Annotated in this window: 54 protein-coding genes and 1 tRNA gene (2 of these 55 running past the window's edge); 30 read left to right on the plus strand and 25 right to left on the minus strand. The window is 65.2% G+C overall.

What is annotated here, in order from left to right:
• Positions 1-175, minus strand: the 5' portion of a protein-coding gene (locus D779_RS14765; protein ID WP_043755488.1) for an SAM-dependent methyltransferase. The gene continues 725 nt to the left of window position 1, outside the view; the window shows 175 of its 900 coding nt (coding positions 1-175); the start codon lies at positions 173-175; its stop codon lies off the left edge, out of view.
• Positions 176-228: 53 nt separating this feature from the next.
• Complete coding sequence (locus tag D779_RS14770; protein WP_043755490.1) at positions 229-2217, minus strand: TonB-dependent receptor domain-containing protein; 1989 nt, start codon at positions 2215-2217, stop codon at positions 229-231.
• A gap of 118 nt (positions 2218-2335) precedes the next feature.
• Here D779_RS14770 and D779_RS14775 point away from each other — a divergent pair, with 118 nt between their 5' ends.
• Positions 2336-3283 (plus strand): LysR family transcriptional regulator, encoded by a 948-nt coding sequence (locus tag D779_RS14775; protein WP_043755492.1) that lies wholly within the window; start codon positions 2336-2338, stop codon positions 3281-3283.
• Here the strand turns inward: D779_RS14775 and D779_RS14780 are convergent.
• The 3 genes from D779_RS14780 to D779_RS14790 all read right to left on the minus strand — a co-directional run bounded on the left by D779_RS14780 (position 3252) and on the right by D779_RS14790 (position 4580).
• Positions 3252-3578 carry a DMT family transporter gene (locus D779_RS14780; protein ID WP_043755494.1) on the minus strand — a complete coding sequence of 109 codons (327 nt, stop codon included), beginning with the start codon at positions 3576-3578 and terminating at the stop codon, positions 3252-3254. The genes D779_RS14775 and D779_RS14780 overlap by 32 nt on opposite strands.
• A gap of 132 nt (positions 3579-3710) precedes the next feature.
• A complete protein-coding gene (locus tag D779_RS14785) occupies positions 3711-4121 on the minus strand; it encodes an RpnC/YadD family protein (RefSeq protein WP_332307767.1) in 411 nt (136 codons plus the stop codon).
• 30 nt (positions 4122-4151) lie between these two features.
• On the minus strand, positions 4152-4580 hold the full coding sequence (locus D779_RS14790) for an SAM-dependent methyltransferase (RefSeq protein WP_232424204.1): 429 nt from the start codon (positions 4578-4580) through the stop codon (positions 4152-4154).
• A gap of 263 nt (positions 4581-4843) precedes the next feature.
• On the opposite strand from D779_RS14790, the gene D779_RS14795 reads away from it, so the two are divergent.
• A complete protein-coding gene (locus D779_RS14795) occupies positions 4844-5242 on the plus strand; it encodes a cupin domain-containing protein (RefSeq protein WP_043755496.1) in 399 nt (132 codons plus the stop codon).
• A 110-nt stretch (positions 5243-5352) separates the two neighbouring features.
• On the opposite strand, the gene D779_RS14800 is transcribed toward D779_RS14795, so the two are convergent.
• Positions 5353-5709: an HMA2 domain-containing protein gene (locus D779_RS14800; RefSeq protein ID WP_043755498.1), complete on the minus strand. Its 357-nt coding sequence runs from the start codon at positions 5707-5709 to the stop codon at positions 5353-5355.
• 265 nt (positions 5710-5974) lie between these two features.
• Between D779_RS14800 and D779_RS14805 the strand changes: the two genes are divergently transcribed.
• The 6 genes from D779_RS14805 (at position 5975) to hflK (ending at position 12007) form a co-directional block, all read left to right on the plus strand.
• Positions 5975-6460 carry an HMA2 domain-containing protein gene (locus tag D779_RS14805; RefSeq protein WP_043755500.1) on the plus strand — a complete coding sequence of 162 codons (486 nt, stop codon included), beginning with the start codon at positions 5975-5977 and terminating at the stop codon, positions 6458-6460.
• 201 nt (positions 6461-6661) lie between these two features.
• Positions 6662-8422, plus strand: a complete 1761-nt coding sequence (locus tag D779_RS14810) for a hypothetical protein (RefSeq protein WP_043755502.1) — start codon at positions 6662-6664, stop codon at positions 8420-8422.
• A gap of 75 nt (positions 8423-8497) precedes the next feature.
• Positions 8498-9475, plus strand: a complete 978-nt coding sequence (locus D779_RS14815) for a cation diffusion facilitator family transporter (RefSeq protein WP_043755504.1) — start codon at positions 8498-8500, stop codon at positions 9473-9475.
• Positions 9475-10191 (plus strand): SPFH domain-containing protein, encoded by a 717-nt coding sequence (locus D779_RS14820; RefSeq protein ID WP_043755506.1) that lies wholly within the window; start codon positions 9475-9477, stop codon positions 10189-10191. The genes D779_RS14815 and D779_RS14820 overlap by 1 nt, the downstream gene beginning before the upstream one ends.
• On the plus strand, positions 10188-11081 hold the full coding sequence (gene hflC, locus D779_RS14825) for a protease modulator HflC (protein ID WP_043755508.1): 894 nt from the start codon (positions 10188-10190) through the stop codon (positions 11079-11081). The genes D779_RS14820 and hflC overlap by 4 nt, the downstream gene beginning before the upstream one ends.
• Positions 11078-12007 (plus strand): FtsH protease activity modulator HflK, encoded by a 930-nt coding sequence (hflK, locus tag D779_RS14830; protein ID WP_043755510.1) that lies wholly within the window; start codon positions 11078-11080, stop codon positions 12005-12007. Before hflC ends, hflK begins: the two co-directional genes overlap by 4 nt.
• Before the next feature lie 16 nt (positions 12008-12023).
• Here hflK and D779_RS14835 read toward each other — a convergent pair whose 3' ends face one another.
• A complete protein-coding gene (locus D779_RS14835; protein WP_043755512.1) occupies positions 12024-12428 on the minus strand; it encodes a hypothetical protein in 405 nt (134 codons plus the stop codon).
• 33 nt (positions 12429-12461) lie between these two features.
• A complete protein-coding gene (locus D779_RS14840) occupies positions 12462-12908 on the minus strand; it encodes a hypothetical protein (RefSeq protein ID WP_043755514.1) in 447 nt (148 codons plus the stop codon).
• Between the two features lie 150 nt (positions 12909-13058).
• On the opposite strand from D779_RS14840, the gene D779_RS14845 reads away from it, so the two are divergent.
• Together D779_RS14845 and D779_RS14850 are read left to right on the plus strand one after the other, a co-directional pair.
• Entirely contained in the window at positions 13059-13535 is a 477-nt protein-coding gene (locus D779_RS14845; RefSeq protein WP_043755517.1) for a MarR family winged helix-turn-helix transcriptional regulator, read from the plus strand.
• A 365-nt stretch (positions 13536-13900) separates the two neighbouring features.
• The gene (locus D779_RS14850; protein ID WP_043755520.1) at positions 13901-15454 is read left to right on the plus strand and encodes an ArnT family glycosyltransferase; all 1554 of its coding nucleotides are present in this window, start codon (positions 13901-13903) and stop codon (positions 15452-15454) included.
• 81 nt (positions 15455-15535) lie between these two features.
• On the opposite strand, the gene D779_RS14855 is transcribed toward D779_RS14850, so the two are convergent.
• Together D779_RS14855 and D779_RS14860 are read right to left on the minus strand one after the other, a co-directional pair.
• Positions 15536-17614 (minus strand): sensor histidine kinase, encoded by a 2079-nt coding sequence (locus D779_RS14855; RefSeq protein ID WP_043755523.1) that lies wholly within the window; start codon positions 17612-17614, stop codon positions 15536-15538.
• On the minus strand, positions 17611-18312 hold the full coding sequence (locus tag D779_RS14860; RefSeq protein WP_043755525.1) for a response regulator transcription factor: 702 nt from the start codon (positions 18310-18312) through the stop codon (positions 17611-17613). The genes D779_RS14855 and D779_RS14860 overlap by 4 nt, the downstream gene beginning before the upstream one ends.
• 224 nt (positions 18313-18536) lie before the next feature.
• Between D779_RS14860 and D779_RS21225 the strand changes: the two genes are divergently transcribed.
• From D779_RS21225 to D779_RS14880, 4 genes are all read left to right on the plus strand, one after another.
• On the plus strand, positions 18537-19085 hold the full coding sequence (locus D779_RS21225) for a PspA/IM30 family protein (RefSeq protein WP_081763540.1): 549 nt from the start codon (positions 18537-18539) through the stop codon (positions 19083-19085).
• Positions 19082-19642 (plus strand): hypothetical protein, encoded by a 561-nt coding sequence (locus D779_RS14870; RefSeq protein ID WP_043755527.1) that lies wholly within the window; start codon positions 19082-19084, stop codon positions 19640-19642. Before D779_RS21225 ends, D779_RS14870 begins: the two co-directional genes overlap by 4 nt.
• A gap of 45 nt (positions 19643-19687) precedes the next feature.
• Positions 19688-20926 carry a vWA domain-containing protein gene (locus D779_RS14875; protein ID WP_043755529.1) on the plus strand — a complete coding sequence of 413 codons (1239 nt, stop codon included), beginning with the start codon at positions 19688-19690 and terminating at the stop codon, positions 20924-20926.
• 158 nt (positions 20927-21084) lie between these two features.
• Positions 21085-22020 (plus strand): patatin-like phospholipase family protein, encoded by a 936-nt coding sequence (locus D779_RS14880; protein ID WP_052348167.1) that lies wholly within the window; start codon positions 21085-21087, stop codon positions 22018-22020.
• Here D779_RS14880 and D779_RS14885 read toward each other — a convergent pair.
• The 6 genes from D779_RS14885 to D779_RS14910 form a co-directional block, all read right to left on the minus strand.
• Positions 22008-23366 carry a sigma-54-dependent transcriptional regulator gene (locus tag D779_RS14885; protein ID WP_043755532.1) on the minus strand — a complete coding sequence of 453 codons (1359 nt, stop codon included), beginning with the start codon at positions 23364-23366 and terminating at the stop codon, positions 22008-22010. The two genes, D779_RS14880 and D779_RS14885, sit on opposite strands and share 13 nt — an antisense overlap.
• A complete protein-coding gene (locus D779_RS14890) occupies positions 23363-25168 on the minus strand; it encodes a sensor histidine kinase (RefSeq protein ID WP_043755534.1) in 1806 nt (601 codons plus the stop codon). The genes D779_RS14885 and D779_RS14890 overlap by 4 nt, the downstream gene beginning before the upstream one ends.
• 79 nt (positions 25169-25247) lie before the next feature.
• Positions 25248-26180 carry a ubiquinone anaerobic biosynthesis protein UbiV gene (gene ubiV, locus D779_RS14895; RefSeq protein WP_043755536.1) on the minus strand — a complete coding sequence of 311 codons (933 nt, stop codon included), beginning with the start codon at positions 26178-26180 and terminating at the stop codon, positions 25248-25250.
• Between the two features lie 70 nt (positions 26181-26250).
• Positions 26251-27246 carry a ubiquinone anaerobic biosynthesis protein UbiU gene (ubiU, locus tag D779_RS14900; protein WP_043755538.1) on the minus strand — a complete coding sequence of 332 codons (996 nt, stop codon included), beginning with the start codon at positions 27244-27246 and terminating at the stop codon, positions 26251-26253.
• 20 nt (positions 27247-27266) lie between these two features.
• Positions 27267-28241, minus strand: a complete 975-nt coding sequence (locus D779_RS14905) for a TIGR01212 family radical SAM protein (protein ID WP_043755540.1) — start codon at positions 28239-28241, stop codon at positions 27267-27269.
• A 56-nt stretch (positions 28242-28297) separates the two neighbouring features.
• Positions 28298-28843 (minus strand): Uma2 family endonuclease, encoded by a 546-nt coding sequence (locus tag D779_RS14910; RefSeq protein ID WP_232424205.1) that lies wholly within the window; start codon positions 28841-28843, stop codon positions 28298-28300.
• A 213-nt stretch (positions 28844-29056) separates the two neighbouring features.
• Between D779_RS14910 and D779_RS14915 the strand changes: the two genes are divergently transcribed.
• A complete protein-coding gene (locus D779_RS14915; protein WP_043755543.1) occupies positions 29057-32905 on the plus strand; it encodes a DUF3683 domain-containing protein in 3849 nt (1282 codons plus the stop codon).
• Between the two features lie 49 nt (positions 32906-32954).
• Here D779_RS14915 and D779_RS14920 read toward each other — a convergent pair whose 3' ends face one another.
• Complete coding sequence (locus tag D779_RS14920) at positions 32955-33365, minus strand: hypothetical protein (RefSeq protein ID WP_332307769.1); 411 nt, start codon at positions 33363-33365, stop codon at positions 32955-32957.
• A gap of 111 nt (positions 33366-33476) precedes the next feature.
• Positions 33477-33941, minus strand: coding sequence for an Lrp/AsnC family transcriptional regulator (locus tag D779_RS14925; protein ID WP_043755547.1), 465 nt, complete (start codon positions 33939-33941; stop codon positions 33477-33479).
• Between the two features lie 329 nt (positions 33942-34270).
• Here D779_RS14925 and leuA point away from each other — a divergent pair, with 329 nt between their 5' ends.
• A complete protein-coding gene (gene leuA, locus D779_RS14930; protein WP_043755548.1) occupies positions 34271-35938 on the plus strand; it encodes a 2-isopropylmalate synthase in 1668 nt (555 codons plus the stop codon).
• Between the two features lie 57 nt (positions 35939-35995).
• Here the strand turns inward: leuA and D779_RS14935 are convergent, their stop codons facing one another.
• From D779_RS14935 to D779_RS14950, 4 genes are all read right to left on the minus strand, one after another.
• Positions 35996-36358 (minus strand): STAS domain-containing protein, encoded by a 363-nt coding sequence (locus D779_RS14935; protein ID WP_043755550.1) that lies wholly within the window; start codon positions 36356-36358, stop codon positions 35996-35998.
• Between the two features lie 325 nt (positions 36359-36683).
• Positions 36684-37904 (minus strand): HD-GYP domain-containing protein, encoded by a 1221-nt coding sequence (locus D779_RS14940; protein ID WP_043755552.1) that lies wholly within the window; start codon positions 37902-37904, stop codon positions 36684-36686.
• Between the two features lie 49 nt (positions 37905-37953).
• Positions 37954-39624, minus strand: a complete 1671-nt coding sequence (gene recN / locus D779_RS14945; protein ID WP_043755554.1) for a DNA repair protein RecN — start codon at positions 39622-39624, stop codon at positions 37954-37956.
• Positions 39618-40517, minus strand: coding sequence for an NAD(+) kinase (locus tag D779_RS14950; protein ID WP_043755555.1), 900 nt, complete (start codon positions 40515-40517; stop codon positions 39618-39620). Before D779_RS14950 ends, recN begins: the two co-directional genes overlap by 7 nt.
• Before the next feature lie 299 nt (positions 40518-40816).
• On the opposite strand from D779_RS14950, the gene hrcA reads away from it, so the two are divergent.
• The 5 genes from hrcA to dapB all read left to right on the plus strand — a co-directional run bounded on the left by hrcA (position 40817) and on the right by dapB (position 46796).
• Positions 40817-41869 (plus strand): heat-inducible transcriptional repressor HrcA, encoded by a 1053-nt coding sequence (hrcA, locus tag D779_RS14955; protein ID WP_043755557.1) that lies wholly within the window; start codon positions 40817-40819, stop codon positions 41867-41869.
• Positions 41870-41950: 81 nt separating this feature from the next.
• Positions 41951-42598 carry a nucleotide exchange factor GrpE gene (gene grpE / locus D779_RS14960; protein WP_043755559.1) on the plus strand — a complete coding sequence of 216 codons (648 nt, stop codon included), beginning with the start codon at positions 41951-41953 and terminating at the stop codon, positions 42596-42598.
• 89 nt (positions 42599-42687) lie between these two features.
• Entirely contained in the window at positions 42688-44622 is a 1935-nt protein-coding gene (gene dnaK / locus D779_RS14965; protein ID WP_043755605.1) for a molecular chaperone DnaK, read from the plus strand.
• Between the two features lie 123 nt (positions 44623-44745).
• A complete protein-coding gene (gene dnaJ / locus D779_RS14970; RefSeq protein ID WP_043755560.1) occupies positions 44746-45897 on the plus strand; it encodes a molecular chaperone DnaJ in 1152 nt (383 codons plus the stop codon).
• Between the two features lie 83 nt (positions 45898-45980).
• Complete coding sequence (gene dapB, locus D779_RS14975) at positions 45981-46796, plus strand: 4-hydroxy-tetrahydrodipicolinate reductase (RefSeq protein ID WP_043755607.1); 816 nt, start codon at positions 45981-45983, stop codon at positions 46794-46796.
• Positions 46797-46872: 76 nt separating this feature from the next.
• Here dapB and D779_RS14980 read toward each other — a convergent pair whose 3' ends face one another.
• Positions 46873-47259: a DUF3775 domain-containing protein gene (locus D779_RS14980; RefSeq protein ID WP_043755562.1), complete on the minus strand. Its 387-nt coding sequence runs from the start codon at positions 47257-47259 to the stop codon at positions 46873-46875.
• Between the two features lie 304 nt (positions 47260-47563).
• Between D779_RS14980 and D779_RS14985 the strand changes: the two genes are divergently transcribed.
• The 3 genes from D779_RS14985 (at position 47564) to D779_RS23300 (ending at position 48134) form a co-directional block, all read left to right on the plus strand.
• A tRNA-Met gene (locus D779_RS14985) sits at positions 47564-47640 on the plus strand.
• A 94-nt stretch (positions 47641-47734) separates the two neighbouring features.
• Positions 47735-47950, plus strand: coding sequence for a hypothetical protein (locus D779_RS22930; protein ID WP_043755563.1), 216 nt, complete (start codon positions 47735-47737; stop codon positions 47948-47950).
• Between the two features lie 22 nt (positions 47951-47972).
• A complete protein-coding gene (locus D779_RS23300; protein ID WP_408606018.1) occupies positions 47973-48134 on the plus strand; it encodes a hypothetical protein in 162 nt (53 codons plus the stop codon).
• Positions 48135-48329: 195 nt separating this feature from the next.
• Here the strand turns inward: D779_RS23300 and D779_RS21230 are convergent, their stop codons facing one another.
• The gene (locus tag D779_RS21230; protein ID WP_052348161.1) at positions 48330-50228 is read right to left on the minus strand and encodes a methyl-accepting chemotaxis protein; all 1899 of its coding nucleotides are present in this window, start codon (positions 50226-50228) and stop codon (positions 48330-48332) included.
• Positions 50229-50576: 348 nt separating this feature from the next.
• Here D779_RS21230 and D779_RS15000 point away from each other — a divergent pair, with 348 nt between their 5' ends.
• Together D779_RS15000 and D779_RS15005 are read left to right on the plus strand one after the other, a co-directional pair.
• Positions 50577-50834, plus strand: coding sequence for a zinc ribbon domain-containing protein (locus tag D779_RS15000; protein ID WP_043755564.1), 258 nt, complete (start codon positions 50577-50579; stop codon positions 50832-50834).
• A 286-nt stretch (positions 50835-51120) separates the two neighbouring features.
• Positions 51121-52191: a ligand-binding sensor domain-containing protein gene (locus D779_RS15005; RefSeq protein WP_043755566.1), complete on the plus strand. Its 1071-nt coding sequence runs from the start codon at positions 51121-51123 to the stop codon at positions 52189-52191.
• A gap of 37 nt (positions 52192-52228) precedes the next feature.
• On the opposite strand, the gene D779_RS15010 is transcribed toward D779_RS15005, so the two are convergent.
• Positions 52229-53398 (minus strand): esterase-like activity of phytase family protein, encoded by a 1170-nt coding sequence (locus tag D779_RS15010; RefSeq protein ID WP_157726418.1) that lies wholly within the window; start codon positions 53396-53398, stop codon positions 52229-52231.
• A 707-nt stretch (positions 53399-54105) separates the two neighbouring features.
• On the opposite strand from D779_RS15010, the gene D779_RS15020 reads away from it, so the two are divergent.
• The 4 genes from D779_RS15020 to D779_RS15035 all read left to right on the plus strand — a co-directional run.
• On the plus strand, positions 54106-54339 hold the full coding sequence (locus D779_RS15020; RefSeq protein WP_043755568.1) for a hypothetical protein: 234 nt from the start codon (positions 54106-54108) through the stop codon (positions 54337-54339).
• A 63-nt stretch (positions 54340-54402) separates the two neighbouring features.
• Positions 54403-54993, plus strand: a complete 591-nt coding sequence (locus tag D779_RS15025; RefSeq protein WP_043755569.1) for an HdeD family acid-resistance protein — start codon at positions 54403-54405, stop codon at positions 54991-54993.
• Between the two features lie 40 nt (positions 54994-55033).
• Entirely contained in the window at positions 55034-55426 is a 393-nt protein-coding gene (locus D779_RS15030) for a DUF302 domain-containing protein (protein ID WP_043755571.1), read from the plus strand.
• Positions 55427-56134: 708 nt separating this feature from the next.
• Positions 56135-56262 carry the start of a cache domain-containing protein gene (locus D779_RS15035; protein WP_043755572.1) on the plus strand. The gene runs 334 nt beyond the window's last position, so only the first 128 of its 462 coding nucleotides appear in the window; it begins with the start codon at positions 56135-56137; the stop codon falls past the right edge of the window.

Raw genomic sequence — 56262 nt, forward strand, 5'->3', positions numbered from 1 at the left:
GCGCCCGAACCGTGATGTTGTCCGGATCCCCGATACCGATGCTGACCAGATAGAGGTGTCCGCTCGGCTTGGTCGAGGATGTATCGGTCTCGGCCGATGCCGGTAGCCCGGCGAGGAGAATGCTGGAGATCAATGGGATGGCGGCCCAGCGCGGGACGCCCGATGTCGAGATCATGCTTGGATACTCCTGGTGAGGACCCCGTGGGTCCGGGTCTGGGGAAGCTGTTTTCAGAATCGATAGTTCACCGCCAGACGCACGTCGCGTCCGGGTTCGTGGACGATCCCGGTCGTGCTGCTGGCAATGGATGCCTGATCGGCATAGCGCCGGTCGAAGAGGTTGTGGACGGCGAGCGACAGGGTCAGATCGGGCGTCTCGGCAGGACGCCATCGGGCCTGGATGTCGTGCAGCACATAGCCGGCGCGCTCTTCCTGGCCCTCCGGGACCTCGTCCAGTTCGGCGACGGCGGTCAGGGTGTAGCCGAGGGTGATGTTCTCGCGCGGGCTCCAGCGGGTGTCCCAGACCAGCTGGTCGCCGCTCCCGGCCGCCTTGCGGCGGATGATGCCGACCGGATTGCCATCGCCGTCCTCGGTCTCGAAGCTGGAATAGGCGAGCTGGGTCTCCAGCGCGCGCCAGCTCCAGGTGGCGCGCAGCTCGAATCCGCGCGAGCGCAGGGTGTCCGGGTTGTTGGCGATCTTGGCGACCGAGCCGGGTCCGCCGCCGACGCGCTCGATGGTGTTGCGCAGCCGGGTGTCGAAGAAGGTCAGCTCGGCGTCGAAGACGGCGTCCGGGCGAAACAGACCGCTGGTCTGGTAGCGCAGCCCGGCCTCGCGCTGGAAGGACTCCTCGGCCTCCAGTGGCTTGCCGTCGTTGAAGTTGGTCGTGGCGTCGATATTGGACAGCCACCCGACGGGGATGATGCCGCTGCCGCGCACCGCCTCGCCATAGCCGGCGAAGGCGGTCCAGCCCTCGGCGAAACGGACCTCGGCGCTGGCGTTCGGCGAAACCCGGTCGCCTTCCAGTGTCTTGGGGCCATAGTCGGACGAATAGTCGTCGTAGCGGGCGCCGAACGACAGGCTCAGCCAGTCCCAGGTCAGGCGTTCCTGCAGGAAGAGACCGAGATTGCCCGAGTCGTTCTCGATCTCGGTGCCGTCGGCCGCCTGGGTGATGCCCTGCTCGCTGTAATAGTCGGCGCCCAGGGTCAGCCGGTGGCTGGTCGCCCCGATCTCGAAGGTGGAGACGTTGCTCAGACTGCCGCCGAACTCCTCGCTCGAAACCTCGCTGTCGCGGTCCTGGTTCTCGAGTTCGTTGTCGTTGGCGTAGAGGTTGATCCGCCAGTCGATCAGCGGATTCCCGGACTGGAAGCGATGGTCCAGGGTGTAGGTCTCGCGCGAGGTGACCTGGTACTCAGGTATAGAGCCCTCTGGGGCATAGCCCATGTCGCTCCCGGTGCTGCCGTAGAGATAGAGTCCCGAGTTGGTGTTGCGCTCGGCGCTCAGTCGCAGGCTGTGTCCCTCCAGGCCGAGCAGGGTCGCTTTGACGAAATAGTCGCGATCCTGTCCGGCCGAGTTGGGAACGTCTCCGCCGCCGCCGATCCGGTAGTCCTCGCGGTTGACCGCCGAGATGTGGGCGAGCAGGCCCAGGTGGTCGCCGCCCTTGCCGTAGGCCGTGACGCTGCCCTGCTCGGAGCTGTCGGCGCTGGCATAGCCCGCCTTGAGGGTCGCGCCGGCCGTTCGATTGGGGTCGAGCAGATCCTGGGCGTCGACCGTCTCGAACCGGATGGCGCCGCCCAGAGCACCGGGTCCGCGGTCGGCCGATGGACCCGTGATCACCTCCACCCGCTTGAGCAGATCGGGATCGATCCCGCCGATGCCGCCCCGGTGCTGATGCAGGCTGCGGCCCTGGCGCGCCCCGTCGATCGTGATGTTGAGATTGCTGCCCTCGATGCCGCGCAGATAGATACGCTGGGCGTTGCGCGCGCCTCCGCCCACACGGACCGAGGGATCGTCCTTGAAGACATCCGCCATGTCGTTGGCCAGACTGCGCTGGATCCGTTCGATCGGGATGTCGCGGCCCTGCGTCTCCTCCCGGGCCTCGACCTCGATGGTGGAGAGCTCGGCGTGGGCGACCCCGTTCGTCTGGGCCTGGGCCTGGGTCGGGGCCGATCCGGCGGCCATCAGTAAGACCGCCAGGGTCGTGGTGGATGTATCGGTTTTCATCGCGCTACCGCTGCATATAAAGTAGAATCATTCTCATTAATGATGAGGATCCTATCGATCCTCGCGATTCTCGGGAAGTGCCATTCGTGGAACGGTTCGTTGCGAAAAGGGAACGGAGATGACGGATTTCGATGCCCTGCGAGCGCTGGTCGCCTTGCAGGAACATGGCAATCTGACGGCGGCAGCCCGCGCCCTGGAGTGCCCCAAGTCGACCCTGAGCCGGAGACTGGCGGCCCTCGAATCGGCATTGGGGCACCCGCTCACCCGCCAGGAGGGCGGACGTCTGCTGCTGAGCGATGCGGGTTCTTGCTATGCGGGATACGGCGAGCGGATCCTGACGCTGGCCGAGGAGGCTCGGCATTCGGTCGCGGCCTTCTCGCGCGAGATGCGCGGCGAGGTTCGGGTGTGGGTCGATCAGCCGCTGGCACGCGGCTGGGCGACGCGCACGCTGAACGATTTCCTCGCCCGCTATCCGGAGGTCAGTCTGGAGGTGAGGGTCCTGCCACCCGGCGGTCTGCCCACGGCGGACGGGACGGATCTATGGCTCGCCTGCGACGACCGCGGCCTGCCCGGCCTCAAGCGCACCCCACTGGGGCGCTGGCGTCGGCGGCTCTATACCAGGGCGGAGGAGGGACCCTGCCGTCGGCTCGGAGCCCCATCCAAATTGGACGCTTGTCCCTGGATCGGGCTGGTGAGCGAGCCGGCGGAGATCCGGCTTGGACACCCATCCAGGGAGGATGGGTACGGACATCGGCCGCGCGCCCGGCTGCGTGTCGATTCGCTCGAGATGCTGGCCGACGCCATCGCCCGCGGCTACGGCATCGGCGTGCTCCCATCCTGGCTGGCCGAGTGCCCGCGCCACGGGCTGCGCGGACATTATGCCCGGGTGCTCGAGGACTGGGAGGCGGAACCGGTCGACCTCTCCTGCCATCTTCCTCGAGGTGCTCGCCCGCGCCGCATCCAGGTACTCGTCGACCATCTGCATGCCCATCTGCCGAAACGCTGGGCGCTCGAATCCGGGGATTCGTCTCTCCTCAGTGCGCCGAGACGAACTTCAGCCCGATGATCCCGATCAGGATCAAGCCGACGAAGAAGAAGCGGGCCAGCGTCGCCGGTTCGCCGAAGAGCAGCAGCCCGAGCACGAAGGTGCCGACGGCGCCGATCCCCGTCCAGACCGCGTATGCCGTCCCCATCGGAATGTCTTTCTGCGCCATCAGCAGCAGTGCGCCGCTGGCGACCATGCAGACCGCCGAGAAGCCGATCCAGCCCCACCGAAGACCGGATTCGGCGAGCCCCAGTTTAAGACCGACCGGCCAGCCCCACTCGAAGATTCCAGCGATGATCAGATAGGTCCACGCCATTCGAGTTGAGTCTCCTCCGAAATTGAGAGCCCTGAAGATTCATCTCGCGAGCGCTGACACTTAATGGATGCATTGCGGCCGAGCTGACCTCTTCGCGACTCGATGTGCGATTTTCGCTTGCGAAGCCGATCCTCAGATCGGTTCCCTGAGCACCTCTTTCAGAGTCTCGCCGTCGAGTATGCGATCGGCCCAGATCTCGAGTTCTGCTTCGCTTGCTTGATCGAGGCATGCTTCGGCCCAGGCGGGCAGGGCACCGAAACGTCGGACCAATTGGCGACGCAGCAGTCTTATCTCTCCTTGAGACAAGCCTTTCTCGATCCCTTCCTTGATGCCTTGCTCAAGACCTTGTTGTTTCCACTCCTCGATCCAGGTTTTCACTCTTTCGGCCAACATGGCGCGCATCTCCTGCAGATCGTTGATGTTCGGCAACTCGGCGCCCGGAACCCGTGCCGGCAACAGCACGCGTTTGAGCCAGACCACGAAGGCGCGGCGCAGGCTGTCCTGCTCGGGGGTGGCGAGCCAACCGATCAGACTCGCCAGCACCCGTTCGATATCCTCGGGGCGGCGACTGTTTCAATCCGCCGGCTTGATGTCCAGCACCGGGGTATCCGGGAAGGCGTCGATGTCCTCGATCTCGATCCGCGTTCCCTCGACCGCCAGGACCCGACAGCGGCTGAGCGCGATCAGGTTCGGCCGGACCGGCGCGTGCGTGGCGAAGACACCACGCAACGGATTCTCCGGATTGCCGCGCGGATGGACCTGTTGGATCGCCCGCCGCTCGGGGGTATCGTTGCGGTCGAACCAGTAAAGTACCCAGATCGTCGCCCCGGCCTCCAGTCCCAGCAGGCCCGGTCGATGGCGGGGTTGGATCTCGATCCGGGCGTGCCCCTCGGATTTGCGCACCCAGCCGATGGGCCGGATCTGGTAGACCGGTCCGGAATCCGCGTCTTGTTCCTGGGCCGCCATATCTGTCACGCCGATCACCAGAGTCAGAAGGATCATCCAGGACATCCTCATCGTGGGAGTCACTCGCGATTCCTTGGTTGCCGAGCATGGGTTCAAGTCTACTCCGTTCTTGACGACCCTATGCCCGAGGGCAGGGGAGGGGGCGAGGCGGCTTGATGATCGCGTGAAGATTCGAGCGGATCCATTGCTGACAGGATGAACATGCAAATCCTTCTCAGTTTGCCTGACAGGGCGTCTCTTGCTATCGTCGGATTCGTCTTTTGAAGTGATTAACGTACTGTTTTTATAGGTTTTTAGCCATGCAAGAGAGCGATTGGAAGGTCTTCCAACTCGATGAGCTGCTCGCCAAGGTCGAGCGTAACGGCGTCACCTTCAGGGAGTTCCTGCGCACGCCCTCACTGTCCTGCTCCATCTACCATCTGCCGGTTGGATCCAAAGACATGGCCAGCGCCCACGAGGAGGACGAGCTCTATCTTGTGCTGGAGGGCAAGGGACAATTGCGGATCGGCGAGACCGAGCACCGGGTCCAGCAGGGTACGCTCATGTATGTGCACGCGGCCTGCGACCATGCCTTCTTCGATATTCAGGAAGACCTGACGGTGCTGGCCTTCTTCGGCTCGCCCGTGCTGGAGATCGGACGGGGGCATCGCTATCGGCACGGACAGCGTCATGGAGCGGGTGCCGAAATCGAGGATTGAGGACGAGGCGTCTAGGATGACGGCTCGGATGCGCGCCGAATGTTTCGGCCGATCGGATGCCGGTAAGGTATCCGATCGTCGTTTCCCTCGCGGCCGCTCCCCGATTGGGATTACATCAAGACGCTGACGAGCTTGAATGCCGATCTTTCGACGGCCTTGTTGACGATGGCGCCGACCAGCGCCTTGCCGAACATCTCGCCCGCCTTGCTCGCGGCGGCATGGCTCGCCCTGGGCGCCACCGGGGCGCACCCCAGATCCTTCATGGCCTCCAGCAGGGTCTGCTTCGACAGCCTGTCCGTATCGTAATTGACGGTGATGCTTCCGGCATGGGCATTCAGCCGGACCTGCGTGACGCCCTCCATCGAGGCCAGACGGCTCTGGGCTTCCCGCGCCTCCTCGGGTCTGCAGCGAAAGGCGTTCGAACGGACACGGAGTCTACCGGGCACATGATGGATCGAATGGCTCATGCGAAATTTCCTCGGTCGGGATTGCGAGAAGTCATGGAAACGCGACTGGTTCGCATTCTATGGCTAACCCGAACTCGAATGCAAGTGGTTCTTATTTGTTTCGCTAATCGGAATGCGACCGATCGCGCTTGATATAACGCGAACTGTTCGTATTTGCAAAATGACTGCGATTTCGCCTATCCTTAACGAGGTCATTCGTTTAGGGGACATTTCGGGGGACTTGGCGATGCTGCTTGCAAAGAATCGGTCACGGAGCGGGGCCCTGGTGGATATCCGCCATCAGATTCCAGGTCGGACGCGTCTGCGGGTGCCGGCACTCGGCCGGACCCCGGATCTGGGGTCCCGTCTCGCCGAAGCGCTGGAAACCCTCGAGGGCATCCACCGCGTGCGCCTCAACAGCGGTTGCGCCAGTCTGGTGATCCACCATCGTCCGGATTTCACCCCGACCCGCGATCTGCTCGATCGGGCGCTGACGCCCATTCTGATGCCGGCGGCATCCGTCGCACCGCCTCCTCCCAAGGTCTCCAGGCGCGCCGAGAGATCCAGGGCGCGTCCGGAAAAGACACGAGTACGCGTGGAGGCACCCAAAAAGCGGGCAAGCGGGCAGGCTCTGGCCGCCTGTCCCATCTGCCAGCTCAAGCTCAAGGCGGCGCGCTGGATACTGACCGACTTCTGGCGCTGCTGGCGGGATCACTGGACTCAGCGCCTTCATGGGCGTCTATTGGCCTCGGTCGCGCTGTTTCGACCCTGATCTCTTTCCTCGGTCGCATCTCCTTCACGACCGACCGCACGGAGTCCTGCGGATCCAAGCGCGCCGGTTTTTCCGGAGTCGGTCATCGAAGCGTCATGGGTGTATGGGACGCTTGGCGTTCGTTTTAAAACGCCATTCCGACGCCCCGCGACCCGGCCGCCATGTCCGTCGCTCGCGGGGACCGCTCTCAGGTCTCCGCCCATGCATGTCCTCCAATCATCCGCTTGGCGTCTCATCCTCGGGGCCGCGATCCTCGTCGTTTCGAGTCTGCTCCTCGTCCTCTGGTCGTTCCGCTCCGCCGGACCGGATGTCTTGGAGACCGCCGGCTGTTCAAGCCGCCAAACCCAGGAGCCGCTGGATCTGCGCGACACCCATGTGCGCAATGCCTTCGCCTATCTCGTGCCCCAGTGTTACGTGTTGCCCAGTCTCCAAGACGGCGAGGCGCTCAATCCCTGCTACACCTGCCATCAGCGGGGCGACGCGCCGAATTTCATCGACGACGCGCTCTTCCAGCGGCAATACCAGATGGCGGAGGCCGCGCTGGCCACGCCCTGGCCCAACGTCTTCGAGGATCGGACGGCGCGCATCGAGCGCATGGACGACGGCTGGATGCGCGACTGGGTGCGGCGGAGCAACTACAGCTCGGCGGACGGATCCCTGATCCTGGCGCACCGTCTCCGGACGCTGCCCGAGCACTGGGACCTGGACGGCGACGGCATCTGGGACGGCTATGTCCCCGATGTCTATTTTCGCTTCGACGATCTGGGATTCGACCGCGACCCGGCCGGCGGATACACGGGCTGGCGGGCCTTCGCCTATTACCCGCTGCCCGGGACCTACTGGCCGACCAACGGCAGCGCGGGCGACGTGCTGATCCGGTTGGCCGACGCCTTCCGGCGCGATGCGCGGGGCGAGCCGGACATGGATGTCTACGCGCTCAACCTCGCCATCGTCGAGGCGCTGATCAGACGTGCGGACGTCCCCATCGATCCGGTCGACGAACGCGATTTCGGAGTCGATCTCGACAAGGACGGCCGGCTCGGCCCAAGCCGCTGGGTCCGTTACGACTGGGCGCCGCTCGAGGGGCGTCTCATGTCCTATGTGGGGCTGGCCGGACGCGAGCTCGAGGAGGGCCGGATCCATCTGGCGGCGGGCCTCTTTCCCGAGGGAACCGAGTTCGTCCAGAGTCTGCGCTATCTGGACGCCGACGCGGCCGGCCGGGTCGCGCCCTCCGCGCGCATGAAGGAGCTGCGCTACGCCCGCAAGAAGTCCTGGTACACCTATGCCGAGCTCAAGGGCATCGCCGACCGCGAGGGGGCCGAGCGGCGCGAGTACGAAAACGACGTCGTCAAGGAGGCGCCCGGCGACTACGAGCGCGGATTCTTTACCCAGGGCTGGGTCTACCAGGGCTTCATCGAGGACCGGGCGGGCGATCTGCGCCCCCAATCCCAGGAGGAGACGCTCTATTGCATGGGCTGTCACGGCGGCATCGGCGTCACCAGCGACACCACCTTCGCCTTCGCCCGCAAGCTTGGCGGAGACGCCTATCGCGGCGGCTGGTATCACTGGTCTCAGCGCGGCGTCGAAGGCGTACCCGAATCCGTGATCGAGGTGATGGGCGAGGGCATCCATCCCGAATACAGCCATTACCTGATGCAGACCCGTTCCGGCAGCGACTATCTCGACAACGCGGAGCTGACCGCGCGCTTCTTCGCGTCCGACGGCACGTCCAGGGCCGAGGCGTTCGAGCGTCTGCGCGAGGATATCGCCTTTGCGCTCATACCCTCGTCCGAACGGGCGATTCGGCTCGACAAGGCCTACCGGACCATCGTCGAGGATCAGGACTTCGTCCATGGACGCGACGTCAATCTCACCCCCTTCGTTCGCGTCATGCCTCTGGTGCCCAAGGATCTGCCGACGGGTGTCGATCGGTCGCTGAAGACCCTGGCGCGGTTCGACTGATTCGGGGGCATCATCTGGTCGCAATAAAGAAGCGATATCATTTCGGGCCATTCTTGGCCCCAATTCAGCCCCGACGTGATCGCCGATCGCCGTATTCGCACCTCATCGCTCGCCATCTCGGCGGATCTGCTGCTGGTCGGCATCAAGCTCCTGACCGCCTGGGTCACGGGCAGCGCGGCGCTGTTGGCCGATGCCTATCACTCCATCACCGACCTGGCCGTCTCCCTGATGCTGCTGCTGGGGCTCGTGACCCGCAACGCCCAGGAACGCAAGGGCAGCGCGGCGGCCATCGAACGCGCCTACCGCTTCGAGGCGGTGCTTGCGATCCTGGTGGCCGGGCTCATCCTGCTCTTTCCAGTGCAGATCCTACGCGACCTCATGGGGCGATCGCCGGATCAGCTCCAGCATGTCTGGGTCGGCATCCTGGGGGTGCTGGTCTGCATCGTCATCGCCCATCTCATGTCCCGGCTCAAGTCCATGGTCGGCCGCGACACGGACTCGCCCGCCCTGGAGGCCGACGGCTCGCACAGCCGCATGGACGTCTTCTCCTCGGTCGCCGTGCTCGTCTCGCTGATCGGATCCATGATCGGCGTCTATCTCGACGAGATCGTGGCCATCGTCATCGCGCTCATGGTCGTGGGGCTGGGTCTCGAGCTCCTGGTCGGCGGCATTCGCAGCCTGGCCAAGGGGCAGGCGCTCGAACAGCGGCCGCTGTTCGAGGAATTGGCCGGGAGGCTGGGGATCGGGCGTCTGAGCGGGTTCGTGCTCCCGGCCTGGCGATCCGCTCGGCGGCTCTATCGCCGAACCAGCAAGCCGCTGCTCGTCGTCCTGGCACTGCTGGTCTATGCGGCGAGCGGCCTTCGTCAGGTCCCCTACGGTCACACGGGGACGCGTCAGATCCTCTACCAGACCCGAGAGCTGGGTCTGGAGCCGGGGCTGCACTATGCGCCGCCCTGGCCGTTCGGATCTGGGATTCGAGCTATCTCCACTCGGTCCCCCTGGGCGCCCAGGGATCGCAAGCGGAGCAGGGGCTCTGGCGCCAGGTCAATCTGATGTCGCGCGAGACCGGGGACGCAGCGTTCTTGGTCGCGACGGGCGACGAGAACCTCGTGCAGGTGCGTGCCGCGCTCCAGTATCGGGTTCCCTATGGGGTCCGAATGCAGGTCCGGGAGGCGGACATCGAGCGCATGATGGCCCATGTCGCCGAGCTGGCGCTCACCGAACGGATCTCCAGCCGGCGCCTGCCGGATCTGCTGGACCAGGATCTGGACGATCTGGCCGCGGGCGCGGCCGACAGGGTCCGGATCGAGCTTCGCGATCTGGGTCTGGACCCGGTCGTCGTCGGATTGCAGATCCTCTCGATCCAGCCACCTCCGCGCGTGGTCGATGCTTATCGCGACGTCTTCGACGCGCTCCAGGACAAGCAGACGCTCGAACTGGGTGCCGAGGCGCGGCGTGCGGCCGCGCTGGCCGACGCCCATGCCGAGGGCGTCGCCACCGATGCGACGGCGCGCGCCGAGGCCATCGAGAAACGCCTCGCGGCCGAGGGCGATGCCGCCCATTTCGCCGCGCTCACCCAGGTCTACCGCAGCCACCCCGAGGTCGTCCGCTTCAACCGCTATCTGGATGTCGTCACCGAGCGTCTGGCCGGCCGCGAGATCATCGTCACCGATGCCGCGCTGGATCCGGGAGACAGACGTCTCTGGGGCCAGGGACTCATCGGCATAGAAGCGCCGGATCCGGCGGCGCGCAGGAGGACACGACCGTGAAACGCCCCCTTTGGATCCTTGGCGCACTGATCCTGTCGGGCTATCTGCTCGTCACCTCCGTCTTTCCGGTGCAGGAGACGGAGATCGCCGTCGTCACCCAGTTCGGCAAGCCGGTGCGCACCATCCGCGAGGCCGGGCTCGCGTTCAAGCTGCCCGCGCCCATCCAGACCCGGACCATGCTCGACAAGCGTCTGCAGATGCTCGTCCTGGAGCCGGGCGAATTCGTCACCCGGGATCGGCGCAACCTGGTCGTCGCCGCCTTCGCCGCTTGGCGCATCGGCGACGCCGGGGCCTTCCTGCAGAGCGTGCGCGACCGCGAGACGGCTCGGATCCGGTTGCGCGATCTGGTCAACGCCAGCATGGGGGCCGCCATCGGCAGCTTCCCGCTCAGCGACATCTTCGCCGTCGAGACATCCTCGCTCGGCTTGCCGCGGATCTTCGAAAGCGTGACCGAGCAGACCCACGAGATGGCGCTGCGCGAGTTCGGGATCGAGGTCGTGGCCGTGCGGCCGAGCCGCTTCGGCTTTCCCAGGCAGAATCTGCGCGCCATCTATCAGCGCATGATCTCGGAGCAGGAGCGTCTGGCCACCCAGTATCGTGCCGAGGGCAAGGAGGCCGCCTCCAACATCGCCGCCGGGACCGAGCGCGAGACCCGCGAGCTGCTGGCCCGCGCCTATCGCGAGAGCCAGACCGTCAAGGGCAAGGGCGAGGCCGAGGCGGCGCGGATCTATGCCGAGGCCTTCGAGACTGATGCCGACTATTACCGGCTCACCCGGACCCTGGATGCCTATCGGAAGATCCTCGGCGAGGGCACGACCTTCGTCCTCTCCACCGACACCCCCATCTTCGAGCAGCTCCTGACGCCGCCCCGGGCGGCCGAGAGCCCGTGAAGCTCTCGGAGGACATCGCCCGCGTCCTGAACGCGAGCCGGGTCTTCCTCTGGGTACTGCTCCTGCTGGTGCTTCCGGGGATCTATCTGGCGAGCGGCTTCTACTCGGTCGGCCCGGAGCAGCGCGGCGTGCTCTACCGCTTCGGGCGCATGCTCGACGATAGGGTCCTGCCCGGCATGCACTATCGTTTGCCCTGGCCGATCGAGCGGGTCGAGCGTCTGGCGACCACGGCCGTGCGCTCGATCGAGCTGGACCTGTCCGAGGGTGCGGGCGAGCGGCTCCAGGGCGAGCTGACCAGCGGCGATCTGGGGCTGGCCGCCGTCGCACTGGTGCTCCAGTACACCATCGAGGGACCGGGCGATTTCCAGACCCGGGTCCTGGAGCCCGAGTCGCTGCTGCGTCAGCTGACCCGCGCCGAGGCCATCCAGTACGTCGCCGGACAACGGATCGACACCCTGCTCACCACCGGACGCAATCGGCTCCAGTCGAGCCCGCGCCAGACCCTCCAGGCCCAGGTGCGCGTCCTGCGGCTGGGCATCAACGTCACCTCGGTGCAGATCAAGCGGCTCGAGCCGGCCGAACCGGTCAAGCGGGCCTTCGACGAGGTGGCCGCCGCGCGCGCCGAGAAACAGAAGCTGATCCAGATGGAGCGCGGCGAGCGCAGCTCCCGGCTCGCCCGCGCCCGGGGCGATGCCAACCAGACCCTGCAGCGGGCACAGGCCTACGCCAGCGAGCGACTGGAGCAGGCCCGGGGCGACTATGCCCATTTCACGACCACCTGGCGGGAATATCGCCGGTCGCCGGACATCATGGGCCGGCGGCTCTATCTGGAGACGTTGGAGACCGTGCTCGGCAGGGCGCGGGTCACGGTCGCCAGCCCCTCTCGCGTCCAGCCGCCGGAGTCTTCGAGCCCGCGGCATCCCTGACCCGAGCCGGCCGCGCCTATCGGCCGTCCACGCAGCGCTCGACCACCGCCGAGCACCGCTTGATGCTGCCGAATCCCCAGCCTGCGCGATTGTCGCTCGCGATCGCGACGATGCGTCCATCCCGCACCCGGATGTCGAAGACGCAGGCCGTGGCATCGCGATCGGGATCCGGGGCGGGATCGGACAGCAGCCGTCCCTCGGCATTGCGCGACTGGGCCGACGAGTAGCGGTACAGACGTGTCGAGGAGGTGCCGGGCACCTCGCGGATCTCCAATGGCTCTCCGATGCAGTGCGCCAATATGTCGGCATCCTCGCCGATCAGCGCCTGTTCGGCCGTGTGCAGGGTCTTCAGGTGGGGGGCGCCGCAGCCGGCGAGCGCCAGCGCGGGAAGTGCGGCGAGCAGGGCGTGTTCGGTACGCATGGTTTCTCTCCTCGGGTGGATCCTTTCCGGTGTTCAGGCGGTGGCCGTGCGCAGCCGGCCGCTCAGGCGCAGACCGTCGCGCAGGCTCATGCCGAGCAGGGCGATGTTGACGGCCCCGGCGATCAGTTCGAGTGCCTGGACCCCGTAGAAGACCGTGTCGAGCGTTCCCGACTGGGCCTTGAAGGACAGCAGGAAGGCGCAGGGGACCAGGATCAGCAGACCGTTCGCGGCGATGAGCGGCATGCGTCGGCGCTTGGCGGCGACCAGTCCCCCGGAGCGGTCGCGCGCGATCGCGAAGCCCGATCCGCCGACCGCCGCGAGGGCCGGAACCAGGATCACCAGACCCCAGGGGATGGCGGTCTTGACCGCGACGATGGCGGCCGTGTCGCCGAGCGTCTCGGCCAGGACCGTGGCGATCCAGAAGGTCAGGATGGTCAGTAGCGCGATCGCGCCGGCGATGGGATGGATGCGTTTGGGCATGGGATATCTCCGTCTCGAATAAAACATAGCGTGCTATATAACATTGCATATCAAGCTATGCAAGTGGTACCAAGACGGGATTCGAGCGTTGGGATGCGTCGATCGCATCCTTCTTGCCTGCGACGGACGGCTTCAGTCGAGACGAATCAGATGACCTTCAATAAAGACGAGTCGGCGGGCTATCTCGCCAATCACCTGGCGCGCCTGTTCGCGCGCGACCTTCAGGCGCGGATCAAGCCGCTGGGATTGAGCACCGGGACCTTTCCGGCCCTGCTGGTGCTGTGGGAGAACGACGGTCTGACCCAGCGCGAGCTGATCGAGCGTCTGGACATCGAGCAGCCGACCATGGCCAACACGTTGACGCGCATGGAGCGCGACGGTCTGATTCGGCGTTGCAAGGATCCGGCCGACGGGCGGGTACAGCGCATCTGGCTGACGGATGAGGCGCGCGCGCTCGAAGGTCTGGCAACGGCGGCGGCCGAGGCGGTGAACGCCGACGCGCTGGCGGGGCTCGGGGACGAGGAGCGAGCGGCCTTCCAGGCGACGATGCGCCGGATCATCGCCACCCTGCAGGCGTCCGCCGACGATCGGGACACCCCGGCCAGGGGCCGTACCGAATCCCTATGATTCGGGATGAAGCGGGCCGCGCCTTCACGGAATCGCGTGAGCCGTCCGTCAGATGACGCTGGTCTCGATGCCACCGAGAGGCTCGACCCATCGCCGGGAGTCATTCCGGGAGGCGGTCGAGAGAACGGGATACGGGTCCAGAGTCGGGCGAGAATAGGCTATCCTCCTGATCGCCGTTGGGGATCGCTTGTCCTGGTTTCAAGCGCCTCCTCGGCTTCCGGCCCGGTTGCGAGCCAACTCATTCCCCGAGCGGTCGTGGCGGTTCAGGCTCCATTGTTCGATGAAAATTCATAAAATTAGAAGACTCTAAAATTTGCCCGAACCGTGTTAACATCCGCGAGATTTTGTAGCGAGGAATCAATCATATGTCCACCGCAGAGAATGCATCCGCCGACGCCAAGTCGGCCTCCGGAGGCGTGCGGCCGCAAGGCGGCTCGCTCGTGCTGCTGACCTTCATCCTGGCCATCGTCTTCGTCGGCTCCACCCTCGTCGGCCACGCCCCCTGGAAGCTGCACGAGGTGCAGAACCTGGAGATCGTGCAGTCGATGGCCGACAGCGGCGATCTGGTGGTGCCCATGCAGGCCGGCCAGCCCGCCCTGGACACGCCGCCGCTCTATCCCTTGACCGCCGTCGAGCTGGTGACGGTCGAGCGCCTGGCCCAATACGTTCCGCAGACCGATGCGGCCCGGGTCGCCTCCGGGCTCTATCTGGCGATCACCCTGGTGTTCGCCGGTCTGCTGGGTCGGCTGACCTGGCAGCCCGCCGTGAGCAAGGGCGTCGGCCCGGCCGGGGCCATGACGGTTCTGCTCCTGCTCGGCACGCTCGGCATGGTCTGGTTCGGACACGATGCGATTGCGGACAGCGCCCTGATCGCCGGTGCCACCATGGGGCTCTACGGTCTGCTGCGTCTGCCCAAGTCCGTCTTCTGGGGCGGGCTCTGGTTCGGAACCGGCGCCGGTATCGCCTTCATGGCCAAGGGGCTCCTGGGTCCGGCGATCCTCGGCATCACGGCCGTGGCCATGCCCTTCCTCGCCACCTGGGGCGGACTCGGGCGTCAGATCCGCGGACTGATCCTGGGGCTCCTGTTCGCCGCGCCCTGGTTCCTGGTCTGGCCCTGGCTGCTGCACGAGCGCGATCCCCAGCTCTTCGACCAGTGGCTGTGGGGCAACACGCTCGATCCCTATCTGAACAACCTCGCGCTCGGAACCCCAGAGGAGAACCTCGAGTGGCTCTGGACCGCGCTGGTGATGGCCTTCCCGGCCTGGCTGCTCGCGCCTCTGGCACTGCTGCTGCGTCCGGGTGCCTTCTTCGGTCTCCCCGGCGTGCGTCTGGCCCTGCTGGTCTCCGTCGTCGGCTGGGCGGTCATGCTCGTCGCCGAGCCGGCCCAGCCGGTCGACGCGCTCATGCTGCTGGTGCCCCTGGCGGTGCTCGGGGCCGGTGCCGTGACCCGGATGCCCGATCTGCTGGTGATGCCCATGAAATGGGTCTCGACCCTGCTGTTCGGCCTCGTCGCCGTGGCGCTCTGGGGACTCTGGGGCTATTTCCGCTTCCAGGGCCAACTGCCCGAGATCGAACAGCTGGCCGCCTACATCCCGGCCGACTACGGCTATGCCTTCCAGCCCGGTCTCTATCTGGTCGCGGCCCTGGCCACCGTCATCTGGATCTGGATCCTGATGCGCTTCCGCTCGCCGAACCCCTCGGCGCTGCTGGCCTGGCCGGCCGGTGTCGTCATGACCTGGGCGCTGCTGGCCCTGCACCAGCCGCTGGTCGATCAGGTCATTGCCGAACGCGGCATGATCGAGGAGCCGGGTGTCGGCGAGCTCGCGCTGCGTTTCGAGAAGTCGGCCGAGGCGGCAGACGCACAATCGTCTGCGCCCGAAGCCACCTCCTCCGAGGCCGCCGCGCCGGCTGCCGAGTAGGCCGGAGCCGGGATACCTCGCTGGCGGCCCATTGGGCCACCGACCGCGAGGCACCGCTGGGGCGGACGCTGGGATGGGCCATCATCCCGCGTCCGCCTTTCGCGTTCCAGGCGGCTGGATCAGTGGCAGCTCGATACGGAATTCGGCCCCTGGATCCCGGTTGACCACCTCGACCCGTCCCTCCATGGCGAGCGTCAGACGACGCACCAGCGCCAGACCGATGCCGGTTCCCGAGATGGCTCGGCGCTTGGCCTCCTCGCCGCGATAGAAGAGCTGGAAGACCCGGGCGCGCTGGCCTCTGGGGATGCCGGGGCCGAAATCCCGCACGCTGAGACAAACCCGTCGTTCGCCGCGCGGCTCGCAGCCGATCCGGATCCGGCGCTCGCGCGACTCGGCCGAAAACTTGAGCGCGTTGTCGATCAGGTTGATGAAGATCTGGACCAATGCGTCCGGGTCGACCTGGACCCAGGCGTCCATCCCGCAGCCGATCTCGAGGGCGAAACCGGCACGCTCGACCTGGGCCGAGACCCGCTCGCGCACCGTGCGTAGCAGCTCCTCGAGTCCGACCGGCTGGATCTCCAGGACCTGGGCGTCGCGTCCGATGCGGGCGAGCTGCAGCACGTTGGCGATCAGCCGCGACAGGCGCTCGCTCTCCTCGTGGATCAGCCGGTAGTAGGTCTGCTTGCGGTGCTCGGCCGCGAATCCGGCGCTCAGCATCTCGGCGTACATGCGGATCGAGGTCAGGGGCGTCTTGAGCTCGTGACTCACCGAGGAGACGAAGTCCTGCTGCTGACGCATCAGCTCGATCTGTCCCATCCCCAGCCGGTACATGAGCCAGCCGCCGCCCACCAGCACCAAGGCCAGTGCCGTCGCCATCCAGCCGATGACCGCCGCGCCGGGGGGATCGGGCAGCCGGGTGACGCTGAAGACGAGCTCGAGCCCGCCGAATGGCTCCTGCATGCGCGTGCGGTAGAGCAGGGTGCCGCTGAGCGCCGGCTGGCCGCTGCCGGATTGGCGGCCCGGGGTCGCATGGAAGCGGGTCAGCAGGGCTCCGCGATAGCCCAGCGCCAGATCGCTGGTGCGCGCCAATGCCGTTGCCTCGAAGGCATCGCCGACGACGCGCTCGAGAAAGGCGCGCTGCTCGATGAGGGCACCCTGGATGATCCGCTCTCCGTTGCGCCAGACGCTGCGGAACAGCAGGAAATGACCGCTGTCGAGGCGACCCACCTCCATGGGCTCGATGGCCGTGTCGAAGAGCTGTACGGGCTGGGCGCCGGACGTCTCTTCGCTCTGCATTCGGGATTTCTCGGGCATGGGCGGTGCGGGGCCGGGCCGCGCGAACTCGAGTTCCGCCCCGATCTCGTCCGCCAGTCTCTCGGGTATCCTGCTCTTGGGTTTCTCCAGCCCCTCGAGGGTGGTGGCCGTCTGCTTCTCGATTTTCTGCGCGATCGCTGCCGCCGGGGCTTCGTCCTCGGCAGCGAGGCGCTCGAATGCCGCCTGGGAGAGTTTCTTGTTGAGCGTGCCGGGTACCGCCGGCGGAGCCGAACGCTGCATGGAATAGGACTGGGCTTCGTCATAGCCGGCGGAGCCGGAGACCTGGGCGCGGCTGCGGGTGGTCTCGGACGGCGAGACGATGACGGGATCGGGCACGGGCGCGTCGAGCTCGCGCGCCCCGCGCTCCACCAGTCTGTTGCCGATCAGGATGCCCTCGATCCGCTGTGCCTGCGCCTGGCGCAGTGCCAGCTCGGAGGGATCGATCCCGAACTCGGACGGCGGCAGGTCCGGCTCCGGGACGATCGGCGAGCTGAAACGGCCGTCGGCGCGGACCTGGAACCAGCCGATGAGCCCGGGGATACCCTGGCTGGCGGAGAGGTCGGACAGGGGCGATCGGCGCCGATAGCCGCGCCCGGCATCCCCGGAGGCGAAGCCGTAGTCGTCGATGCCGCGCGCGTCCTCCTGGCGCACCAGATCGGCGAGCCGGTCGTCGACCCGCGCGGCGAAGGCTTCGGCGGCGATCTGCTGCTGACGGAAGGACTCCCATTTGATCTGGTCGTAGGCCTTGTCGACCAGCAGCAGGCTGGGGACCGCCAGCGCCAGTATGAAGGAGACGATCCCGAGCCGGAGCCGGGTCCGGGCGCTCGCCGTTTCGAGACCCTTCATTCGACCAGGCGGTAGCCGACGCCGCGCACCGTGACCAGGCGGATCGGATCGCTCGGGTCCGGCTCGACCTTGCGGCGCAGCTTGGCGATATGGATGTCCACGGTGCGGGTCTCCAGTCCGCAGTCCCGCGCATATCCCCAGACCTTGTTGAGCAGCTCCTCGCGCGAGACCGCGCGTCCGCGGTGCGCGGCCAGATAGTCGAGGATATCCATCTCGCGGCGGGTGAAGACGAGTTCCTCGTCGCCGCGCCGGCCGCAGAGCGACTGGCTGTCCAGTTCGAGGTCGCCGATGCGGATGACGGGGGTCGTCTCTTCGCGTCCCTGGGCGCGGCGGAGGACGGCCTGAACCCGCAGCACCAGCTCGGTGACCGAGAAGGGCTTGGAGACATAGTCGTCCGCGCCGAGCCGCAGGCCCTGGATGATGTCGGCGTCTGCACCGCGGGCGGTGAGCATGATGATGGGCTGGACGCGATCGACCGCCCGGATGCGGTCGCAGATGGCGAAGCCGTCGAGCCCGGGCAGCATGATGTCGAGCAGCACCATGTCGAAGGTGCCGGTCAGTGCCATGGCGAGTCCGCCGGGTCCGTCCGGGGCGGTCTCGACCTCGAATCCGTGATAGACGAAGAGATCCTCCAGTCCGATCCGGATGGCCTCCTTGTCCTCGACGATCAGGATGCGCTGCTTGTCTTGGCTCTTCATGTGGCGATCTGGATCCATGCCGCGCTCCCCGGCGGGGGAAGCCGGGCGCGCTTCGTTTGGCCGAGTGTGTCGTTCAGCCGTGAAGGCTAGCACCCCGGGCTCCCGGGCGCGGGTAAATTCGATGTAAATCGCCGCCGGCGATTTTTACCAATCCCTGCCTGGGGTTCGGTCACTGTCCTCCATAGACTCGAGTCACTGACAGACGAACGACTTCGGGAGGTTCGATGATGACCATCATGTTGCGGATGACGCGGCTGTTGCGCGCGGATATCAATGCCTTGCTCGACCGCTTCGAGGCGCCGGATCTCATCCTGTCCCAGGTCTTGAGCGATATGGAACAGGCGCTGGATCGGGATCGCCAGGAGATGGCGCGGCTCGAGCGCGGTCGCGGACGGCTCGCCGAGCGCCTGGTCGAACTGGAGCGCCTCGTCCAGGACGAGGCGGCGGCGCTGGAGGACTGTCTCGACGCCGGACAGGAGGATCTGGCGCGTTCGGTGATCCGGCGCCGACTGGAGAACGCCCGCCGGCTCGACGCGGCGAGGCGTGATGCCGCCCGTCTCGACGCGGGCCGCTCCGAGCTGGAACGCCGCATCGGGGGCAGGTCGGAACGGCTCGAGGCGCTGCGCGCCCAGGCCGAGCTACACGAAGCGGTCCAATCTCGCGATCCGGAGGATCCGGCAGAGACCGATCCCGATACGGCCTGCGCGGTGCGCGACGCCGAGATCGAGGTGGCCCTGCTGCGCGCGAAGCGTGCGCGGGGGGCGCGGTCATGAAGAAGGTCCCGAGCTTCGCCGAAGGGGTTCTGGTCGCCTTTCTGGCCGCCGCCATGGGGGCGGTCATGTTCGGTGGCGCGACCCTTATGGTTCCGGCCGAGGTCGCCGCGGCCTGGGTTCTCATGGCCCTCGGGCTCGGCTATGTCCTCTATCTGGTCGGTCGGGCGCATCCCTCGGCGGGGCGTTCATCCATGCTGCTGCTCTGGCTGATCGTCACCGGGGCGGTCTGGTCCCTGAGCTCGGATCTTCGCATCCTGGCGGTCTCGCAGCTCATGGGGCTGTGGCTGGTGCGCTCGCTCTGTTTCCAGTGCGGTCCGATCGCCGCGCTCATGGATCTCGGCCTGATGCTGATCGGCGCGCTGGCGGCACTCTGGGTCACGATGCGGACCGGCAGTCCCTTCCTCGCCATCTGGACCCTGTTCCTGGTTCAGGCGCTCTTCGTCTCCATCCCGCCGCTCACCAAACAGAACCCTTCCTCCGCAAGCCATTCGGCGGACTTCGATCGCGCCGAGCGGACCGCCGAGCGCGCGCTGCGCCGTCTGTCCCGGTCCGAATGAAGCTCGGGACGCGCTCTTCTCAGTCGACACATCCAGGTTTACACCATGAATACCCAGACCAAGACATCCCATCTCAAGACCGGGCTGCTGGCTGCTGGCCTGTTCGGGCTGACCGCCGCCGTCGTCCTCAACGATACGACGCTCATGTCCGCAGAACCGGTCGCGCCCGTCGCGCCGGGACCGAGCGTCTCGCAGGGATCGCCCGCCGCCGCCCGGTCGCCGGTCATCGAGGTCGTCTTCGTGCTGGATACCACCGGCAGCATGAGCGGTCTCATCCAGGCCGCCAAGGACAAGATCTGGTCGATCGCCACCAGCATGGCATCGGCCCAGCCGGCCCCCGAGATCCGCATGGGGCTGGTCGCCTACCGCGACCGGGGCGACGACTATGTGACGCGGGTGGTGGACCTGTCCTCGGATCTGGATGCCATTCAGGCCCAGCTGATGCAGTTCCAGGCCCAGGGTGGCGGCGACGGACCCGAGAGCGTCAACCAGGCGCTGCGCGACGCGCTGCATCGGATCGGCTGGAGCCGGGACCCGAACGTCTATCGCGTCATCTTCCTGGTTGGGGATGCCGAGGCGCACATGGACTATCCGAACGAGGTGCCCTATCCGCAGACCTTGAAGGAGGCGGGCATCCAGGGGATCCGGATCAATGCGATCCAATGCGGCGACATCGACTCGACGCGCCGCCAGTGGCGGGAGATCGCCCAGCTGGGCAACGGCAGCTATTTCCAGGTCGGTCAGTCCGGCAGCGCCGTGGCCATCGCCACGCCCTTCGACGCGCGGCTCGCCGAGCTGGCGGCGGATATGGACGAGACCAGACTCTACTACGGCGCACCCGAGGAGCGCGCGCTCAAACGCGAGAAGCTGGCCAAGACCAAGGAGGTCCAGGCCGCGGCCTCTCCGGCCAGCCGGGCGCGGCGGGCCGAGTTCGCCTCGACCGAGAGCGGCGCCGCCAGCCTGCTCGGCGACAAGGAGCTGGTCGAGGAGATCTCCAAAGGCCGAGTGGCGCTCGATGATCTGCCGGCCGAACAGCTGCCCGAGCCGCTCAAGGAGCTGACGGCCGATCAGCGGCGCGATCTGATCGATCAACGGGCGGCCAAGCGAGAGGCGCTGCGTCGAGAGATCCAGGCGCTCTCGGCCGAGCGCGCGACCTACCTGAAGGAGAAGCTCGCCGAGTCCGGCGGCGCCGAGGCGTCGCTCGACAACAAGATCTTCGGCGCCGTGCGCAAACAGGCGGCCGACGTGGGGCTCGAATACGACGCCGCCGCACCGGCCTATTGAGGGTCGCGTCCATACCGATCGGTGAACGCGTCCCCTCGGTGGGCCATCCGCGATCTCCCGTAACGCGGATGGCCCATCATCTTGACCCGGAACGGATGCAACGCGATAGTGCCGCCGCCAGCCAGCTGGCCGCCATTCCAACCAACCGGGTCTGTACCATGTCGACATCCATCCAAGAGAGCGTCTCTCTGGCCCTCGGCAGCGGGGGTGCGCGCGGGCTCGCCCATATCGGGATCATCGAGTGTCTGATCGATCAGGGCTACCGCATCGCCTCCATCAGCGGGGCCTCGATGGGCTCCCTGATCGGAGGCATCTATGCCGCCGGCGAGCTGGACGCCTACAAGCGCTGGGTCTGCTCGCTGGGCCGCACGGACGTGCTGCGCTTTCTCGATTTCGCCTTCAGCGGCGACGGGCTGCTCAAGGGCGATCGCATCATGGATAGACTGCGCGAGATGGTCGGCGAGCGACAGATCGAGGATCTGCCGGTCACCTTCACGGCGGTTGCGACCGATATCGAGCGTCAGCGCGAGGTGTGGATCTCGGAAGGTCCGCTGTTCGACGCGGTGCGGGCCTCGATCGCCGTGCCCGGCATCTTCACCCCCTATGAATACCAGGGCATGACCCTGGTGGACGGCGGTCTGCTCAACCCGGTCCCCATCGCGCCGACCTTCCGCGACTTCACCGACCTCACCATCGCGGTGAATCTCAATGCCAAGACGCCCCAGTCCAGGCGCACCGATACGCTCCCTGCCTCCAAGCGGCGCGAGCCGGAGGCGGACCAGGGCTATCAGGCGCGGATACGCCAATTTCTCGACACCATCGGCTCGAACCTGGTGGGGTCCGGAGACCAGCGATTCGGGGTCTTCGAGCTGACGACGCGCTCGTTCGAAACCATGCAGAACGCCATCGCGGCGACCAAGATCGCGGCCTATCGGCCGGACGTCATCATCGACGTGCCGCGCGACGCCTCCGCCGCGCACGAATTCCATCGTGCACGCGAGCTGATCGAGCTTGGATATGCGCTCGCGGAATCGGCGATGGAGCCCCGCCGAGCGGGTGCTGCTCTAGGAAGCTGTCCGACTCATGCCTTGTAATCGTCCTTGTTCAGACCATGCTTCTGCATCTTGTCGTAGAGCGTCTTGCGCGGGATGCCGAGGGCGGACATGGTGTCCTTGATGCTGCCCTTGCTGAAGGCGAGCGCCTGGACGATGAGGCTCCGCTCGAAACATTCGACCTGCTCGGGCAGGGTTCGCGGCGATCCGGCCATGGGTCCCGCGAGCAGATCCGCCAGCGACCAGTCGAACTGCTCGCCGAGCAGGACGTAGCGCTCGGTGAGGTTGCGCAGCTCGCGCACGTTCCCCGGCCAATCGTAGCCGAGCAGCCGGCTCACCTCGCCCTGGGCGGGGAAGGGAGCGGTGCGCTGGAAACGATCCTGGGCGACCAGCAGGAAGTGATGAAAGAGCAGCGGGATGTCGTCGCGGCGGTCGCGCAGGGGCGGGATGTGGAGCGTGACCACGTTGAGCCGGTAGTAGAGGTCCTCGCGGAAGTTGCCCTGATTGGCCGCTTCGCGCAGATCCATCTTGGTGGCTGCTACTACCCTGAAATCCACCGGGATCAGCTGGTTGGAGCCGAGTCGCTCGATGGCGCGTTCCTGCAGTACCCGTAGCAGCTGCACCTGGGCGGAGGTGGGCATGCTCTCGATCTCGTCGAGGAAGAGCGTGCCGCCGTGGGCGTGCTCGAACTTGCCGATGCGTCTCGACTTGGCGCCGGTGAAGGCGCCCGCCTCGTGGCCGAAGAGTTCGCTCTCGATCATGGTGTCCGGCACGGCGCCGCAGTTGACGGCGACGAAATTGCGGTCGCGGCGCCCGCTGTGCTCGTGCAGCGAGCGCGCCACCAGCTCCTTGCCGGTCCCCGTCTCGCCGAGGATGAGTACGTCTGCGCCCGTGTCGGCAATGCGGGCGATGGTCGCGCGCAACCGCAGCATCTCCGGGCTGTGGCCGATGATGCGCGGCCCCAGGGCCGTGTTGGCCATGAGTTCGACGCGCAGGTTGCGGTTCTCCATCACCAGCGCGCGCTTCTCGAGGGCGCGCTGCGCGGTGTCGATCAGACGCTCGGCCGGATAGGGCTTCTCGATGAAGTCGTAGGCGCCGGCGCGCATCGCCTTGACCGCCGTGCTTACGTCTCCGTGGCCGGTGATGAGGATGACCGGGATGTCTCTGTCGATCGCATGGGCCTGGGCCAGCAGCTCGAGACCGTCCATGCCGGGCAGGCGGATGTCGGTGATGAGCACGCCCGGCCAGTCGCGCGTCAGCAGCGGCAGGACGGACTCGGCTCGGTCGAAGGTCTGGGCGGAGAGTCCGGCCAGATCGAGCGTCTGACGGTTGGCCGCGCGGATGTGCTGCTCGTCGTCGACGAAGAGGATGGATGGACTCTCGTTCATGTCGGATGCGCCGGTTGGATGAGGGCCGCCGGAAGACGGAGCTCGAAGCAGGCGCCCGTTTCGCAGGGCACGGCCGTGAGCGAGCCGCCCATCTCGGTGGCGATGTGCGACGAGATCGCGAGCCCCAGACCCAGACCCTCGCCGGCGGCCTTGGTGGTGAAGAAGGGCTCGAAGATGAGGGCGAGGTCGGATTCGGGGATGCCGGGGCCCGTGTCCTCGACCCGCGTCACCACCAGTGAGCCGGTTCGGCGCGCGCCGATGCGGATGCGTCGCTCCGGGCGGCCGTCGATCGCTTGGCAGGCGTTGCCGAGCAGGTTGACCAGGACCTGCTGCAGCAGCACATCGTTGGCCCGGACGGCCAGCTCGGCCGGCACCTCCAGCGCCAATTCGCCGTGGCAGCGGGCGAGGATGGGCGCGGCGATGCGCGCGGCGCCCTCGACGACCGGTCCCAGTGGCAGGGCGGCCAGTTCGCCCGAGGTCTTGCGGGCGAACAGCTTGAGCTGGGAGCCGATCTTGGCCATGCGTTCGGTGAGCGCCAGGATCTGCTCCAGATTGAGCTCGACCTCCTGGGTGCGTCCCTTGGCCAGCAGCAGCTGGCCGTTGTCGGCATAGGTGCGGATGGCGGCGAGCGGTTGGTTGAGTTCGTGATTGATACCGGCCGACATCTGTCCCAGCGTGGCCAGCTTGGCCGACTGGATCAGCGCCTGCTGGGCCTCGCGCAGCGCCTGCTCGGCGCGCAGACGCTCGTCGATCTCGGCGAGCAGGCGCCGGTTGGTGCGGGTCAGCTCGGCGGTGCGGGTGCTGACGCGCTCCTCCAGTTCCAGATTGATGCGTTCGAGCGTCGCGCGCGCCTCTTCGGTCAGCGCGGCATGGACGCGCCGGCCGCGCTGGTGCTGGAGCAGCAGTGCGGCGATCAGGACCGCTGTCGCGACGAGCGCTGCGGCGAGCGTGGTCAGCTTGAGCGTGTCGCGGATGACCTCGCTGGTGTCCGAGAGTTCGTGCACCTGCCAGCCGGCGTCCGGCATGGGGCGGGACTGGAGCAGGAAGCGTCTGTGACCGCGTGGTCCCGTCACCTGTTGCATATGGACCAGCGCGCCTTCCGGCCGCTTCTCGAGGATCTCGATGCCCAGCGGCTCGAGCTTGGCGTCCATGTAGCGGTTGCTACTGGCGATCCGCCGATAGGTCGCGTCGTCGAGCGGAAACAAGGTGTGAAAGCGCTGCTCGGGGCGTGTCGAGACGAAGATGACGCCGTCGAGATCCGTGACCATGAAGATCCGGCCGGCTTTGGCCCAGCGGCGCTCGGCCTCGCTGATGTCGATCTTGACCACCACGGCCCCCAGGATCTCCGCTTTCTCTCGGACCGGATAGGCGAAATAGTAGCCGCGCTGCTTGGAGGTGGTGCCGAGGGCGAAGTAGCGTCCGAGCCGTCCGCCCATGGCATCGCGGAAATAGGGACGAAAGCTGAAGTTGCGTCCCACGAAGGGGCGTTCCGCCTTCCAGTTGCTGGCCGCGAGGGTGAGTCCCTCGGCGTCCATCAGATAGGTGTCGGTGGCGTCGCTGATGCGGTTGATGGTTTCGAGGTAGCGGTTGAGCGCCTCGATGCTCTCGCGTCCGCCGGGTGCGCGCAGGAACTCGATGAGGCGCGGGTTGGTGGCCAGCAGCTCCGGCAGTGGCTCGTATTTTTCGAGCAGGCCCTGAAGATGGGCCATGTAGAGATCGAGATCGGTCCGTCCCTGGTCGGCCAGGCGTTCGATCCCGTCGCGGTAGGACCAGGTGGCGAGCGCCCAGAGCCCAGCGCCCAATCCGAGCAGCAGGGCTGCCCAGAAGAGGCGGTGTCTCGATCGGATGGATCTGGGCTCGCTGCCCGCCGAGGGGTTCAGGTCAGCGCGTTTCCATCGGCGACAGACCGGCGCTGTGCCCGGCCTGTCCGGTCCAGTAGCCGTCGCAGAGCCCCGAGGGGGCCCAGTCGCGCAGCTTGGCCATGCCCTCCGCGGTGTCCATCTCTCCGTCCAGCACCTTGGCGAAGACCTCGGCGACCTCGGCGGTATGGGCCGATTGCGGGCTGATGCGCAGCAGGTCGACGCCCATGGAGCGGACCTCGTCCAGCGCCGGCAGCAGGTTGTGGGTGTTGGCCGACTGGGTCTGGATGCCGTTCAGGGTCAGGAAGGGCTGGCCGTCCTGAGTCGACACCGTCAGGCCGTCCGGATAGTCGCCGCAGCAGAACTGGCAGTCGTCCTTGGCCAGATTGCGGTTGTAGGCGGTGAAGCAGCGCGCCGAGTAGGCGAGCGGGAGACGGCCGAAGGCGAACAGCTCGCACTCGACGCCTTCCGGGCGCAGACGCAGCAGATCGGCGGCGGTCTCGCGGCCCAGCTCCACGGGCAGCACCCAGCGCGCGAGTCCACGCTCGGCCAGGAAGGCCAGGGTGCGGTGGTTGTAGAGGTTGATCGAGTGGCCGGCGACGAAGGGGCGGCCCTCGAGATAGCCGAGCGCGCCCAGGTCGTTGGCCTCGATCATGAAGCGTTCGTCGGCACAGATGCGCTGGAGCGTCTTGAGCTCGCCGTCCGATTCGATCAGTGCCAGGGTCGAGACGACCGCCTGCTTGCCGGCCGCGACGACGCGTTCGGCCAGCTCCCAATAGTCCTCGGGACGGAGCTGGCGGCGCTTGGAGCAGATGGTCTCGCCCAGATAGATGACGTCGACCGGCGACTCGATCATCTCGGCGTAGAAATCCATGACCCGCTCGCGGGGCCAGAGATAGAGGATGGAGCCGAGCGAGAGGCGGGGACGATGTGAGCTGTTACTAGAGGATGTCATAGTTCGATCAGGGTTCATCGAGGCTGATGGTGCAGCGCTGGAGGCTGGAAGCTGGAGTCTGGTCGCTTCCTCAATGCCAGGTTCGTTCGTAGGGTCCGATGGTGGTCTGGGTACCTTCGGAGACCTGGGCCAGGATCTGATTCCAGCTCTCCTTGGGACGGAACGCCTGCGGATTGCGCGTGCAGGCGTCGATGGCCTCGCGCCAGACCTTGGCGACCTGGGAGACGTAACGGGTGCTGCGCTGGCGGCCCTCGATCTTGATGGCGGTCACGCCGGCGGCCATGACGTCGGGCAGGATGTCCAGCGTATTGAGGCTGGTCGGCTCCTCGATGGCGTGACGCAGCTCGCCGTCGACGTGATAGCGGCCCTTGCAGAGGGTCGGATAGCCGGCGGCCTCGCCATGCGAGCGGCGCTCGATGAGGATGCCGCCGAGACGGGTCTCCTGCCCGGTGGCCGTGTCGCGCCATTCGACGTGCGCGGCCGGCGAACAGGCGCCGAAGGTATTGGGCGACTGGCCGGTGGCATAGGAGGACAGCAGGCAGCGCCCCTCGACCATGACGCAGAGACTGCCGAAGCCGAAGATCTCGACCGGCACGCTCGTCTCCTTGATCAGATGGGCGACCTGGGCCAGCGAGAGCACGCGCGGCACCACCACGCGCTTGATGCCGAAGTGACGCTGCATGAAGCCGATCGCCGACGGGTTGGTCGCCGAGCCCTGTACCGAGAGGTGCAGGTTGACGTTCGGATAGCGGTCGGCGGCGTAGTCGAGCACGCCCATGTCGGCCAGGATGATGGCGTCGACGCCCAGGCCGGCGGCGCGGTCGACCGCAGCGGTCCAGCGCTCCCAGCCGTTCGGCTGGGCATAGGTGTTGATGGCGACGAAGACCTTGACCCCGCGATCGTGGGCGTATTTGATGCCCTGATCGAGCTGCTTGTCGTTGAAGTTCAGACCGGCGAAATGACGTGCGTTGGTGTCGTCGCGAAAGCCGATATAGACGGCGTTGGCGCCGTTGTCGACGGCAGCCTTGAGCATCGGCAGGTTGCCGGCGGGACAAACGAGTTCCATGGTGGATGGTCTCCAGCGGGTCAGGCAGTGCTTAGGAATTTCTGATTTGGGAGCGTTTCGAGCCCGTCTCCCTGGCGCGTTCCGCGACGGTACAGCTCCGCCTCGATCCCGTTCAGGACCGCCCATTTGGCGCTGCACCAGTCGGGGGCGAGCAGGATGTCCCTGGAGGCGGTCCCGGTGAGACGATGGAAGGTCACCGAGGGTGGCGTGCGCTCGATCAGGTCGGCGCAGATGCGGATGTATTCTTCCAGCGTCAGCGGCTGATACTGGCCGCGCTTCCAATCGATGGCCAGGCGGGTGTGCTTCACCACGTGCAGCGGATGGAGCTTGAGTCCCTCCACCCCGAGTTCCAGCACCCGGTCGAGCGTGTTCAGTGCCGCCTCGCGCCCCTCGCCCGGTAGCCCGATGATGAAGTGGGTGCATACCTGGATGCCGCGCCTGCGCGCGGCCGCCACGGCGGTGCGGTAGTCGGCGAAGCCGTGACCGCGGTTGACCCGGTCCAGGGTGGCGTCGTCGGCGGACTGTAGACCCAGTTCGAGCCAGACCTCCTTGCCCTTGGCGCGATAGCTGGCCAACAGGTCCAGCACCGCCTCGGGCACGCAGTCCGGACGGGTGCCGACCGAGAGTCCGACCACGTCCGGATGGGTCAGGGCGGCGTCGTAGCGCGACTTGAGCACCTCCACCTCGTCGTAGGTGTTGGTGTAGGTCTGGAAGTAGGCCATGAAGCGTCGCGCGCCCGTGCGCTTGGCGAGCACGCCGCGTCCGGCCTCGAGCTGCGGGTCGATCTGCGGCGAGCGTTCGGCGTTGGGGCCGAAGGAGACGTTGTTGCAGAAGGTGCAGCCGCCGCGACCCTTGGTACCGTCGCGGTTCGGGCAGGTGAAGCCGGCGTTGAGCGCGAGCTTGTGCACCCGCTGGCCGTAGCGTTTCAGCAGGTACTGTCCGAACGTATTGACGCGATCGCTGAGGATCCGGTGTTGAGCGGGAGGGGAGGGCATCCGGGCAAAGCTAACTGGGCTGGCCGATGAAACGTTTGATCTGAATCAATTATAACTCAATCCAGGTTTTGAAAGAGACGGTCCCAGGGGATCGCGACATCGAGGCTGTCCAGCGTCAGCGGCGTCTCGGGCGCGATATCCCGTAACTGCCAGATGTCATTGTCGATTCGGGTATAGCGCTCGACACTGCGCGCCTCCGGGTCGACGAGCACGAACTCCCGCAGCGAGGGAATCCGGCGATAGGCGGCGAATTTGTCGCCACGGTCGAAGGAGGCGGTCGAGGGCGAGAGCACCTCGATCACCACCGTCGGGGTCGACATGAACTGCTCGGCGCGATGATCGGACGCATCGCAGGTGACCAGGATATCCGGGTAGAAATAGGCATCGTCCTCCAGTAGACGGAGCTTCATGTCGGCCGCATAGACACGGCAGGGCGATCCCTCGAGCGCCGACATGAGATCTGCCACCAGATTCATGGTGATCGTGACATGTTTTCGAGACGCCCCGACCATGGCGAAGATCTCGCCGCGGAAGTATTCCGATTTGGTGGGTTGCTCCTGCTCCCAGGCGAGATAGTCCTCTGCCGAGATCGGTAAATCCATCTGAGGTAGGCCCATGGATGCTCGCTCCCGAATGTACTTGGCGCGCTCTGTGGATCCGAATGCCGTGGATCCGGATGCGTCGAGGCCAACATAGAAGCAAAGCCGCCGACTCGCAAGACGATGCCCGCTCGCAAGACGGGGAAACGTCGGGGCCGACTTTGCAGTACCATTTTGTGCAGCGCAAGAAAAACACCCTCGAGCAGACGACGCCTTATGTCAGACATCCAACCCCGTATCCGCGAAATTCCCTACAACTACACGTCCTTCTCCGATCGCGAGATCGTGATCCGGTTCCTCGGCGAGTCCATGTGGAATCTGATCGAGGAGCTGCGCGGCAGTCGCCGCACCGGACGGTCGGCGCGGATGCTGTTCGAGGTGCTGGGCGACATGTGGGTGGTCACCCGCAACCCTTATCTGCAGGACGACCTGCTCGATAATCTGGATCGGCGCCGCCTGCTGCTGCAGGCGCTCCAGCATCGGCTCGACAGGTTCGAGCAGCGGCTGAACGACAACCGGCGCGCGGCCGAGCTGCTGGCGGCGGCGCGTGCCTCCGTGCAGCGTTTCGGCGACTGGTTCGAGACCGAGCGCACCCAGCGCGAGCGTCTGCGCAAGGCGCTCGCCGGCATCACCCGCTCGGACAATCTGGACTTCGGCGGTCTGGCGCGGGTCTCGCACGCGACCGATGCCACCGACTGGCGTGTGGAGCTGCCTTTCGTCGTCATCTCCCCCGATACCGAGGAGGAGGTCGCGCCCATCGTGCGCGCCTGCATCGACTGTGGGTTGACCCTCATTCCGCGCGGCGGCGGCACCGGCTATACGGGCTCGGCGGTTCCGCTCAATCCCATGACGGCGGTCGTCAACACCGAGAAGCTCGAATCGCTCTCGGGGGTCGAGCGGGTGTCGCTGCCCGGGGTCGAGGGTCCGGTGCCGACGGCACGCTGCGGAGCCGGCGTGGTCACCCGGCGCGTCTCGGATCTGGCCGATGCCAACGGGCTGGCCTTCGCCGTGGATCCGACCTCGCAGGACGCCTCCTGCATCGGCGGCAACATCGCCATGAACGCCGGCGGCAAGAAGGCGGTGCTCTGGGGCACGGCGCTCGACAACCTGGCCTCCTGGCGCATGGTGACGCCGGACGCGGACTGGCTGGAGGTCGAGCGGCTCGATCACAACCTGGGCAAGATCCACGACCAGGAACGGGTGCGCTTCCGCGTCTCGCGCTATGCGCCGGACGGCAAGACCCCGCGCGGGGAGCCCGAGATCCTGGAGATGCCCGGCCAGTCCTTCCGCAAGGTCGGGCTCGGCAAGGACGTGACCGACAAGTTCCTCTCGGGTCTGCCGGGCGTCCAGAAGGAGGGCTGCGACGGCATCATCACCTCGGCGCGCTTCGTGCTGCACCGCATGCCGGATCATGTGCGCACGGTCTGTCTCGAGTTCTTCGGGACCGATCTGGACCTGGCGGTGCCGGCCATCGTCGAGATCAAGGATTACATCGAGTCCCGGCCCGCCGTGAAGATGGCCGGTCTGGAGCATCTGGACGAGCGCTATGTGCGCGCCGTGGACTATTCCACCAAGGCCGCGCGGCAGGAACTGCCCAAGATGGTCCTGGTCGCCGACCTGGTCAGCGACGACGAGACCGCTCTGGTCGAGGTCGCCGAGCAGGTGGTGCGGCTGGCCCAGGGGCGCGAGGGCGAGGGCTTCATCGCCGTGAGCCCGGAGGCGCGCAAGCGCTTCTGGCTCGACCGGGCGCGCACCGCGGCCATCTCGCGCCATACCAACGCCTTCAAGATCAACGAGGACGTGGTCATCCCGCTCGACCGGCTGTCCGACTACAGCCGCGGTATCGAGCGCATCAACATCGAGCTCTCGATCCGCAACAAGGACGCCATCATGGCGGCGGTGCTCGAGTATCTCGCCTCGGACATGCCGGAGGCGCGGCTCGCGGGCGAGTACGAGGACACGGAGGAAGGGCTTGCCATCCTCCAGGCCAAGCGCGATGCGGCCCGCGACTCCATCGGCCGTGTACGCACCAGATGGCAGTCGATCCTGGATCGTCTCGACCGACCCGCCGCCGAGAACCTGGATCTGCTCGAGGACGCCGAGAAGGCTCTGATCCGCGAGGGCGACACCCTGGCCTCCATGATGCTGCGCCGCGACCTGCGTCAGGCGCTCAAGGAGGAGGTCGCCGACCGGCTCGACGAGATCTTCCTGGGCCAGGAATTCACCCGGGTGCGCGAGCATCTGCGCAAGATCCACAAGCGGGTCAAGGATTCGCGTCTCTTCGTCGCGCTGCACATGCATGCGGGTGACGGCAACGTCCACACCAACATCCCGGTCCACTCGTCCGACTATGCCATGCTGCACGAGGCCGACCGGGTCGTCGCCCGCATCATGGAGCTGGCGACCGGGCTCGGCGGCGTCATCTCGGGCGAGCACGGGATCGGGATCACCAAGTTCCAGTACCTGGAGCGCGAGAAGCTCGACGCCTTCGTCGCCTACAAGGAGAAGGTCGATCCCGAGGCGATCTTCAACCGCGGCAAGCTGATGCCGGGGTCGGGGCTCGACGGGGCCTATACGCCCTCGCTGCGTCTGGTCGAGCAGGAGGCCATCATCCTTGAGGAGACCGAGCTCGGCGCCCTCAACGACGACGTCAAGCACTGTCTGCGCTGCGGCAAGTGCAAGCCCAAGTGCATGACCCATGTTCCGCGCGCCAATCTGCTCTATTCGCCGCGCAACAAGATCCTGGGCACCGGGCTCATCGTCGAGGCCTTCCTCTACGAGGAGCAGACCCGGCGCGGTCTGTCGCTCAAGCACGTCGCGGCCATGAACGACGTCGCCGACCATTGCACCATCTGTCACAAGTGTCTGGCCCCATGTCCGGTCGACATCGATTTCGGCGAGGTGACCACGCGGCTGAGACGCATCCTGGTCGACCGCGGACAGAAGCGCTTCAGTCCGGGGGCCTGGGCGGCGATGCAGTTCCTCAACGTCACGGATCCCCGCGCGGTACGCTGGATGCGCAAGGGGCTCGCCGAATGGGGCTTCTCGGCGCTCGATCTGGCCTATCGCGGGGCCAAGCAGCTGCGTCTGACCAAGCGCACCCAGCGGCCGGGTAGCAGCACCGGGCGGCCGCCGGCGACCAAGCTGGCGCTGGAGATGGTCAGCCGTCCGGTCCGGGTGGATCTGCCGCGCAAGACCTTCCGCCAGATCCTGGATCTGGAGGACAAGACCCAGGTCGCCATCCTGGGCGATCCCCATCATGCCGAGGAGGGCGAGGCGGTCTTCTATTTCCCCGGGTGCGGTTCGGAGCGGCTTTATTCCGACATCGGGCTGGCGACGCTCGCCATGCTCTGGAATCAGGGGGCGCAGACGGTCCTGCCGCCCGGCTACCTTTGCTGCGGCTATCCGCAAACCGCGGCCGGGATGGAGGCGCAGGGACGCCGGATCACCATGGAGAACCGGGTGCTCTTCCACCGTGTCGCCAATACGCTCAACTATCTGGACATCCGCACCGTCCTGGTCTCCTGCGGCACCTGCATGGATCAGCTGCTCAAGTACGAGTTCGAGCGCATCTTCCCCGGCTGCCGGCTGCTCGATATCCACGAGTGGCTGATGGAGAAGGGCGTCGCGCTCGGCGGCGTGTCAGGCGTCCAGTATCTCTACCATGATCCCTGTCATACCCCGATGAAGACCTATGCGCCGACCAAGGTGGCGACCAGTCTCATCGGTCAGCCGGTCGCATTGTCCGATCGCTGCTGCGGCGAGGCGGGGACGCTGGGCGCCTCGCGGCCGGACATCGCCAACCAGGTCCGCTTCCGCAAGCAGGAGGAGCTGACGAAGGGGATCCGTGCCCTCACGGGGCAGGATCGGGCGATGGCCGGCGAAGTCAAGCTCCTGACCGCCTGTCCGGCCTGTCAGCAGGGATTGAGCAAGTATCGGGACGATACGGGGCTGGAGACCGACTACATCGTGGTCGAGTTGGCCAACCGCATGCTCGGTGAGGGCTGGCGTCAGCGCTTCCTCGACGATGTGGCGGCGAGGGGCATCGAACGGGTGCTGCTCTAGGAGCCTGTCCGACTTCGGTTCCTGATGGACCTACAAGTCCGACAGCCTCCTAGTGGGCGGACGCCCTGATCGCTTCTTCCCGGGTGAAGAATGCGCCGTCGCGAACGAAGCCGGAGACGATCTCGGCACAGGCGGCGACGACGCGACCATCCGAGTCCCGGGTTCCGATCCAAGACTGCGGCAGTCCGTCGAGGACATGGACCGGGGCGGGCGTGCCATCACTGAAACGCGACAGGACATGTTCTCCCGTCTTGCTGTTGAGATAGCCGGGACGGAAGCCGGACGCGCGATTGTTCTGACTGATGCCACGCGTCTTGGCGTAGAGGCGGTTCTCGTCGCGCAACGACATCTGGGTCAGAACGCCCCGCATTCTGCGTGCGCGTTCTCGGTCGCGCGGCGAGTCCTGGCTGACCGGAACGGTTTGAAGTTGCTCGTTGTACATGTCTCTTCGGTTGTACATGACATCGCTCCTTAGCTCGGAGATCGGCTGCTGGGTGTCTCGATGAAATCAGATGCATGATCTGCGCCAAATTCGCCTCATTGCGATCGCCCGATCGGCGATCCGTCTTGATCAGGTTATCGGCAGATGCGTCCTTTCCAATACCCTTCTCAGGACGAAGCTGGAATGTACCCCCGAAACACCTTCGATGCGTGTGATCTTGTTCAATAAAAGTGCTTGATAGGCGTCCATGTCCTCGACGACGACCTTGAGTTGGTAATCCGCGTCACGTCCCGTGATGAGCAGACATTCCAAAACCTCCGGCATCTCGCCCACGACCGCCTCGAAGCGCTCGAAGCGCTCGGGTGTGTGCTTGTCCATCGAGATGCTGATGATGACCATGAGATTGAGTCCGATCCGCTGGGCGTCAAGCCAGGCCCGATAGCCGAGAATGATTCCCGACTCCTCCAGTGCCCTGACGCGGCGCAGACAGGGCGAGGGCGAGAGACCGATCCGCTCGGCCAGTTCCTGATTGCTGATGCGTCCATCCCGCTGCAGTTCCTCCAGGATACGCCGATCGTAGCGGTCCAGTTTCATCCCCTTCGGGCTCCTCTCTGATGACGCTGAATCCCGGTTCGCAGCCAATCCCGAAGGATTTCCGATGCCGGGTTGTGCGCTTTGGAAAATAATTGGCAGATCATTGCGCAAAATATGGTTTATGGAACCATATTAGCAATCATCTGCCGTTCGGCTTCGCGTATTCTTTCAACCGTCGACTTACCGGTCGGCACCGCAGGCCAGGCGTTCACAAGGCGCAGGCCGACGAGGCTCCGCATCCCAACCCGGATCGGAGCGGCCCGAGCCCTACCCGGGAGAGGCCGAAATGAGTCTTACGCACCTACAGCCGATGATCAGGGAGAACCCCCATGAGCACCTTCGACCACCGCAGATACCGCCCTGGCCCGGTGGTGGACATGCCCAGCCGCCAATGGCCGAATAGAACCGTCCAAAATGCACCGATTTGGGTCAGTGTCGACCTTCGCGACGGCAATCAGGCGCTGATGGAGCCCATGGGCGTGACGCAGAAGCGCCGTCTCTGGAGTCTCCTGGTGGGAATGGGATTCAAGGAGATCGAGGTCGGCTTCCCGGCCGCGAGTCAGCCGGACTTCGATTTCGTGCGCTGGCTGATCGAGGAGCGCCAGATTCCCGATGACGTGACCATCCAGGTCCTGGTGCAGGCGCGCGAGGATCTGATCCGCAAGACCTTCGAGTCCTTGCAGGGCGTGTCGCGGGCGATCGTCCATGTCTACAACTCGACCTCGCCGGTGCAGCGCGAACGGGTGTTCGGACTGGACCGGGATGGCATCAAGGCAATCGCGCGCCAGGGAGCCGAGTGGGTGCTGGCGGAATCGCGCCGCCATCCGGAGACGCACTGGATCTTCCAGTATTCGCCGGAGAGCTTCACGGCGACGGAGCTGGACTATGCCGTCGAGGTCTGCGAAGCGGTGATGGACGTCTGGGAACCGACGCCCGAGCGACCCTGCATCATCAATCTGCCGGCGACGGTGGAGGTGGCGAGCCCGAACGTCTTCGCCGATCAGGTGGAATATTTCGCCACCCGCATCGGCCGGCGCGAGGCGGTCGTCCTCTCTGTCCATACCCACAACGACCGTGGCGGCGCGGTTGCCGCGGCCGAGATGGCCCTGCTGGCGGGCGCCGATCGGGTCGAGGGCACGCTGCTCGGCAACGGCGAACGCACGGGCAATACCGATCTGGTGACCATGGCCATGAATCTCTACAGCCAGGGGGTGGATCCGCGGCTGGATCTGAGCGATCCGGACGAGATCGTGCGGATCTGCACCGAGTGCACCCGACTGCCCGTGCATCCGCGCCATCCCTGGGTCGGGGAACTGGTCTACACCGCCTTCTCGGGCAGCCACCAGGACGCGATCCGCAAATGCCTGGCGCGTCAGGAGCGTGAGGAACCCTGGGACGTGGCCTATCTGCCGATCGATCCGCACGACATCGGCCGCAGCTACGAGGCCGTGATCCGGGTCAACAGCCAGTCTGGCAAGGGTGGTGTGGCCTTCGTGCTGGAGCGGGATCATGGTCTGGTGCTGCCGCGCTGGATGCAGGTCGAAATGGCCAGACTGGTCCAAAAAGAGACGGAGGCGCGCGGCGGCGAGCTGGACTCGGCCGAGATTGTCGCCCTGTTCCGGCGTCAGTTCATGACGGATCGTGCCCCTTACCGTTTGCTGGGATATCGTCTGGACCGCAACGGGCACGACCGGATCGAGGTCCGAATCGGTTCGCCCGCGGGAGAGCGGATCCTGCATGGCGAAGGGCAGGGGGCGATCGCGGCCTATGTGGATGCCTGGAGCCGCTGGTCGGGCTGTTCGCTGAAGGTCGTCGACTACCAGGAGCACGCGATGGGTGCCGGCACGGATGCCGAGGCCGCGGCCTATGCCCAGGTGGATCTGGATGGGATCCGAGTGGCCGGCGCGGCCATCGATCGGGATACGGTCGCCGCCTCTCTGCGGGCGGTCCTGGCGGCGGTCAATCGACACCAGGCTGAATGGATGGAGGCTGCCTGATAAGGACGAGCTTGTGAGGAATGGCCCCCTGTGGCATCCGCCGCAGGGGGCCTGCAACTAGGCCGACATCAGTTCCTGGTCGTCGTTGCAGCTCACCAGTTGCGATGGCGAGTCCTTGGGGACTACGCTGAGGGCATTGCTGAGCACATGGGGAACCCGGCTCAGGATATCCGGGTGATCGCTCAGAACGACGACGGTCGCCCCCATATGCTGCAGTCGCTCGTTCAGCATCCACAGCAGGGCGATGCCGGAATCGAAGACCCGATCGAGACGGGTGAGATCCAGGATACAGGTACGCAGGTTGGCAGGGATGGCGGCGGAAAGCTGACAGACGTCTTCAGAGATCGTCAGGTCGAGATCGCCATGGAACGACAGATCCAATCTGTCTTCGCTGGGTATGAACGAGGAAATTAACGGCATGGACCCATCCTCCTGTGGTGCGCCGCAAGCCGACATCTTCGGCTGTCACGACGAAACCGGTCCCATAATGCTGGACCGCTGACACATTCCGGAAACCGGCTGTGCGCTCATTATGGCCCTATTGATCTATATTTGCCCAGACCTTTTTGTGTTTTTGTGATCTGCGTCTCGGCTAGATCGGAGGGTTAGGTATCTCAAGCCCATATTATACAAGGGAATACACTTTATCGATAATCCGTGCAATTACTCAATGAGTGTCCTTGTCAATGGGAATGCAGGTCGTTTCGTATTCGAACTGTCGATGCAAGTCTGCTCCTATTGGACATCAAGATGGCAGCATCAGCAACTCCTGCGGGTCGATGCCCCAGGTCTTGGGAAGCTCGGCTCCGAGGATCCGCTCCTCGGAGGCGTTGCTGAGCCGTGACAGATCGAGATCGCTGACGGAGAGGAATTGACGGCGGTTGGCATCCATCACGACTCGGATCACGGGCTTGAACAGGTCCTCGCGTCCGGATTCGATCACGACCCCGAGCCGACCGCTGCGCAGGCGTACCAGGGTGCCGATCGGATAGATGCCGACGCAGCGGATGAACTGCTGGACGAGTTCCGGATCCAGATGGTGGCGCCACTCGAGCAGCTTGCGCAGCGCCTGATGCGGCTCGACGCCCTTGTGATAGACGCGCTCGGCGGACATGGCGTCGTAGACGTCGACGATCGCGGCCATTTTGCCGAATCGGGAGATGCTGGCGCCAGGCTTGCGCTCGGGGTAGCCGCTGCCGTCGATGCGTTCGTGATGCTCGGCCGTGATCGCCATCGCGATGGGTGAGATCCCCTCGATTCGGGACAGGATGCGGCGGCCTTGGTCGACATGACTGCGCATCAGGGTGAATTCCTGGTCGGTGAGGCGTCCGGGCTTGTTGAGGATACGGGCGGGAATCATCACCTTGCCGATATCGTGCAGAAGCCCGCCTAGACCGACCTCCTCGACGACCTGCCGCTCCAGCCCGAGCGAGCGGGCGAGGCAGATCATGAGGATAGCGAGGTTCACCGAGTGCTCGTAATGGTAGCGCCCGACCCGGCGGATGCGGCTGAGCGCGAGCATGGCGTCCTGGTTGCGGTGGATGGAGGCGGTCATCTCGCCCACCGTGGCCCTGGCCTGTTCCAGATCCAGCAGCTTGCCGAGCTTCGCCTCGTTCATGAGCCCGGCGACGATATGGGCGGCCTCGCCATGGATCCGCTTCGCCTGGGTGCGCTCGACGCCGAGCGGGATCTCGCGCTCTTCCGCGCCGCCGTCCTGGGCGACCTCCGCCAGATCCTCCTCCAGCGCCTCCGTGACCTCGGTCTCCGTGAGCGCCTCTTCGACGTCGAGACCGAATTCGGTGTCGATATAGAGCTCGCGGATACCCAGTTGGCGAATCCGCTCGAGGGTGCCCTCGCTTTTGAGCGAAAAGCGGTTGCGGATGAAGCCGTGATCCAGCCATCCGCAGTTGAGGTCATGGACGTACATGCCCAACTGCAGCTGCTCCACGGCTATCTTCTTGATCATGTGGGCGGATCCTGTGGCTCGATCGGTGCGTATGCGGAGACCTGTGTCGTCAAGTCGCCCTCCAGCTCAGCATTTCGCTGGCATGATCGCGCGTCTTCGCGGTGATTTCGGTCCCTCCCAGCATGCGGGCTATCTCGTCGACCCTGGCTTCCTCGTCCAGCGGCTCGATCCGGGTATGGGTCTGGCCGTCGAGGGTCTCCTTGCGCACCCGGCATTGCCGGTGTGCCTGGGCGGCCACCTGCGGCAGATGGGTGACGCACAGCACCTGTCGCGATTCGCCGAGATGCCGCAGCAGGCGCCCGACGATCTCGGCGATTCCGCCTCCGATGCCCACGTCGACCTCGTCGAACACCAGGGTGGGGACGGTCCCGCAGCTGGCGGTCGCCACCTGGATCGCGAGACTGATGCGCGAGAGTTCGCCGCCCGAGGCGACCTTGGCCAGCGGCTGCAGGGGCTGGCCGGGGTTGGCGCTGACCATGAAGGCGATCCGTTCCAGCCCTCCGCTGCCGGCACGCTCGGCCGCGAGCGGTTCGGTGCGCACCTCGAACAGTCCGCCCTTCATGCCGAGCTGCTGCATGGATGCCGTGACGGTCTCGCCAAGTCGCGATCCGCTCTCGGCGCGGGCCGCGCCGAGCAGGCGACCTTGGTCGAGATAGCGCTCCCAGGCCTGGTCCCGGGCCGTACGCAAGGTGTCGAGATGGACCTCGGCCGTCTCCAGCTCCTCAAGCTCGGTACGGCGCTGATTCAGATACTCGGGCAGCTCGGCCGGAAGCACCCGGTATTTGCGCGCCAGATCGTGGATCAGGGCCAGTCGGTCCGTGACCCTTTCCAGCTCCGCCGGGTCGAGCTCCAGCCCGTCGAGATAATGTCGGAGCCCGGCGGCCGCCTCTCCGGCATGGATCGCCGCCGTTTCGAGCAGATCGCGACATTCACCCAGGCCGGGATCGATGTCGATGAGCTCCTCGATCTCGCCGGTCGCCGATCTCAGCTGATCTTCCAGCGAGGGCTCCGACTCGGACAGCTGTTGCAGGATGCGCCCAGCGGTCTGCTGCAGACGGTCCAGGTGGCCCAGCCGGCGCTGCTCCTGATCCAGCGTCTCGATCTCATCGGCATCCAGGCCCAGCTGCTCGAGCTCCTCCAGGGTGAATCGGAGCAGGTCGATCCGCGAGGCCCGATCCCGGCTGGCGCTCTCCAGATCGGAATGGCGCTGCGCCAGATCCCGGTAGTCGGCGAAGGCCGAGGCCACCGCCTGGGCTAGATCGGTATGGCCGCCGTAGGCATCGAGCAGGTCGCGCTGGGCGGCCGGGCGCAGCAGCGACTGGTGGGCGTGCTGTCCGTGAATGTCCACCAGCAGATCGCCGAGCTCGCGCAGCTGGCTCCCGCTCGCGGGGCGTCCGTTGACATAGGCGCGCGAGCGTCCCTCGCGGGGGATCAGGCGCCGCAGGATGCAGATCCCCTCGTCGTCCAGGTCCTGATCGGCGAGCCAGCGCTCCGCCGCCGGGCATCGGGTCAGATCGAACTGGGCGAGAATCTCGGCGCGCTCGGCGCCGGCGCGTACGAGTGCGGCCTCGGCCTTCTCGCCCAGAACCAGGCCCAGGGCGTCGATGAGGATGGACTTGCCGGCACCCGTTTCGCCGGTGAGTGCCGTCATTCCCAGGTTCCAATCCAGTTCCAGGCTGCTGACGATGGCCAGGTCCCGGACCAGCAGATGGCTCAGCATGGATTCACCCGCCTCTGGGTGTGCCCACCCCAGTGCAGCTTGGCGCGCAATATCTTGTAATGGTCGTGTCCCTTGGGGTGCAACAGGCGCACCCGGTCCGGGTGGCGATCGATATGGACGGTCGCCTCGGGCGGTAGCTGACAGTACGTCTGTCCGTCGCAGGTGACCTGAACGTGCCCATGGTCATGCCCGCGCACCCGGACATCGATGCGTCGGTCGCCCGGGACCACCAGGGGCCGGTTGCTCAGATCGTGCGGACAGATGGGCACGAGCAGGATGGCGTCCAGCGCCGGATCGACGATCGGTCCTCCACCCGAGAGGGCGTAGGCGGTGGAGCCGGTCGGGGTGGCGACGATGAGCCCGTCCGAGCGCTGGGCGTTGACGAAGCGGCCGTCGATATAGGTCTCGAACTCGATCATCCGTGCCGTATTCCATTTATGGATGGCGACATCGTTGAAGGCCGAGTAGGGCTCCCCGCTGGAACCCTCGGCCTGTACCGCGGCCTGGAGCATCGAGCGGTCCTCGGCGTCGAAAGCTCCGCTCAGGATCTGGTCGATGGTCGATTCGATCTCCTCCGGCGAGACGTCGACCAGGAATCCGAGCCGGCCCAGGTTGATGCCCACGAGCGGTACGCCGGGGACGGCCATGCTGCGCGCGGCGTGCAGCAATGTGCCGTCGCCGCCGACCACGATAATGAGATCGCAGCGGGCTCCCAGTTCCTCGAGCGCGACGGGCGCGCCGATCGCGGCGCCGATCAGATGGGCGCTCTCGGCGTCGAGCAGGACCTCGAGCGCGTGCGCGTGCAGATGGATGATGAGACGCCGCAGGGTTCCCTGTACCCGCTCCGGGTCTCCTTGTTTGGCAACGATGCCGACGGTCTGAAATAACGGCATGGGTCTCTGAATGGTGAATGTGGGGAGGCCGGCGGCGCGAACGCTCAAACGTTAGCATGGGGTCCCATCGGCGCCAATACCGACGCAGGGGCGGGGCGAGGATCGGCTCCGGGGTCTCGCGATGTCGGATTAGGGGCCGAATCCGTCTCGGTGGCGACGGGCCGAGCCTTGACAGCCTGGGTACGAATCCCTAAATTGCGGTGTTAGCACTCTGCTTCGGTGAGTGCTAAAAAAATCGGATCCCAGCATCGCCTCGCGGGTTCGACGGTCTCCATCCAACGGTCATTGGTGTCGACGACTTGGCTAACGATACGCGATACGGCGACTCACAGGTGAGCGATCGCGCACTGCACTTCCTCAAGGCGCTGGTGGAGCGCTATATCCGGGAAGGGCAGCCGGTCGGCTCCAGAACCCTGGCCAAGGATACAGGGCTCGAGCTGAGTCCGGCGACCATCCGCAACGTGATGTCGGATCTCGAGGATCTGGGCCTGGTGGTGTCGCCGCATACCTCGGCCGGACGCGTACCGACGGTCGCCGGTTACCGGCTGTTCGTCGATTCGCTGATCACTGTGCGCCCGCCCTCGGATGACGACATCGCCTCGCTGCGCGGCCGGTTCGACGTCAATATGGATGCCAAGGCGCTGGTCGAGACCGCCTCGAACCTCCTGTCCGGCATCACCCATCTGGCCGGCGTGGTCATGATGCCTCGGCACGAGCGTCACGTCTTCCGCCAGATCGAGCTGTTGCCGCTGTCCGAGAGCCGGGTGCTGGCCATTCTGGTGACCAGCGAGGGCGAGGTCCACAACCGTATCGTCAATACGGACCGGCGCTTCACCGCGTCGGAGCTGGAACAGGCGTCGAATTTCCTGAACCAGATGTTCACCGGTCAGGACCTCAGCGCGGTGCGCAAGCGCGTGCTGGACGACATGAAGGACACGCACGCCGACATGGATCAGATGATGGTGCGCGCACTGGCGATTGCCCAAGGCGTCGTCGAGTCCGCCGAGGCGCGCGACGACTGCTTCATCGCCGGACAGACCAATCTGATGGAGTTCGGCGAGCTGGCGAACATGGACAGGCTCAAGCAGCTGTTCGACGCCTTCAACAAGAAGCGCGAGATCCTGCACATCCTGGATCGCTGCATCGCCGCCGACGGCGTGCAGATCTTCATCGGCGAAGAGTCCGGATACGGGCTGCTCGACGACTGCAGCCTGGTGACGACCAATTATCGCGTCGAGGGCAAGGTGGTCGGCGTACTTGGGGTTATCGGTCCGACGCGCATGGACTATCAGCGCGTGATTCCGATCGTCGACGTCACGGCGCGGCTGCTGTCCGCCGCGTTGCGGCAATGATCGCCTGGAAACAGGCGTCGCGGATCACACATTCATTCCGGCCTCGCTCATGCGAGGTCGCAGGCAGAATCGGAGGTCATCATGAGCACGGATCCACATCGCATGGAGTCCACGGAGGAGGCTGAAGACGCCCGGCCGACGGAGGACGCGGCAATGCGCGCGGCCGTGGACGCCTATATGGAGGCGACCGCGGCCGAGTCCGCCGCTGCGGCGGAGGGCGAGGCCGAGGCCGAGAATCAGGCCGCCCAGGCATCGCCCGAGGAACTGGCCGCCGCGCTGGAGGCGGCGAAGGCCGAGGCCGATGAACAGCGCACCCAGGCGCTGCGCGCGCGCGCCGACATCGAGAACCTGCGCCGCCGCCACAACGCCGAGTTGGAGAAGGCGCACAAATACGCCCTCGACGGTTTCGTGCGCGAACTGCTGCAGGTACGCGACAGCCTGGAGCTCGGTCATCAGGCCGCGCTGGATGCCTCGGTGGACATCGACAAGCTGCGCGAGGGGACCGAGCTCACCCTGAAACTCCTGGGCGATACCATGGACAAGTTCGGGGTCGCCCAGGTCGATCCGCTGGATCAGCCCTTCGATCCCGAGCTGCATCAGGCCATGTCGATGCAGCCGCGCGCGGACGTGGCGCCCAACACCGTGGTGGCGGTCATCCAGAAGGGCTACACGCTCAACGGCAGGCTGGTGCGTCCGGCCTTGGTCATGGTGTCGCAGCAGGCATCCTGAGGCCGGTCTTGAAGGCTCTCGGATCCCCCCCAACTGCACAGAATCATTCGGCGCCGCTGCGCCACTGAAGAAATTTGGAGACAGAGAACATGGGAAAAATCATCGGTATCGATCTCGGCACCACGAACTCCTGCGTGGCCGTGATGGAAGGCGACAACGTCAAGGTCATCGAGAACGCCGAGGGTGATCGCACGACCCCATCGATCATCGCCTTCACCGGCGACAACGAGGTGCTGGTCGGACAGTCCGCCAAGCGCCAGGCCGTCACCAATCCGGCCAACACCCTGTTCGCGATCAAGCGTCTGATCGGCCGCCGCTTCGAGGACGGCGTGGTCAACAAGGACAAGGACATGGTCGCCTACAAGATCGTCAAGGCGGACAACGGCGACGCCTGGGTCGAGGTCAACGGCAAGAAGATGGCGCCGCCCGAGATCTCGGCCAAGGTCCTTCAGAAGATGAAGAAGACCGCCGAGGACTATCTCGGCACCACGGTCAGCGAGGCCGTCATCACGGTTCCGGCCTACTTCAACGATTCGCAGCGCCAGGCGACCAAGGACGCCGGCCGCATCGCCGGTCTCGAGGTCAAGCGCATCATCAACGAGCCCACGGCCGCGGCGCTCGCCTACGGCATGGACAAGCAGCGCGGCGACCAGAAGATCGCCGTCTACGACCTGGGCGGCGGTACCTTCGACGTCTCCATCATCGAGATCGCCGAGATCGAGGGCGAGCACCAGTTCGAGGTGCTGTCCACCAACGGCGACACCTTCCTCGGCGGCGAAGACTTCGACATGCGGATCATCGACCACCTGGTCGAGACCTTCAAGAAGGAGCAGGGCTTCGATCTGCGCAACGACCCGCTGGCCCTGCAGCGTCTGAAAGAGGCCGCCGAGAAGGCCAAGATCGAGCTCTCCTCGAGCCAGCAGACCGACATCAATCTGCCCTACATCACGGCCGACCAGACCGGACCCAAGCACCTCAACGTCAAGCTGACCCGTGCCAAGCTGGAGTCGCTGGTCGAGGATCTGATCGAGCGCACCATCGATCCCTGCCGCGTCGCGCTCAAGGATGCGGGCGTCACCGCTGGCGAGATCAACGAGGTCATCCTGGTCGGCGGTCAGACCCGCATGCCCAAGGTTCAGGAGAAGGTCGAGCAGTTCTTCGGCAAGGCACCGCGCAAGGACGTCAACCCGGACGAGGCGGTCGCCATCGGCGCCTCCATCCAGGGCGGCGTGCTCGGCGGCGAGGTCAAGGACGTGCTGCTGCTCGACGTTACCCCGCTGTCGCTGGGCATCGAGACCCTCGGCGGCGTCATGACCAAGCTGATCGAGAAGAACACCACCATCCCGACCTCGGCCCAGCAGGTCTTCTCGACCGCGGACGACAATCAGACCGCGGTGACCGTGCACGTGCTGCAGGGCGAGCGCGAACGCGCCACCAGCAACAAATCCCTCGGCCGCTTCGACCTGAGCGACATCCCGCCGGCGCCGCGCGGCGTGCCCCAGATCGAGGTCAAGTTCGACATCGACGCCAACGGCATCTTGCACGTCTCGGCCAAGGACAAGGCGACCGGCAAGGAACAGTCCATCGTGATCAAGGCATCCTCCGGCCTGTCCGAGGAAGAGATCCGGAACATGGTCAAGGACGCCGAGGCGCACGCCGAGGACGACCGTCACTTCCAGGAACTGGTCGCGGCCCGCAACCAGGCCGACAGCATGATCCACGCGGCCCGCAAGTCGATGGAGCAGCTGGGCGACAAGATGGAATCGGGCGAGAAGGACTCCATCGAGTCTGCGATCAAGGAACTCGAAGAGGCCGTCAAGGGCGAGGATAAGGAGCGCATCGAGGCGGCCACCAAGAACCTGGGCGATCTCTCGGGCAAGATGGCCGAGCGTCTCTATGCCAATGCCGGCGATGCCCCTGGGGCCGCCGAGGCGGGCGGCCAGGCGGGTGCCGAGAAGAGCTCGGGCGCTCAGGACGACGTGGTGGACGCCGAGTTCGAAGAAGTCAAGGACGACAAGAAGTGAGGTGACGAACTAGCCGCCGACCTCTAGTCCGAAGGGCGAAAGCGTACAGGTGACAACACCCGTGCGCTTTCTGCTTGATGGGCCTGTTAAGATGATCGGTTGCCGGTAGCTGGAAGCAAATCAATGTCAAAACGCGATTACTACGAAGTCCTGGGCGTCCAACGCAATGCGAGCGAGGCCGACATCAAGAAGGCCTTTCGCCGTCTGGCGATGAAGTATCATCCCGACCGCAACACGGGTGAGCCGGACGCCGAGACCAAGTTCAAGGAGGCCAAGCAGGCCTACGATGTCCTCAGCGACGCCAAGAAACGCTCGGCCTACGACCAGTTCGGTCATGCCGGGGTGGACGCGGGCGCCGGAGGATTCGGGGGCTTCGGCGGCGGTCCCGGGGACTTCGCGGGTGCGGGCTCCTTCTCCGATATCTTCGGCGACGTCTTCGGCGACATCTTCGGCGGGCGCGCCTCCGGCGGCAGGCGCGGTCAGCGCGGTGTCGACCTGCGCTACGATCTGTCCCTCACCCTGGAGGAAGCGGTCTCCGGTAAGGACGTCAAGATCCGCATTCCCACCCTGGTGGACTGTCAGTTCTGTGGCGGCTCCGGGGCCAAGCCGGGCACCCAGCCCAAGCAATGCCCGACCTGCGGCGGCATGGGGCAGGTGCGGATGCAGCAGGGCTTCTTCTCCATCCAGCAGGCCTGCCCCGAGTGCCGTGGAACGGGCACCGTGGTCGAGGATCCCTGTCCGCACTGTCGCGGACGCGGCCGCATCCAGGAGGAGAAAACGCTGTCGGTGAAGGTGCCGGCCGGCGTGGATACCGGAGACCGCATCCGTCTGGCCGGCGAGGGCGAGCGGGGCGAGCATGGCGGCCCCCCCGGGGACCTCTATGTGCAGGTCCAGGTCATGGAACACCCCATCTTCACCCGCGAGGACAGCAATCTCTACTGCCAGGTCCCGATCGGCTTCGTCACGGCGGCCCTGGGCGGCGAGCTCGAGGTGCCGACGCTCGACGGCAAGGTGATGCTCAAGATCCCGGCCGGTACCCAGACGGGAAAGATGTTCCGGGTTCGCAACAAGGGTGTGAAGCCGGTCCGGGGCGGCGTCGTGGGCGATCTCATCTGCCGGGTAACCGTGGAGACGCCGGTCAATCTCACCGATCGCCAGAAGGAACTGCTCCAGGAGTTCGAGACGAGCGTCCAGGAGGGCGGGTCGCGGCACAATCCGCAGTCCCATTCCTGGCTCGACGGCGTCAAGAGCTTCTTCGAAAAGATGGGCCTCTAGGTCTGGCGATCCGATCGGCCACCCCTTGTCTGCGCCACCCCGATCCGGCGTGAGCGTGCATCCTCATCAGGAGTCGAATGAACATGAGTGATATCCGAATCGCCGTCGTCGGTGCCGGCGGACGCATGGGCCGCCATCTGATCCAGGCGGTCACGGAGGCGCAGGGTCTGAGACTGGGTGCGGCGAGCGAGCGACCCGAGAGTTCGCTGCTCGGTACCGACGCGGGCGAGCTGGCCGGTGTCGGTCGTCTGGGGGTTCCCCTGGTCGCCGATCTGTCCGAGGTGACTCGGGATTTCGACGTACTCATCGATTTCACCGTTCCTGCGGCCACCATGGCGCATCTCGAGCTGTGCCGCGCCGCCGGCAAGCGGATGGTGATCGGCACCACGGGTCTGGACGAGGACCAGCGCGCCCGGGTGAGCGCGGCCGGTTCCGAGATCGGGATCGTCTTCGCCCCCAACATGAGCATCGGGGTCAACCTCTGTCTCAAGCTGCTGGACGTCGCCGCTCGGGTCCTGGGCGACGAGGTCGACATCGAGATCGTCGAGGCTCATCACAGGCACAAGGTCGACGCCCCCTCGGGCACCGCACTGCGGATGGGCGAGGTGATCGCCGATGCGCTCGGACGGGATCTCAAGGAGGTTGCCGTCTATGGCCGAGAAGGGCACACGGGGGCGCGCGAGCGAAAGACCATTGGATTCGAGACCATTCGTGCCGGAGACGTGGTCGGCGAGCACAGCGTCTGGTTCGCCGCCGAGGGCGAGCGGATCGAGATCGCCCACAAGGCGTCGAGCCGTATGACCTTCGCCCGAGGCGCCGCGCGGGCGGCGGGCTGGATCGCCGAGCGCGAGAGCGGTCTGTTCGACATGCAGGACGTCCTGGGGCTTCGCGAACAATGAGGTCTCTTCCGCGCGGCGGCGAGGACGGGCTGTTAGAGTTAGAGCCCGAGCGGGCCGACGCCGCGGTCGGGCCGATTCATGACTCGCAGGAGTATCCGTGGGCGATGAGCCCTTCCTCCAGGTCGTCCGCGACCATGGGATGCGATAGCAGGTAGGCGGGGGCGTTCAGCGAATAGTCGCCGATCGCATCGTCGACGGCCGTTTCCCATTCCTCGATAGCGTAGTCGCCGCGTCCGAGCCACATGAGGGCCACCAGCTCGGCGCGCTGGCGTTCGCTCATCTCGCCGATCGCCTGGGTCATCTCCCGGACGCTGTAATCCTCGCTATGATCGGCGAGGATCTGCAGTGCCCAGTCCTCGGTGGGACTCGAGGGTGTGTCCGGAATGACCACCTCCTCCTTGGCTTGGAACTCCCGGGCCTTATCGATGATGTAGCACAGGATCTCGAGCTTGAGGTGAAGCATACCTGGGTTCCTCCCCCTGTTTCAGGTCGACCCATGATTTCGCCAGGATGGCTATCCTGGGGACGGCCCGGTCTCTGGGTACCACCCGAGTGTACTACGATCGATCGGCCTACCGGAGAGAAGCCCGCCGAATGCGATCTGGATCGTCGTCTCGACAGCCCGGAGTCTCGGGAATCCTGCGTCGAGGAACCTGGCAACACGCCCGCTTGCGGACGAAGCGCTTGGGTCGGTTCGATCCAATAGCGCTGCAACGCAAAAAATGCTTGCACGATGTGGGGCTCGAATATATCATTAGCAGCTCAATTGCGGGGTGGAGCAGTCAGGCAGCTCGTCGGGCTCATAACCCGAAGGTCGTAGGTTCAAATCCTGCCCCCGCTACCATTTGAAAAAGGGCTTAGATGCATTCCATCTAAGCCCTTTTTCTTTGTCTCGGCGTTATCTAGTCGAACTTCATCCCGCTCTTCGTCATGTCGCCATGACCTATCTCGCCCTCGTCCATTCCGGTTTAATTGACCGGCGGTCGGTCGAAATTCTATATCTTTATTTTGTTCATAAGTTTAGTGCGGTCATGCTGGTATCAAAGAGGACGGTTGCCGTTGCCGCCGTGTATTTAGGAACGTTCATGGCGACGCTCGCGATCAGCATCGTGATGCGTCGCCCTTCCTGCGATTCAGTCGAGCCTGGAAACTAGCCTGTCTGGTCTTCAATGGGTGGTGGGAGCGTACACCCTCTGCCTCTCTGCGTTCATGTTGTCTGCTGGACCACTCGCAGACCGCTATGGGCGCAAGCGCACATGGCTCATTTGCGGTTGGGTTTGCAGGAATTTTAGGGCTGGTGGCGGCCGGAGTGGTTGCGCGCTCATCACCAGGCAGTGACAGCCGGTGCTCGCCCAAGCTGATCCCGGCCAAGTAGTAATGTGGACCCCAAATGGCACGGATCCACGGCGAACGGCAACGCAACTATCGGGGTCAGTATTTCTGGGCGCGCGGCTATTTTGCGTCGACGGTCGGCCGAGATGAAACCCTAAAAGCCCCCGGCTCTGCCGGGGGATGGTTACTTGATGACAGGCCCTAGGCCACCTTGAACTGGTCGACCTCGGTTCGTAGGTTGCTCGCCAGGCGGGCCAGCTCCTCGGTCGAGACGGTCGCCTGCTCGGTCGCGCTGGCGACTCGGGCGGTTTGCTCCTTGAGATTGCCGACGTTGCGGGCGATGTCGTCGGCCACGGCGGTCTGCTCCTCGGTCGCGGTCGCGATCTGGCTGGTCATGTCGTCCATCGTCTTCACCCTGGATACGATTCCCTCCAGTGCCTGATCCACGTGCTGGGCCTGGTCGACCACGCTCTCGGTCTGCGCCCGGCTGTGGTTGATGCGGTCGACGGCGAGCTGGGTGCTGTGGCGCAGTTTCTCGACGGTCTGACGGATCTCCTCGGTGGAATTCCGGGTTCTCCCGGCGAGGGTCCGCACCTCGTCCGCCACGACCGCGAATCCGCGGCCCTGCTCGCCGGCCCTGGCGGCCTCGATGGCGGCGTTGAGGGCGAGCAGGTTGGTCTGCTCGGCGATACCGTTGATGACCTCCACCACGATGTCCACGGTCTCGCTCGCGCGGCCGACCTCCTCGATCACGCTTGCGCTCTCCTGGATGTCCTCGCCCAGGGTGCGGATCGCGGTCAATGCCTGGGCCTCGGCCTCGCGGCCCTGGGTGGCCTCGTGACGCGCCTGGTCGGTTGACTGGGAGGTCTGGTGAACGTTTCGCGCCACCTCCTGCAGGGTCACGGACATCTCCTCGACCGCGGTGGCCACCTGCTCGGTCTCGGCGACCTGCTGCTGAATCGTTTGGCGATTCTCCTCGCTGACCATGCTCAACTCTTCCGCCGCCGAGGCCAGCTGGGCGACCGATGCCTGAACCGATCCGACGATACGCTGAAGCTTCTCCACGAAGCGGTTGAAGCTGGCCGAGAGCGTGCCCAGTTCGTCGCGCCGATCGACGGGGAGTCGGGCGGTGAGATCTCCATCCCCCTCGGCGATCTCGGCAAGCAGCAGGTTGATGCGGTTCAGCGGGCGCACGATGGCCCGGATCACCATCCAGGAGAGCAGGCCGCCGAGGATGACGGCAATGACGGTCAAGAGGAGCAGACGCTGATTCGCATCCAGGAATTGGGTCTCGATCCGCGCGGACTGCTGGTCCAGGGCGTGGGTGACGCTGTCGCGCAATCGTTCCGCCTTCTCCGCGATCATGGGGCCGATCTCGTCCATCTTGCCGACGGCCGCGTTGCGTCCCTGAATGGCCTCGACCACGCCCTCGAAGGCGCTCTCGTAGCTGGCCAATAGATTCTTGACCTTTACGCTCCGATCATTCCAGGCCGGATCGTCCCCGATCGCGCTCAGTGCGCCGTTCAGTGGCTGGATCTCCTGTCTCACGCCCTGAAGCGACCGAGCGTCGTTCTCCAGCAGGTATTTGACCGCGGAGAGACGCAGCAGCAGCAGATGCCGCTGGGCGACCCCCACCCGATAGCCCGTTTCGACATCGCCGTTCTCATGCGCGGTCTTCATCATCTCGGTCACTGCGTCGGCGATCTGCGGACCGACGACATTGAGGGTTTCCTTGACCAGTGCGTCGCGCCGCTCCATGTTGGTCACTACCGAGGATTCGAAGAGGGCGTTGTATTGGCCGTGCAGGTCGATGATCTCGTCCATCAGGCTCGCACGCTCCGGCTCGGTGATCAGCTTTCGGGCCTTTTCCAAGGCGGCGAGACTCGTTTCGCGTTCCGCTCTGAACTGGTCGGCGTCGCGCGCGTCGCGGGATTTGATATACGACTTGACCGACAGGCGCTGGCGCAGCAGATCGGACAGGACGTTCGAGGCGACGTCGGCGTTCGGTATCAGATTGCGCGTGATGATCTCAACCGCGTCGCCCACCTCCTGGTTGGTGCGGAAGGCGACGGCGCCCTCGATGATCAGTAGTAGGATCAACAACCCGGCTACGAGCCAGATCTTAACGCCAACGGATAATCTGTTGAGCAGACTTCCCATTGATATTCCTCCTTCATTGATGTAAGTGTCGTAACATTCGTCTGACGAAAATCGGATGCGCGCGACAGCCACGGGACGCCCAGCGGACGATAGGCCAGAGCCCGGCGTTGGATACGCTCGCCCGGGCGAGCGGGTCAGAGTACCTGCTCTCACCCACGCGGAATGAGGCGGGCGTCGAATAATCCAAGCGAAATATGTGGGGGTCCTTCCCTCACCCAAATCCGGCAAGCGACTTGCCGGGGTGTGGCCCTGTCAACGGCTCGGCAAGAGCCTGCAAGGAGACCTGCCATGTCTGCGAACAGACGCTGCCAAAGCTGCGGTATGCCGCTAAAGGCGGATCCCAATTTCGGTGGAACGCATCAGGATGGCAGTATCAGCAGCCGCTATTGCAGTTACTGCTATCGTGACGGCCGTTTCGTGAATCCCGAGATGACGATCGATGATATGCGTGAGCACATCATTGCGAGGCTCGGCGAGCGGGGATATCCGAGATTCGTCGCCAGGTTCTTCACGCTGGGTCTGGAGAAGCTCGATCGCTGGCGCTGATCCGTATCGCGATGCGCATCGTTGGATGCTCCGTGGCCACGCGATCTCGATGAAGACTCGTCGTCGGCCCGGATCGAGCGGCCGTGATCCATCGTCCCTGGATGCCGTCCGCAAGCTGATCCGCATCATCGGCCCGCACTGAACCCCACGCGCTTGGCGCCCCATCTCGGATCCGTCAGCGAGCTGCAGCATCCCGATTCGATCATTGGGTCATGGAGATCTCGCATTGACTGGGTCATGGAACCGATCCAAGGTGGACGCATTCTCATTCATCGATCGAGAACCCATGAACAATCGAAAGACGCTCGCACTCGCACTGACCCTCGTCGGTCTGGTGCTCACGCTCGCCGGACCCTTCTTTCCCGGAGGCGTCCATCTGGTTCCCAATCACCCGCTCGGTGCCGGGCACGTGACCGATCTGGCCGCGACGCCCAAGGGCGATATCCTGGCCGGAACCCAATCGGGACAGATCTGGCAGTTCCGCGACCGGATCTGGACCCAGCTCAGGGTCAATGTCGGCGGCAACCCGGTGATGGCGATGCTTTCCGATCCGGGGCGCACTCCGGTCGGAACCGCCGACGGGCTCTATTTTCCGCCGCCGCTAGCCCCCGAGTTGAGCGGACGGATCAGCAGTTTAGTGCAAACCGACAAGGGACTGCTGGCGGGAACGCCCGATGGCGTGCGCTGGCTCCATGACGGCCTCTGGCTGGAGCCCGGCCCCAAGGCCGACATCTACACGCTCTTCGGCCAACGGAGTCCGAAAGGAGGCTGGCTGCACGCCGGAACCGTCGGCGAAGGCGTCCTCTCGGTCTCCGCCGCGAAACCGGGTGAATCCTGGCAGTCGAACAGCCGGGGACTGCCCGACGGCGTGAACGTCTTCAGCTTTGCCAGCACCGATCGCGGCGCCTTACTGGCCGGAACCAGCGCTGGGCTCTACTGGCAGACGGTTCCGGGTGAACTCTGGCGCTCTCTGCATCCCGACCTGAATGATCGGCGTGTCCTGGCCCTCTATCTCGACGGACGGGGCGGGACGGGCGAGGGCGGACGTCTCTGGATCGGCGGGGACGATGGTCTCTCGGTGATGGACGTCTCCGAAACCGCCGAGGGGCTTGCCGCGACATCGGCCCCCGTGCTGGCGGACAGCGCCGAGAACCAGCCGGGCGTGGGCATCAGCTGGATCGTGCCGAGGGGCGACCGGCTCATGGTGAGCGCGGGGCAGATCTATGAATACGGTCCGACCAAGCTGGAGGGCTGGTACTGGATCTCCCTGATCGGCATCCTGCTGCTGCTGGTCGCGGGCTGGCTGATGCCGCGTCCTGAACCGGCTTCGCCTACACCCACACCCGGGCAGGAGTGAGTCTGCGGCTCGTCCGTCCATCGGTGGTACCTCGACCTCAGGGCCGATCGGGCCGCGGGGCATCATCGATGGTGAGGGCGAGTCCGATGAATTGGGTGAATTGTCCGGCGGAGAAGTTGTTGTCGCTGACCACGATCAGCGATCGGCGTCCGTCGGGCAGTACCGGACCCAGGGTCATACCCTCGAGGTTGTCGACCATCTCGACCAGATCGCCGAAGTCCAGAAGCAGCGCCTTTCGAACCGGCCGATCCGCTTCTCCGTCCCCCTGCAGGCTGAACCGGCCCGAGACATCCTCCGCATCCCGGGCCTGGACCTGATAGAGCCTGACCCTGAATCCTTTTCCCAAGGTGTAGCTGCGTTCGAGCGCCAGGAATGTTCCCGCATCGTCCAGCGCCAGAAGCTCGGCCAGTCCATTGGTGGCGAAGCCGATGCCGAGCGCGGGCCTGTCTGCGACCGGCCCGACTTCATAGATCCTCTCCCCGACCTCCCGTCCCGTCTCGATATCGTATTGGGCGATACGCGACCGGCTTCCTGCCTCGACGGTCGCCTCGGGACCGTCCTGCAGCAAGGCGTTTTCGACGGCCGTATAAAGAGAGCGGCCATCCGGAGAGACGGTCAGACTCTCGAAGGCCAGATTGTCGCGAACCCCCGAGTCGGTCTCGGGCAGGAATTTGGCGTCGATCGGAAGTCGCTGGATCTCGACTCCGGATCGGTCGAAATGGCCGACGAATGGCGGCAGCGATTTGGATGCGTCGCCCTCGGACGAGATGAATAGGCTACCGTCTGGGGCCAGTGCGATTCCCTCCGGGTCGATGTCTCCCTTAGCAAAGACGGATCCCGAACCGGAACGAAGTCGGGTGACGCCCGTGAACGCGATATCGCCCGCGTCCAGATGGCCGTCCCCCAGGTCGATGGCGAGGCTGTAGAAGCGCGCCGGATCGTGCTTGCTGCGGTCGTCCGAGAGCGCCAGATAGAGGTTCCGAGATGCGTCGTAGGCGATGGCCGAGAGTCCGCCGACCTCGGTGTCCTCGAAGGCGTACCCGGTCGGAAGCGTGACCTCGCCGATGAACTCGCAGGCCGTCACCCTGCGGCCGGCCCCGTCTTGGGAGTCAGTGAGTTCGACGTTCGAGCCTTGAGCCGACGCGATCATCGAGGCAAGGGCGAACGACAGCATCGAGTCTCTGAGCATCGAGCCATGAAACGACATTGGCATTCTCTCCTTGGGACGCGCGGCTTGGAGGGCTATGGTAGCGCACCGCCGTCATGGGTGTGCATAGGACCAGGGCTTTTGAAGGTCACTAAAGTAAACACTCTAGCCCCTGCCGTCTTCGGGCTCGCCACGCTATCGATTCGTCCGTCTTGCACGGTTGGCCAGCCCGGTACGATTGACGCCCTTTTCCGATGACGGGACCCCGATCGTTTTGCTGACCCCACTGCTTGAGCGCTTCGCGGCGCACTTCCTCATCCCAACCATGGTCCGCGCGGTGCTCGAGCGCAGGATTGAGGCGGGGGATCTGTGGATCGTCGACCGCAACTTCTGTGTCGCCTCCTGGATCTGGACCCTGTGCATCAGCGCGGTGCGGCCGTGCTGGTGCGCGAGCACCAACAAATCCCTCTGCACCCGCTCGAGCCGATGCGCCCGGCGGGTCGCAGCGGCTGGTGACCCGGCGTAGATCGATAGATTGGTGGATATGAGCCAACAGTCGGTCCAAAGACCCCGATCACTCGAGGATCCATCTCACCTTTTTTCTGAATTGACATTATATTCAATGGCTTAATATTTCTGGCATGCTCAATGCTAATTAAGCCGTGCAAGATCTTTAGCACTGCAACCCTTAATCCCCTTCAACAACCTGTAATCACTACATGACCACGATGTTGTGCGACCAGGAAGGAGAGACTTCGATGAGAAACATGACCAGAGTAACCTTCGCCATTCCCGCCGCCGCCATTCTGGCCTTGACCCTGACCGCCTGCGGGGATGAGGACGACGGCAAGGCCGAGCAGATGGGTGCCAAGATCGACCAGACCGTCGAGCAGGCCAAGGGCAAGGTCGAGGAGATGCGGGATTCGATGTCGGATGCCATGGAGAAGGCCGGCGACAAGATCGAAGAGACTGCAGACGGCATCGAGAACAAGACCGATTGATGCGGCCTTCCGCGAAGCCCGGGCCCCGGGCTTCGTCTTCATTCGGATTCGGGAGAAGTCACAATGAACGAAACCGCGACGAACGAAACCGAGATCGCGGAAGAGCTTCGGGCCATGCCCGGCAATCTGACCCGTCACTGGGGCTGGCTCGTGGCCTTGGGCGTCCTGTCCACTCTGCTGGGCGTCATGGGTCTATGGATGAGCATCTGGCTCACGGTCGCCAGCGTGCTGGTATTCGGCCTGCTGCTGGCGGTCGGCGGCGGTCTGCAGCTGTTCGATGCCACCAAGTGCAAGGGTTGGAAGAGCACTTTCGCGCATGGGGGGATCGCGCTCATCTATCTGATCGCCGGGGTGCTCATGATCTTCGATCCGCTGAGCGCGGCCATCGCGCTGACGCTGGTCTTGGGTGTCGCTCTGCTGACCGCCGGTTCGCTTCGCCTGGTGATCGCCTTCCAGCACCGCAAGGAAAAAGGCTGGACATGGGCCGCCTTCGGCGGCGCCTTGTCGCTTCTGCTCGGCGTGCTCGTCCTCGTCCAATGGCCCGTGTCGGGCGTCTGGGTGATCGGACTGGTGGTCGCGATCGAGCTGCTGATCAACGGCTGGACGGCGATCTTTCTCGGGCTCGCGGCACGCCGTGTGAATCGGACGGCCTGACTCGATACCCCGCGATCCATCACTCACAGAGGAGAATGCGATGTACGGTTTTGCCATCGAGATCGATCTCGGGTTCGAGGAATCCGTCGACCGGGTGACCGAGGCCCTGAAGGCCGAGGGGTTCGGCGTGCTCACCGATATCGATGTCGCGTCGACGCTCAAAACGAAGCTCGGGGTCGACAAGGGTCCCTATCGCATCCTTGGAGCCTGTAATCCGCCGCTCGCGAACCAGGCACTTGACCTGGAACCCGATATAGGTCTGCTGCTGCCCTGCAACGTCCTGGTGCGCCGGACGCAGGGAGGCAAGACCCGTATCGCCGTCATGGATCCGAAGGCCGTGCTGGATCTGGTCGACAATCCGGAGGTGTCCAAGGTCGCCACCGAGGTTCGGGAACGGCTCGATCGGGTGATTGCCGCCCTCGGTACGCTCTGAGTCCGCCGGCCGTCGAGTCAACAGGGGTTGGTGTTTCGCTACCCGAGTAGGCCGTATGTCAACACCAAGAACTCATCGGGTTTGAATTGCCTCAGGGGCTGGCGGCCGGCACCCCCGGTGAATCGATGACGTTGGGCGGCTGGTCGTGGCGCAATGCCAGATGCAGTCGGTGCTCAATGAGCGCGCCGAGCCTCGCGAGGTGTCCTGACCATCGCACGGTCACCTGATGGCGGCGCTCGCAAGTCGTCGGTCGCCTACTCCTATGGGGCCAGTTCAGCCAAGCCCTCCGATACTCCCTAGTACCAGATCGAACGATTCCCCGTCCCTATCGGGGGGGATCGATCATTCCTTCCCCTCGGCCCCGGAACATGGCGGCAGTCGAGTATCGATTCTCATTCTTTTTCCTCTTTCGTCTTTATTCGAAGATCGAAAGTGGTAATATGAGCCTCAAAGGAACGCGACCCTATCGCTTTAATCCGCTATTCTTGGTGTCGATGTCCAAGAAGGATATTTTCAGTAGAAAATATAATAATATCAATGGGTTGATGCGAATTACCGGTCGTATTGGTTTTCGTTCGCGTATGCGATATGTGAACTGGTTATCAGGATTCGACTCAGGGTGCTGTTAACCTGCACGGGCTCTTGATAATCGTCATCCGACGGTTCAGGAGAGGCTAGCGCTCGTCGTCATCAATATGGAGTATTAAGATGAAATACCGCTTTGCCCTCATTGGTACGCTCTCCACCCTTTTGATCGCTTCACCCGCCTTGTTCGCCGATGAATTCGCCACGCCCGAAGAGGCCGAGGCGATGGTGCAGAAGGCCATCGACCACAT

The organism is Imhoffiella purpurea (assembly GCF_000585215.1).
Taxonomy (GTDB): Bacteria; Pseudomonadota; Gammaproteobacteria; order Chromatiales; family Chromatiaceae; genus Imhoffiella; species Imhoffiella purpurea.

Coding starts and splice junctions, on each gene's coding strand:
- D779_RS14850 (WP_043755520.1), top strand. CDS start 13,901: ATGTCCACCGCAGAGAATGCATCCGCCGACGCCAAGTCGGCCTCCGGA.
- ubiU (WP_043755538.1), bottom strand. CDS start 27,246: ATGGAACTCGTTTGTCCCGCCGGCAACCTGCCGATGCTCAAGGCTGCC.
- D779_RS21225 (WP_081763540.1), top strand. CDS start 18,537: ATGATGACCATCATGTTGCGGATGACGCGGCTGTTGCGCGCGGATATC.
- dnaK (WP_043755605.1), top strand. CDS start 42,688: ATGGGAAAAATCATCGGTATCGATCTCGGCACCACGAACTCCTGCGTG.
- D779_RS15005 (WP_043755566.1), top strand. CDS start 51,121: ATGAACAATCGAAAGACGCTCGCACTCGCACTGACCCTCGTCGGTCTG.
- D779_RS14780 (WP_043755494.1), bottom strand. CDS start 3,578: ATGGCGTGGACCTATCTGATCATCGCTGGAATCTTCGAGTGGGGCTGG.
- D779_RS22930 (WP_043755563.1), top strand. CDS start 47,735: ATGACCTATCTCGCCCTCGTCCATTCCGGTTTAATTGACCGGCGGTCG.
- D779_RS14860 (WP_043755525.1), bottom strand. CDS start 18,312: ATGAAGAGCCAAGACAAGCAGCGCATCCTGATCGTCGAGGACAAGGAG.
- D779_RS14800 (WP_043755498.1), bottom strand. CDS start 5,709: ATGAGCCATTCGATCCATCATGTGCCCGGTAGACTCCGTGTCCGTTCG.
- D779_RS14795 (WP_043755496.1), top strand. CDS start 4,844: ATGCAAGAGAGCGATTGGAAGGTCTTCCAACTCGATGAGCTGCTCGCC.
- D779_RS14920 (WP_332307769.1), bottom strand. CDS start 33,365: ATGTACAACCGAAGAGACATGTACAACGAGCAACTTCAAACCGTTCCG.
- D779_RS14820 (WP_043755506.1), top strand. CDS start 9,475: ATGTCGCGCGAGACCGGGGACGCAGCGTTCTTGGTCGCGACGGGCGAC.
- D779_RS14835 (WP_043755512.1), bottom strand. CDS start 12,428: ATGCGTACCGAACACGCCCTGCTCGCCGCACTTCCCGCGCTGGCGCTC.
- D779_RS14845 (WP_043755517.1), top strand. CDS start 13,059: ATGACCTTCAATAAAGACGAGTCGGCGGGCTATCTCGCCAATCACCTG.
- leuA (WP_043755548.1), top strand. CDS start 34,271: ATGAGCACCTTCGACCACCGCAGATACCGCCCTGGCCCGGTGGTGGAC.
- D779_RS15000 (WP_043755564.1), top strand. CDS start 50,577: ATGTCTGCGAACAGACGCTGCCAAAGCTGCGGTATGCCGCTAAAGGCG.
- D779_RS14770 (WP_043755490.1), bottom strand. CDS start 2,217: ATGAAAACCGATACATCCACCACGACCCTGGCGGTCTTACTGATGGCC.
- D779_RS14925 (WP_043755547.1), bottom strand. CDS start 33,941: ATGAAACTGGACCGCTACGATCGGCGTATCCTGGAGGAACTGCAGCGG.
- D779_RS14885 (WP_043755532.1), bottom strand. CDS start 23,366: ATGAACGAGAGTCCATCCATCCTCTTCGTCGACGACGAGCAGCACATC.
- D779_RS14855 (WP_043755523.1), bottom strand. CDS start 17,614: ATGAAGGGTCTCGAAACGGCGAGCGCCCGGACCCGGCTCCGGCTCGGG.
- D779_RS14940 (WP_043755552.1), bottom strand. CDS start 37,904: ATGATCAAGAAGATAGCCGTGGAGCAGCTGCAGTTGGGCATGTACGTC.
- dnaJ (WP_043755560.1), top strand. CDS start 44,746: ATGTCAAAACGCGATTACTACGAAGTCCTGGGCGTCCAACGCAATGCG.
- D779_RS14880 (WP_052348167.1), top strand. CDS start 21,085: ATGTCGACATCCATCCAAGAGAGCGTCTCTCTGGCCCTCGGCAGCGGG.
- D779_RS14935 (WP_043755550.1), bottom strand. CDS start 36,358: ATGCCGTTAATTTCCTCGTTCATACCCAGCGAAGACAGATTGGATCTG.
- D779_RS14905 (WP_043755540.1), bottom strand. CDS start 28,241: ATGCCCTCCCCTCCCGCTCAACACCGGATCCTCAGCGATCGCGTCAAT.
- D779_RS14950 (WP_043755555.1), bottom strand. CDS start 40,517: ATGCCGTTATTTCAGACCGTCGGCATCGTTGCCAAACAAGGAGACCCG.
- D779_RS14915 (WP_043755543.1), top strand. CDS start 29,057: ATGTCAGACATCCAACCCCGTATCCGCGAAATTCCCTACAACTACACG.
- D779_RS14910 (WP_232424205.1), bottom strand. CDS start 28,843: ATGGATTTACCGATCTCGGCAGAGGACTATCTCGCCTGGGAGCAGGAG.
- D779_RS14870 (WP_043755527.1), top strand. CDS start 19,082: ATGAAGAAGGTCCCGAGCTTCGCCGAAGGGGTTCTGGTCGCCTTTCTG.
- grpE (WP_043755559.1), top strand. CDS start 41,951: ATGAGCACGGATCCACATCGCATGGAGTCCACGGAGGAGGCTGAAGAC.
- D779_RS15030 (WP_043755571.1), top strand. CDS start 55,034: ATGTACGGTTTTGCCATCGAGATCGATCTCGGGTTCGAGGAATCCGTC.
- recN (WP_043755554.1), bottom strand. CDS start 39,624: ATGCTGAGCCATCTGCTGGTCCGGGACCTGGCCATCGTCAGCAGCCTG.
- D779_RS15010 (WP_157726418.1), bottom strand. CDS start 53,398: ATGTCGTTTCATGGCTCGATGCTCAGAGACTCGATGCTGTCGTTCGCC.
- D779_RS14810 (WP_043755502.1), top strand. CDS start 6,662: ATGCATGTCCTCCAATCATCCGCTTGGCGTCTCATCCTCGGGGCCGCG.
- D779_RS15020 (WP_043755568.1), top strand. CDS start 54,106: ATGACCAGAGTAACCTTCGCCATTCCCGCCGCCGCCATTCTGGCCTTG.
- D779_RS14775 (WP_043755492.1), top strand. CDS start 2,336: ATGACGGATTTCGATGCCCTGCGAGCGCTGGTCGCCTTGCAGGAACAT.
- ubiV (WP_043755536.1), bottom strand. CDS start 26,180: ATGACATCCTCTAGTAACAGCTCACATCGTCCCCGCCTCTCGCTCGGC.
- D779_RS14840 (WP_043755514.1), bottom strand. CDS start 12,908: ATGCCCAAACGCATCCATCCCATCGCCGGCGCGATCGCGCTACTGACC.
- D779_RS14875 (WP_043755529.1), top strand. CDS start 19,688: ATGAATACCCAGACCAAGACATCCCATCTCAAGACCGGGCTGCTGGCT.
- D779_RS14980 (WP_043755562.1), bottom strand. CDS start 47,259: ATGCTTCACCTCAAGCTCGAGATCCTGTGCTACATCATCGATAAGGCC.
- dapB (WP_043755607.1), top strand. CDS start 45,981: ATGAGTGATATCCGAATCGCCGTCGTCGGTGCCGGCGGACGCATGGGC.
- D779_RS14790 (WP_232424204.1), bottom strand. CDS start 4,580: ATGATCCTTCTGACTCTGGTGATCGGCGTGACAGATATGGCGGCCCAG.
- D779_RS15025 (WP_043755569.1), top strand. CDS start 54,403: ATGAACGAAACCGCGACGAACGAAACCGAGATCGCGGAAGAGCTTCGG.